Annotated in this window: 68 protein-coding genes, 2 tRNA genes and 5 pseudogenes (2 of these 75 cut by a window edge); 47 read left to right on the forward strand and 28 right to left on the reverse strand. The window is 68.9% G+C overall.

Annotated features, from left to right (window positions below; translation table 11 throughout):
- Positions 1–482: the beginning of a murein biosynthesis integral membrane protein MurJ gene (gene murJ / locus GBA65_RS05105; protein ID WP_166395660.1), read on the reverse strand. Its footprint begins 1099 nt before the window's first position; 482 of the gene's 1581 nt are visible here — the first part of the coding sequence; the start codon lies at positions 480–482; the stop codon falls past the left edge of the window.
- 153 nt (positions 483–635) lie between these two features.
- Positions 636–2011, reverse strand: a pseudogene (locus tag GBA65_RS05110) (sugar porter family MFS transporter).
- Positions 2012–2123: 112 nt separating this feature from the next.
- Between GBA65_RS05110 and GBA65_RS05115 the strand changes: the two are divergent.
- The 3 genes and pseudogenes from GBA65_RS05115 to GBA65_RS05130 all read left to right on the forward strand — a co-directional run bounded on the left by GBA65_RS05115 (position 2124) and on the right by GBA65_RS05130 (position 4748).
- Positions 2124–3167 (forward strand): class I mannose-6-phosphate isomerase, encoded by a 1044-nt coding sequence (locus GBA65_RS05115; protein WP_207956165.1) that lies wholly within the window; start codon positions 2124–2126, stop codon positions 3165–3167.
- Between the two features lie 172 nt (positions 3168–3339).
- Positions 3340–4126 (forward strand): annotated as a pseudogene (locus tag GBA65_RS05125) (carbohydrate kinase family protein).
- On the forward strand, positions 4029–4748 hold the full coding sequence (locus GBA65_RS05130; RefSeq protein WP_228281689.1) for a GNAT family N-acetyltransferase: 720 nt from the start codon (positions 4029–4031) through the stop codon (positions 4746–4748). The pseudogene GBA65_RS05125 and the gene GBA65_RS05130 overlap by 98 nt, the downstream one beginning before the upstream one ends.
- Here the strand turns inward: GBA65_RS05130 and GBA65_RS05135 are convergent.
- The gene (locus tag GBA65_RS05135; RefSeq protein ID WP_166395664.1) at positions 4729–5811 is read right to left on the reverse strand and encodes a Nif3-like dinuclear metal center hexameric protein; all 1083 of its coding nucleotides are present in this window, start codon (positions 5809–5811) and stop codon (positions 4729–4731) included. The genes GBA65_RS05130 and GBA65_RS05135 overlap by 20 nt on opposite strands.
- A 26-nt stretch (positions 5812–5837) precedes the next feature.
- Here GBA65_RS05135 and GBA65_RS05140 point away from each other — a divergent pair, with 26 nt between their 5' ends.
- The 7 genes from GBA65_RS05140 (at position 5838) to GBA65_RS05170 (ending at position 10034) form a co-directional block, all read left to right on the forward strand.
- Positions 5838–6416 (forward strand): hypothetical protein, encoded by a 579-nt coding sequence (locus GBA65_RS05140; protein ID WP_166395665.1) that lies wholly within the window; start codon positions 5838–5840, stop codon positions 6414–6416.
- 151 nt (positions 6417–6567) lie between these two features.
- On the forward strand, positions 6568–7305 hold the full coding sequence (locus GBA65_RS05145) for an AzlC family ABC transporter permease (protein WP_166395666.1): 738 nt from the start codon (positions 6568–6570) through the stop codon (positions 7303–7305).
- On the forward strand, positions 7302–7643 hold the full coding sequence (locus GBA65_RS05150) for an AzlD domain-containing protein (protein ID WP_166395667.1): 342 nt from the start codon (positions 7302–7304) through the stop codon (positions 7641–7643). Before GBA65_RS05145 ends, GBA65_RS05150 begins: the two co-directional genes overlap by 4 nt.
- Before the next feature lie 326 nt (positions 7644–7969).
- Positions 7970–8197 (forward strand): hypothetical protein, encoded by a 228-nt coding sequence (locus tag GBA65_RS05155; RefSeq protein ID WP_166395668.1) that lies wholly within the window; start codon positions 7970–7972, stop codon positions 8195–8197.
- Positions 8194–8382, forward strand: a complete 189-nt coding sequence (locus tag GBA65_RS05160) for a hypothetical protein (RefSeq protein ID WP_166395669.1) — start codon at positions 8194–8196, stop codon at positions 8380–8382. The genes GBA65_RS05155 and GBA65_RS05160 overlap by 4 nt, the downstream gene beginning before the upstream one ends.
- A gap of 132 nt (positions 8383–8514) precedes the next feature.
- Positions 8515–8949 (forward strand): PPOX class F420-dependent oxidoreductase, encoded by a 435-nt coding sequence (locus GBA65_RS05165; protein WP_166395670.1) that lies wholly within the window; start codon positions 8515–8517, stop codon positions 8947–8949.
- Between the two features lie 209 nt (positions 8950–9158).
- Entirely contained in the window at positions 9159–10034 is an 876-nt protein-coding gene (locus tag GBA65_RS05170) for an SDR family NAD(P)-dependent oxidoreductase (protein ID WP_166395671.1), read from the forward strand.
- Between the two features lie 131 nt (positions 10035–10165).
- On the opposite strand, the gene GBA65_RS05175 is transcribed toward GBA65_RS05170, so the two are convergent.
- Positions 10166–10238 (reverse strand) — tRNA-Ala (locus GBA65_RS05175).
- Between the two features lie 81 nt (positions 10239–10319).
- Between GBA65_RS05175 and hypB the strand changes: the two genes are divergently transcribed.
- A complete protein-coding gene (hypB, locus tag GBA65_RS05180) occupies positions 10320–10733 on the forward strand; it encodes a hydrogenase nickel incorporation protein HypB (RefSeq protein ID WP_207956166.1) in 414 nt (137 codons plus the stop codon).
- Between the two features lie 89 nt (positions 10734–10822).
- Here hypB and GBA65_RS05185 read toward each other — a convergent pair.
- Positions 10823–10894: transfer RNA gene (locus GBA65_RS05185), tRNA-Val, on the reverse strand.
- 141 nt (positions 10895–11035) lie between these two features.
- Entirely contained in the window at positions 11036–11746 is a 711-nt protein-coding gene (locus GBA65_RS05190; protein ID WP_166395672.1) for a hypothetical protein, read from the reverse strand.
- A gap of 247 nt (positions 11747–11993) precedes the next feature.
- Between GBA65_RS05190 and GBA65_RS05195 the strand changes: the two genes are divergently transcribed.
- Entirely contained in the window at positions 11994–12614 is a 621-nt protein-coding gene (locus GBA65_RS05195; protein ID WP_166395673.1) for a roadblock/LC7 domain-containing protein, read from the forward strand.
- Between the two features lie 22 nt (positions 12615–12636).
- Here GBA65_RS05195 and GBA65_RS05200 read toward each other — a convergent pair whose 3' ends face one another.
- Complete coding sequence (locus GBA65_RS05200) at positions 12637–13860, reverse strand: 4-hydroxy-3-methylbut-2-enyl diphosphate reductase (protein WP_166395674.1); 1224 nt, start codon at positions 13858–13860, stop codon at positions 12637–12639.
- Positions 13861–13989: 129 nt separating this feature from the next.
- Here GBA65_RS05200 and GBA65_RS05205 point away from each other — a divergent pair, with 129 nt between their 5' ends.
- The 7 genes from GBA65_RS05205 to GBA65_RS05235 all read left to right on the forward strand — a co-directional run bounded on the left by GBA65_RS05205 (position 13990) and on the right by GBA65_RS05235 (position 18114).
- Positions 13990–14373, forward strand: a complete 384-nt coding sequence (locus GBA65_RS05205) for a response regulator (RefSeq protein WP_166395675.1) — start codon at positions 13990–13992, stop codon at positions 14371–14373.
- 570 nt (positions 14374–14943) lie between these two features.
- Positions 14944–15588, forward strand: a complete 645-nt coding sequence (locus GBA65_RS05210; RefSeq protein WP_166395676.1) for an MFS transporter — start codon at positions 14944–14946, stop codon at positions 15586–15588.
- Positions 15531–16028, forward strand: coding sequence for an MFS transporter (locus tag GBA65_RS05215; protein ID WP_166395677.1), 498 nt, complete (start codon positions 15531–15533; stop codon positions 16026–16028). Before GBA65_RS05210 ends, GBA65_RS05215 begins: the two co-directional genes overlap by 58 nt.
- Positions 16021–16683, forward strand: a complete 663-nt coding sequence (locus GBA65_RS05220; RefSeq protein WP_166395678.1) for a hypothetical protein — start codon at positions 16021–16023, stop codon at positions 16681–16683. The genes GBA65_RS05215 and GBA65_RS05220 overlap by 8 nt, the downstream gene beginning before the upstream one ends.
- Positions 16664–17275 (forward strand): HAD family hydrolase, encoded by a 612-nt coding sequence (locus GBA65_RS05225; RefSeq protein WP_166395679.1) that lies wholly within the window; start codon positions 16664–16666, stop codon positions 17273–17275. Before GBA65_RS05220 ends, GBA65_RS05225 begins: the two co-directional genes overlap by 20 nt.
- Before the next feature lie 25 nt (positions 17276–17300).
- Positions 17301–17534 carry a hypothetical protein gene (locus GBA65_RS05230; protein WP_166395680.1) on the forward strand — a complete coding sequence of 78 codons (234 nt, stop codon included), beginning with the start codon at positions 17301–17303 and terminating at the stop codon, positions 17532–17534.
- A gap of 1 nt (position 17535) precedes the next feature.
- Entirely contained in the window at positions 17536–18114 is a 579-nt protein-coding gene (locus GBA65_RS05235) for a GNAT family N-acetyltransferase (RefSeq protein WP_166395681.1), read from the forward strand.
- A 3-nt stretch (positions 18115–18117) separates the two neighbouring features.
- Here GBA65_RS05235 and GBA65_RS05240 read toward each other — a convergent pair whose 3' ends face one another.
- The 4 genes from GBA65_RS05240 to GBA65_RS22805 all read right to left on the reverse strand — a co-directional run bounded on the left by GBA65_RS05240 (position 18118) and on the right by GBA65_RS22805 (position 21531).
- The gene (locus GBA65_RS05240; protein ID WP_228281693.1) at positions 18118–19257 is read right to left on the reverse strand and encodes an aminotransferase class V-fold PLP-dependent enzyme; all 1140 of its coding nucleotides are present in this window, start codon (positions 19255–19257) and stop codon (positions 18118–18120) included.
- A gap of 1 nt (position 19258) precedes the next feature.
- Positions 19259–20602, reverse strand: coding sequence for a phytoene desaturase family protein (locus GBA65_RS05245; protein ID WP_407691041.1), 1344 nt, complete (start codon positions 20600–20602; stop codon positions 19259–19261).
- A gap of 87 nt (positions 20603–20689) precedes the next feature.
- On the reverse strand, positions 20690–21268 hold the full coding sequence (locus GBA65_RS05250; RefSeq protein WP_207956167.1) for a UbiA family prenyltransferase: 579 nt from the start codon (positions 21266–21268) through the stop codon (positions 20690–20692).
- Positions 21269–21276: 8 nt separating this feature from the next.
- Positions 21277–21531: a UbiA prenyltransferase family protein gene (locus GBA65_RS22805; RefSeq protein ID WP_207956168.1), complete on the reverse strand. Its 255-nt coding sequence runs from the start codon at positions 21529–21531 to the stop codon at positions 21277–21279.
- Positions 21532–21580: 49 nt separating this feature from the next.
- On the opposite strand from GBA65_RS22805, the gene GBA65_RS05255 reads away from it, so the two are divergent.
- The 3 genes from GBA65_RS05255 to GBA65_RS05265 all read left to right on the forward strand — a co-directional run bounded on the left by GBA65_RS05255 (position 21581) and on the right by GBA65_RS05265 (position 24101).
- Positions 21581–22378: a carotenoid biosynthesis protein gene (locus tag GBA65_RS05255; protein ID WP_166395682.1), complete on the forward strand. Its 798-nt coding sequence runs from the start codon at positions 21581–21583 to the stop codon at positions 22376–22378.
- A gap of 30 nt (positions 22379–22408) precedes the next feature.
- The gene (locus GBA65_RS05260) at positions 22409–23719 is read left to right on the forward strand and encodes an FIST signal transduction protein (protein WP_166395683.1); all 1311 of its coding nucleotides are present in this window, start codon (positions 22409–22411) and stop codon (positions 23717–23719) included.
- Between the two features lie 145 nt (positions 23720–23864).
- Positions 23865–24101: a hypothetical protein gene (locus GBA65_RS05265; RefSeq protein ID WP_166395684.1), complete on the forward strand. Its 237-nt coding sequence runs from the start codon at positions 23865–23867 to the stop codon at positions 24099–24101.
- 44 nt (positions 24102–24145) lie between these two features.
- Here GBA65_RS05265 and GBA65_RS05270 read toward each other — a convergent pair whose 3' ends face one another.
- The 3 genes from GBA65_RS05270 to GBA65_RS05280 all read right to left on the reverse strand — a co-directional run bounded on the left by GBA65_RS05270 (position 24146) and on the right by GBA65_RS05280 (position 25659).
- Positions 24146–24460: an ATP-dependent Clp protease adaptor ClpS gene (locus GBA65_RS05270; RefSeq protein WP_207956169.1), complete on the reverse strand. Its 315-nt coding sequence runs from the start codon at positions 24458–24460 to the stop codon at positions 24146–24148.
- A gap of 66 nt (positions 24461–24526) precedes the next feature.
- Entirely contained in the window at positions 24527–25009 is a 483-nt protein-coding gene (locus GBA65_RS05275) for a flavin reductase family protein (protein WP_166395685.1), read from the reverse strand.
- Positions 25010–25089: 80 nt separating this feature from the next.
- Positions 25090–25659, reverse strand: coding sequence for a hypothetical protein (locus GBA65_RS05280; RefSeq protein ID WP_166395686.1), 570 nt, complete (start codon positions 25657–25659; stop codon positions 25090–25092).
- Here GBA65_RS05280 and GBA65_RS05285 point away from each other — a divergent pair.
- A complete protein-coding gene (locus GBA65_RS05285) occupies positions 25647–25910 on the forward strand; it encodes a hypothetical protein (RefSeq protein ID WP_166395687.1) in 264 nt (87 codons plus the stop codon). The two genes, GBA65_RS05280 and GBA65_RS05285, sit on opposite strands and share 13 nt — an antisense overlap.
- A 10-nt stretch (positions 25911–25920) precedes the next feature.
- On the opposite strand, the gene GBA65_RS05290 is transcribed toward GBA65_RS05285, so the two are convergent.
- Both GBA65_RS05290 and GBA65_RS05295 read right to left on the reverse strand, forming a co-directional pair.
- Positions 25921–26166 (reverse strand): hypothetical protein, encoded by a 246-nt coding sequence (locus GBA65_RS05290; protein ID WP_166395688.1) that lies wholly within the window; start codon positions 26164–26166, stop codon positions 25921–25923.
- A gap of 156 nt (positions 26167–26322) precedes the next feature.
- Positions 26323–26700, reverse strand: coding sequence for a hypothetical protein (locus GBA65_RS05295; protein ID WP_166395689.1), 378 nt, complete (start codon positions 26698–26700; stop codon positions 26323–26325).
- Positions 26701–26900: 200 nt separating this feature from the next.
- Here GBA65_RS05295 and GBA65_RS05300 point away from each other — a divergent pair, with 200 nt between their 5' ends.
- From GBA65_RS05300 to GBA65_RS05360, 13 genes are all read left to right on the forward strand, one after another.
- Positions 26901–27284, forward strand: a complete 384-nt coding sequence (locus GBA65_RS05300; RefSeq protein WP_166395690.1) for a VOC family protein — start codon at positions 26901–26903, stop codon at positions 27282–27284.
- Positions 27285–27511: 227 nt separating this feature from the next.
- Positions 27512–28105, forward strand: a complete 594-nt coding sequence (locus tag GBA65_RS05305) for a prepilin-type N-terminal cleavage/methylation domain-containing protein (protein ID WP_166395691.1) — start codon at positions 27512–27514, stop codon at positions 28103–28105.
- 137 nt (positions 28106–28242) lie between these two features.
- Entirely contained in the window at positions 28243–28689 is a 447-nt protein-coding gene (locus GBA65_RS05310) for a prepilin-type N-terminal cleavage/methylation domain-containing protein (protein ID WP_166395692.1), read from the forward strand.
- Positions 28690–28983: 294 nt separating this feature from the next.
- Positions 28984–29574, forward strand: coding sequence for a pilus assembly FimT family protein (locus GBA65_RS26140; protein WP_407691042.1), 591 nt, complete (start codon positions 28984–28986; stop codon positions 29572–29574).
- Positions 29567–30088 (forward strand): type IV pilus modification PilV family protein, encoded by a 522-nt coding sequence (locus GBA65_RS05320; RefSeq protein ID WP_166395694.1) that lies wholly within the window; start codon positions 29567–29569, stop codon positions 30086–30088. The genes GBA65_RS26140 and GBA65_RS05320 overlap by 8 nt, the downstream gene beginning before the upstream one ends.
- The gene (locus tag GBA65_RS05325) at positions 30085–30744 is read left to right on the forward strand and encodes a PulJ/GspJ family protein (protein ID WP_166395695.1); all 660 of its coding nucleotides are present in this window, start codon (positions 30085–30087) and stop codon (positions 30742–30744) included. Before GBA65_RS05320 ends, GBA65_RS05325 begins: the two co-directional genes overlap by 4 nt.
- Entirely contained in the window at positions 30741–32135 is a 1395-nt protein-coding gene (locus GBA65_RS05330) for a hypothetical protein (RefSeq protein ID WP_166395696.1), read from the forward strand. Before GBA65_RS05325 ends, GBA65_RS05330 begins: the two co-directional genes overlap by 4 nt.
- Before the next feature lie 154 nt (positions 32136–32289).
- Positions 32290–32757, forward strand: a complete 468-nt coding sequence (locus GBA65_RS05335; protein WP_166395697.1) for a type IV pilus modification PilV family protein — start codon at positions 32290–32292, stop codon at positions 32755–32757.
- Positions 32754–33344 (forward strand): prepilin-type N-terminal cleavage/methylation domain-containing protein, encoded by a 591-nt coding sequence (locus tag GBA65_RS05340; protein WP_166395698.1) that lies wholly within the window; start codon positions 32754–32756, stop codon positions 33342–33344. The genes GBA65_RS05335 and GBA65_RS05340 overlap by 4 nt, the downstream gene beginning before the upstream one ends.
- Complete coding sequence (locus tag GBA65_RS05345; RefSeq protein WP_166395699.1) at positions 33344–34852, forward strand: hypothetical protein; 1509 nt, start codon at positions 33344–33346, stop codon at positions 34850–34852. Before GBA65_RS05340 ends, GBA65_RS05345 begins: the two co-directional genes overlap by 1 nt.
- A gap of 174 nt (positions 34853–35026) precedes the next feature.
- The gene (locus tag GBA65_RS26985) at positions 35027–35215 is read left to right on the forward strand and encodes a hypothetical protein (protein ID WP_323127074.1); all 189 of its coding nucleotides are present in this window, start codon (positions 35027–35029) and stop codon (positions 35213–35215) included.
- A 475-nt stretch (positions 35216–35690) separates the two neighbouring features.
- The gene (locus GBA65_RS05355) at positions 35691–35930 is read left to right on the forward strand and encodes a DUF433 domain-containing protein (RefSeq protein WP_166398356.1); all 240 of its coding nucleotides are present in this window, start codon (positions 35691–35693) and stop codon (positions 35928–35930) included.
- Positions 35930–36286 (forward strand): DUF5615 family PIN-like protein, encoded by a 357-nt coding sequence (locus tag GBA65_RS05360; RefSeq protein WP_166395700.1) that lies wholly within the window; start codon positions 35930–35932, stop codon positions 36284–36286. The genes GBA65_RS05355 and GBA65_RS05360 overlap by 1 nt, the downstream gene beginning before the upstream one ends.
- A gap of 231 nt (positions 36287–36517) precedes the next feature.
- Here the strand turns inward: GBA65_RS05360 and GBA65_RS23990 are convergent, their stop codons facing one another.
- Genes GBA65_RS23990 through GBA65_RS05380 form a run of 3 tightly spaced genes read right to left on the reverse strand, consistent with a single transcriptional unit; the run spans position 36518 to position 37863 of the window.
- Positions 36518–36868: a DUF5615 family PIN-like protein gene (locus GBA65_RS23990; protein WP_166398358.1), complete on the reverse strand. Its 351-nt coding sequence runs from the start codon at positions 36866–36868 to the stop codon at positions 36518–36520.
- A 9-nt stretch (positions 36869–36877) separates the two neighbouring features.
- Positions 36878–37078 carry a DUF433 domain-containing protein gene (locus GBA65_RS05375; RefSeq protein WP_407691066.1) on the reverse strand — a complete coding sequence of 67 codons (201 nt, stop codon included), beginning with the start codon at positions 37076–37078 and terminating at the stop codon, positions 36878–36880.
- Between the two features lie 53 nt (positions 37079–37131).
- Positions 37132–37863 carry a response regulator transcription factor gene (locus GBA65_RS05380; RefSeq protein WP_166395702.1) on the reverse strand — a complete coding sequence of 244 codons (732 nt, stop codon included), beginning with the start codon at positions 37861–37863 and terminating at the stop codon, positions 37132–37134.
- 23 nt (positions 37864–37886) lie between these two features.
- Between GBA65_RS05380 and GBA65_RS05385 the strand changes: the two genes are divergently transcribed.
- Positions 37887–38378 (forward strand): hypothetical protein, encoded by a 492-nt coding sequence (locus tag GBA65_RS05385; RefSeq protein ID WP_166395703.1) that lies wholly within the window; start codon positions 37887–37889, stop codon positions 38376–38378.
- A 417-nt stretch (positions 38379–38795) separates the two neighbouring features.
- On the opposite strand, the gene GBA65_RS05390 is transcribed toward GBA65_RS05385, so the two are convergent.
- Complete coding sequence (locus GBA65_RS05390; protein WP_166395704.1) at positions 38796–39287, reverse strand: iron-sulfur cluster assembly scaffold protein; 492 nt, start codon at positions 39285–39287, stop codon at positions 38796–38798.
- A 4-nt stretch (positions 39288–39291) separates the two neighbouring features.
- Positions 39292–40182, reverse strand: a complete 891-nt coding sequence (locus tag GBA65_RS05395; protein WP_166395705.1) for a sulfurtransferase — start codon at positions 40180–40182, stop codon at positions 39292–39294.
- A 450-nt stretch (positions 40183–40632) separates the two neighbouring features.
- Here GBA65_RS05395 and ychF point away from each other — a divergent pair, with 450 nt between their 5' ends.
- From ychF to GBA65_RS26150, 5 genes and pseudogenes are all read left to right on the forward strand, one after another.
- Entirely contained in the window at positions 40633–41718 is a 1086-nt protein-coding gene (ychF, locus tag GBA65_RS05400) for a redox-regulated ATPase YchF (protein ID WP_207956171.1), read from the forward strand.
- Between the two features lie 4 nt (positions 41719–41722).
- Positions 41723–42124, forward strand: coding sequence for a glycine/sarcosine/betaine reductase selenoprotein B family protein (locus tag GBA65_RS05405; protein WP_166395706.1), 402 nt, complete (start codon positions 41723–41725; stop codon positions 42122–42124).
- Between the two features lie 27 nt (positions 42125–42151).
- On the forward strand, positions 42152–42376 hold the full coding sequence (locus GBA65_RS05410) for a hypothetical protein (RefSeq protein WP_166395707.1): 225 nt from the start codon (positions 42152–42154) through the stop codon (positions 42374–42376).
- Positions 42377–42518: 142 nt separating this feature from the next.
- The gene (locus tag GBA65_RS23995) at positions 42519–43211 is read left to right on the forward strand and encodes a DUF6391 domain-containing protein (protein WP_166395708.1); all 693 of its coding nucleotides are present in this window, start codon (positions 42519–42521) and stop codon (positions 43209–43211) included.
- Positions 43211–43792, forward strand: a pseudogene (locus GBA65_RS26150) (thioredoxin-like domain-containing protein); the annotation flags it as partial. The gene GBA65_RS23995 and the pseudogene GBA65_RS26150, both read left to right, overlap by 1 nt.
- A gap of 269 nt (positions 43793–44061) precedes the next feature.
- On the opposite strand, the gene GBA65_RS22820 reads toward GBA65_RS26150, so the two are convergent.
- Positions 44062–44364 (reverse strand): hypothetical protein, encoded by a 303-nt coding sequence (locus GBA65_RS22820; protein ID WP_207956172.1) that lies wholly within the window; start codon positions 44362–44364, stop codon positions 44062–44064.
- 542 nt (positions 44365–44906) lie between these two features.
- Between GBA65_RS22820 and GBA65_RS22825 the strand changes: the two genes are divergently transcribed.
- Positions 44907–45062 carry a hypothetical protein gene (locus GBA65_RS22825; RefSeq protein WP_207956173.1) on the forward strand — a complete coding sequence of 52 codons (156 nt, stop codon included), beginning with the start codon at positions 44907–44909 and terminating at the stop codon, positions 45060–45062.
- A gap of 98 nt (positions 45063–45160) precedes the next feature.
- Here the strand turns inward: GBA65_RS22825 and GBA65_RS05425 are convergent, their stop codons facing one another.
- Genes GBA65_RS05425 through GBA65_RS05435 form a run of 3 tightly spaced genes read right to left on the reverse strand, consistent with a single transcriptional unit; the run spans position 45161 to position 47578 of the window.
- Positions 45161–46150 (reverse strand): Gfo/Idh/MocA family protein, encoded by a 990-nt coding sequence (locus tag GBA65_RS05425; RefSeq protein WP_166395709.1) that lies wholly within the window; start codon positions 46148–46150, stop codon positions 45161–45163.
- Between the two features lie 10 nt (positions 46151–46160).
- Positions 46161–46733, reverse strand: coding sequence for an HD domain-containing protein (locus GBA65_RS05430; protein WP_166395710.1), 573 nt, complete (start codon positions 46731–46733; stop codon positions 46161–46163).
- Positions 46734–46744: 11 nt separating this feature from the next.
- Complete coding sequence (locus tag GBA65_RS05435; RefSeq protein WP_166395711.1) at positions 46745–47578, reverse strand: DUF429 domain-containing protein; 834 nt, start codon at positions 47576–47578, stop codon at positions 46745–46747.
- Positions 47579–47622: 44 nt separating this feature from the next.
- On the opposite strand from GBA65_RS05435, the gene GBA65_RS05440 reads away from it, so the two are divergent.
- Positions 47623–48024 (forward strand): Imm50 family immunity protein, encoded by a 402-nt coding sequence (locus GBA65_RS05440; RefSeq protein ID WP_166395712.1) that lies wholly within the window; start codon positions 47623–47625, stop codon positions 48022–48024.
- Between the two features lie 91 nt (positions 48025–48115).
- On the opposite strand, the gene GBA65_RS05445 is transcribed toward GBA65_RS05440, so the two are convergent.
- A complete protein-coding gene (locus GBA65_RS05445) occupies positions 48116–49207 on the reverse strand; it encodes a DUF4268 domain-containing protein (protein ID WP_166395713.1) in 1092 nt (363 codons plus the stop codon).
- A 171-nt stretch (positions 49208–49378) separates the two neighbouring features.
- Positions 49379–49962 (reverse strand): annotated as a pseudogene (locus GBA65_RS05450) (hypothetical protein).
- A 303-nt stretch (positions 49963–50265) separates the two neighbouring features.
- Between GBA65_RS05450 and GBA65_RS05455 the strand changes: the two are divergent.
- Together GBA65_RS05455 and GBA65_RS24005 are read left to right on the forward strand one after the other, a co-directional pair.
- Positions 50266–51393, forward strand: coding sequence for an NDMA-dependent alcohol dehydrogenase (locus tag GBA65_RS05455; protein ID WP_166395714.1), 1128 nt, complete (start codon positions 50266–50268; stop codon positions 51391–51393).
- 10 nt (positions 51394–51403) lie between these two features.
- Positions 51404–51856 (forward strand): annotated as a pseudogene (locus tag GBA65_RS24005) (AAA family ATPase); the annotation flags it as partial.
- Between the two features lie 77 nt (positions 51857–51933).
- On the opposite strand, the gene GBA65_RS24010 reads toward GBA65_RS24005, so the two are convergent.
- Positions 51934–52383, reverse strand: a complete 450-nt coding sequence (locus tag GBA65_RS24010) for a hypothetical protein (protein WP_228281695.1) — start codon at positions 52381–52383, stop codon at positions 51934–51936.
- A gap of 53 nt (positions 52384–52436) precedes the next feature.
- Between GBA65_RS24010 and GBA65_RS24015 the strand changes: the two genes are divergently transcribed.
- Positions 52437–53241: the 5' portion of a vWA domain-containing protein gene (locus GBA65_RS24015; protein ID WP_228281699.1), read on the forward strand. It continues 119 nt past the right edge of the window; the window shows 805 of its 924 coding nt (coding positions 1–805); its start codon is at positions 52437–52439; its stop codon lies off the right edge, out of view.

Raw genomic sequence — 53241 nt, forward strand, 5'->3', positions numbered from 1 at the left:
GCGTTGAGGACGCCGGTCGCCACCGCGCCGAGGCCGTAGAGCAGGATCTGGAGCGCGAAGAGGCGGAAGAACAGGACGGCGAGCCCCGTCTTCTCCCGCGCCTCCTCCCGAGAGAGGCTCTCCGAGCCGCTCCAGTCCGTCGCCAGCTCGACGATGGGCCCCGCGAAGACCGCGCCGAGGACGGCGACGAGGGCGAGGAAGGGGACGACGATCGTGAGGAGGGCGTCGGTGAGGCGGCGGGCGTCCTCCTCGCCGTGGCGCGAGAGGCGCTCCACGAGGAGGGGGACGAAGACGGAGGAGAGGACGCCGCCCATGAAGAGCTCGTAGATCTGGTTCGGGAGCGTGTTGGAGAGGGCGTAGGAGCCGGCGACGAGGCCGGTTCCTAGAGTAGCCGCCTGCACGAGGGTGCGGACGAGGCCGGTGATCCTGGAGAGCACCGTCGCTGCCGACATCGAGAGCACCGCCCGCAGGATGGCCGCCATGCGCGGATGTTACTACTACGCGAGCGGCGGTTTGCGGGAGGATCGCCCCCGCAAACCGCCACCGGCGGTAAGGCTCGGATGTTCGTCTCTGCTGCGCCCGAGGATCGGTGGCGAGTACCGTGCGGCGGGGGCCGCGCCTTCGGGCGGAACGCTCTAGGCGGTCAGCGACCTCTCCTGCAGGTCTGCCTCTATCTGCTCCAGGCTCCGGCCCTTCGTCTCCGTCACCAGGGAGCGGACAAAGAAGAAGGCGGCGACGCCGATGGCGGCGTACCCGAGGAAGACGGGCCCCGGGCCGATGCTCTCCAGCAGGATCGGGAACGTCTGGGAGACGATGAAGTTGGCGATCCAGTGCAAAAAGATCGCGAGGCCCATCGCCGCGCCCCGCACCCTGAGCGGGAGTATCTCCGGGAGCACGACCCAGACCGTGGGTCCCCAGGTGCTCGCGAACGAGATGATGAAGCCCGCGAGGCAGAGGAGCGTTATGATCGCCGCCGGGTCGGTCGGGCTCGACGGCTGGGGCAGCAACAGCGAGGAGACGCCGAGGACGACGAGGCTCGCCACCATCCCGACGAGGCCGATCAGGAGGAGGGGCTTGCGCCCGGCCCGGTCGACGAGACGGATCGCGACGATCGTCATCGCGACGTTGATGGCGCCGATGACCAGGTTGGCGTAGATGGCGGCGGCGTTGCCGTAGCCGGCCTGGGTAAGGGTGGTGGGGGCGTAGTAGATGATGGTGTTGATGCCGATAATCTGCTGGAAGACGGCGAGGCCTATCGCCACTATGAGGGCCGGCCTTACCCAGGAGGCCGAGAGCTCCCTCAACCCGCCCTCTTCCTGGCTCTCGACCTCCCGGATCTGGCGGATCTCGCGCTCCGCGTCCTCCTCGCTCCTGGTACGCAGCAGCACCCTGCGCGCGTCGTCGTCGCGGTTTCGGCTGACGAGCCAGCGGGGCGTCTCCGGCATAAAGTACATGCCGACGAGCAGGACGAACGAGGGGACGAAGGCGAGCCCGAGCATGGTGCGCCAGGCCTCAGAGGAGGCGAGGATGGCGTTGACGATAAAGGCCGTCAGGATGCCCACGGTGATCATGAGCTGGTTCAGGGACGAGACGGCGCCCCGTATCTCGGTCGGCGCGACCTCGGAGAGGTAGAGCGGGACTATGAGGGCCGCCGCCCCCACGGCGAGCCCCAGCACGACCCTGAACAGGACGAGGACGCCCACGTTCGGCGCGAGCGCCGCCCCTATGGCCCCTATGCAGAACGTGACCGCGGCGATCAGGATGAGGTTGCGTCTCCCCAGGCGGTCGGAGAGCGGCCCGGCGAGGCCCGCCCGATCGCGGCCCCTATGAGCAGCGAGGAGACCACGAGCCCACTCAGGGCCGCGGAGAGCCCGAGGTCGTCGTTGATGTACAAGATGGCGCCCGAGATCACGCCCGTGTCGTAGCCGAAGAGCAGGCCTCCTAGGGCCCCGAAAAAGTACACCAGCGCGTTGCTGCCGCCGCCGGATCCCGCCGAAGATGCGCTCGACACAGTACGTACCCCGTCCTCGTCGCTCCCTTTGGCGGCCAGTATAACCGTGCCCACGCGGCTGGCGCCGGACGGGGCTATCATCCGGGGCAGCCGAGAGGGAGGAAGCGCAGCCTTGGAACCGTACCCCATAAAGCTCACCCCCCACGTCCGCACCTACTACTTCGGGGAGCGACTGATCCCCGAGATGCTCGGCAAGGAGGGGATGCCAGACGGCAGGGTCGCCGAGTCCTGGGAGGTCAGCGACTACCGCGAGGCCCGGGAGACGGTCGCGAACGGCCCCTACGCCGGTCGCCCCTTCCACGAGCTCGTCGAGGAGTTCCCGGACGAGATGGTGGGGCAGGGCTGGCAGGGCCCGCACTTCCCCCTCCTACTCAAGTTCCTGGACGCCTCGCACATGCTCCCCGTCCACCTCCACGCCGACGACGAGACCGCGAGGGAGAAGCACGGCGAGCCGCACGGCAAGTCCGAGGCCTGGCACGTCCTGTGGGCGGCGCCCGGAGCCTCGATCCTGGCGGGCGTGAAGGATGGTCTCTCCCGCGAAGACCTCTTCCGGGCCTTCAAGGACGAGGACTTCGACGGGGTCATGCCGCGCCACGAGGTCCGGACCGGCGAGACGGTCTACGTCCCCGGGGGCATCATCCACTCCTTCGGCCCCGGCATCCTGATAGCGGAGATCCAGCAGACGAGCGACCTCGGCCAGTTCGTGACCCCGACGGACCTCTACGGCGAGCGCCTCGACGAGGAGACCTGGAACGCGAACATCAACGCCGCCCTCGACGAGCTGAAGACGGACTACGCCCCCGGCCGAACCCCGGCCTCGTGGTCGAGGACGGGCCCAACCACCGCGTCATATGCTGCGCCGGCCCGCACTTCGCCCTCGAGCGCTGGACCCTGGCCGAGCCGTACACCGAGCCCTCGCACCCCGCCGCTGCCTCCTGCTCTCGAACGTCGGGGAGGGCGCGGTGACGCTCGAGTATGCGAACGGCTCCGAGGGGCTCGGGCGAGCCGAGTCTTGCGTGCTGCCCGCGGCGCTCGGGAGGTCCGCGTGGTGCCGGATGGGGCGGGGAGGCGAGCCTCGTGGCCTGCTACGTCCCGGATCTCGAACGGGACGTGGTCTCGCCGCTGCGCGAGGCGGGGCACGCGGACGAGGCGATAGCGGCGCTCGGCGAGGTCGGGTTAGCGTAGGGTGAACTTCGTCTTCGAGGAGGAGAGTTGGGCAGGATAGTAGCGCTCGGCGAGGTCGTGTCGGACATCTATCGGGCGGAGTCGTCCTCCCGATCGAGCTGCCCTTCGTCGCCCGGCCGGGCGGGGCGCCGGCGAACGTCGCGGTGGCCGCCGCCAGGCTCGGCTCGGAGGCGGCGTTCGTGGGAGCGTGGGGGACGACCTCTTCGGGACTTTATCGTGCGGGCCCTGGAGGACGAGGGGGTTGACGTCTCGGCGGTGAGACGCCGCGAGCCGCCCACCCGGACCTCCATAGCCTTCGTGGAGATCTCCGACGACGGCGACCGCGCGTTCACCTTCTACCGATCCAGCCCGGCCGCCGACGAGATGCTCTCCCCCGAGGACGTCGCGCGCGAGACGGTCTCGGGGGCGTCGTTCGTGAACTTCGGGAGCATCCCGCTCCTCAGGGAGCCCTCGCGCGGCGCGGTCCACCGCTTCGCGCAGCTCGCGAACGAGCTCTCCGTCCCCGTGGCCTTCGACGTGAACCTCCGGGACCACCTGTGGGAGAGCACGGCCGCGGCCCGCGAGGCCGTCGACCCGCTCCTCGACCGATCCCGGATCGTGAAGCTCGGCCACGAAGAGCTCCGGCCGCTCCTGGAGACCGACGACCCCGCGGAGGCCGCGCGGCTTCTCCTCGGGCGCGGCGCCTCCCTCGTGCTCGTCAGCCTGGGTGCGGACGGGGCGTTCTACGCGACGGACGGCTTCCAGGGGGACGTCCCCGCCTTCCCGATCGAGGCCGTCGACGCGACGGGGGCGGGGGATGCCTTCCTCGCCGCGACGCTCGTGCGCCTGGCCGATGCCGGGGGGAGGGGTGGGAAGAGGGGGTGGTGCGAGAGGCGGCCCTCAGGGGCTGCGCGGCGGGCGCCCTGGCCTGCACCGCTTTCGGGGCCATGAGCTCCCTGCCGACCGTGGACGAGCTGGAGCGGTTCATGGGGGAGAGGAGCGGGCGCTGAACGAGCCGGAAGCACCTGGCGGGTCCCCGGAGATCGAGACCGACCGGCTGGTCCTCCGCCCGCTCGCGACGGGGGACCTCGACGCCGTCCACCGCCTGTGGACTGATCCGGGCGTCAGGCGGTACCTGTGGGACGGGGAGGAGATCCCGCGGGAGAAGGCCCGGAACATGCTCGTCCGCAGCGCCGAGAGCTTCGGGGAGCACGGCTTCGGCCTCTGGGCGGTGACGGAGAAGGGCCCGGGCGCCCTGATCGGCTTCTGCGGCTTCTGGCCCTCGGGGGAGGACGGCCGCGGCGGCGAGCTGCTCTACGGAATAACGACGCCGCGCTGGGGCGAGGGTCTCGCCACGGAGGTGGCGGAGGCGATGGTCCGGCACGGCTTCGAGGACCTCGGGCTGGACCGCATCGTCGCCGGGGCGGACACCGAGAACGCGGCCTCCCTGCGCGTGATGGAGAAGGCCGGCATGATCCACGACGGGCGCGACCTCCGCAACGGCAAGGACCTCACGTACTACGCCCTCTCCCGGGAGGCCTTCCGGAGGTCCCTCAGCGACGCACCCGGCTGACGGAGACCGGGACGTCCACCCGCTCCGCGAGCCGGCGCGCGAGCGGCGCGAGGGAGGGAAACTCCGTCGCCGCGTGCCCGGCGTCGACGGCGACGAGCCCGAGCGATTCGGCGAGCAGCGCGTCGTGGTAGCTCAGATCCCCCGTGACGTACGCATCGGCGCCCGAGGCCGCGGCCTGCGGGATAAACGACCCGCCCGAGCCTCCGAGCACCGCGACGTGTTCGACGGCCCGTCCGGGCGCGGGGTCCGAGACGAGCCGGACCCCGAAGCCTAAAGAATCCGAGACGTGCCCGGCGAACTCCTCCGGCGACAGGGGCTCCGGCAGACGCCCGACCCTCCCGTAGCCGCAGCCCTCCGGGTATCCGTCCACCCCGTAGACGTCGAACGCGGGCTCCTCGTAGGGGTGAGAGGCCCGGATCGCGGCGATCGCCCCGCGGACGAGGTGCGCCGGGACCACCGTCTCAAGCCGGAGCTCGGGCACCCTCTCCAGCCGGCCCTTCTCCCCCGCGTAGGGGTCCGTCCCCTCGCCCCCGAAGAACGTCCCCGTCCCCGGCGAGCGGAAGGTGCAGTGGGTGTAGTCCCCGATCCTGCCCGCCCCCGCCTGCGTCAGCGCGTCCGCCATACGGTCGGCGTCGGGCTCGGGCACGAAGACCACGATCTTCCGCATCGACCCCTTCGGGACCACGACCCTCGTGGGCTCGACCAGCCCCAGAGCCTCCGCGAGCGCGACGGAGACCCCGCCGGGTGCGGCGTCGTAGTTCGTGTGCGCGGCGAGGACCGTGATGTTCCCTCCGATGGCGCGGGCCACGAGGTCCCCCGGGTAGGAGCCCGTGTCCACGCTCTCGAGCGGCCGGAAGACGAGCGGGTGGTGGAAGAGGAGGAGGTCGGCGCCGGTCTCCTCGGCCTCCTCGAAGACCTCCGGCAGTGGCGTGAGGGCGACGAGGACGCGGGAGACCCTGGCGTCCGGGCGTCCGACCTGGAGCCCGACGTTGTCCCAGTCCTCGGCCAGGGAAGCGGGAGCTATCCCCTCGACGGCCTCCTGTATCTCCCGGACGCGGACCACGGGGGAATTGTACTAATCTTCCCGTCGTGGACCGCAAACGGGTAGCTCGAGTCATCTCCGCCGCGACCAGGCTGCCCCTGATCGCGGTTCCCCTGTTCCTGCTCGTGGGCGTCGCCGTGGACGGCGTGGCGGGGATTCTTTGGGGTGCCCTCTGCATCCTCCTCACGAGCGGGCTCTCGCTGCTCTATCTCCTGTACCTGATCCGCTCCGGGAGGGTCGCGGACCCCGGCAGGATCGAGCAGGGCGAGAGGACGGGTCCTCTACGCGTGGTCGCCGGGCTCCACGCCGGGGCCTGGGTCCTGGTCGCGCTCCTCGACGGGCCCGCGGAGCTTCGGGCCGTCCTGCTCTCCTACGCCCTCGCCACCGCGGCCTTCGCCCTCCTCACGCCTTTCAGCAAGATCTCGCTGCACGCCGCCGGCGTCGCCGGGGCCGGGGTCTGCCTGGCCTGGATCTTCGGTCCCTGGGGGGCCGTTGCCTTCCTCGTCCTGCCCGCGGTCGCGTGGGCGAGGCTGACCCTGGCCCGCCACACCCCCCTGGAACTGCTCCTCGGCACACTGGTCGGCGGTGGCCTCACCACGCTCGCCTTCTTCGTTACGGTGTCGTGAGCTGGGGCCGCGCCGCCGTCCCTTACGATCCTGCGCCGGACGTCGGGGCCGTAGCGGCTCTCAGGCGGGCGAGATCTGGGGCTGGACCTGAACTGGGCCTCGTACCCGAGGTCCTGGAGGGGGGTTGAGCGGCGGTAATCAAAGAGACGGCATGAGCCCGGAGGGTTCTCCCGGGTTCGCGGCGGGCCTCGGGGCCTCCGTGCCCGTGGTGATCGGGTACGTCCCGGCGGCGCTGGCCTTCGGGGTCGCGGCGAAAGGCGCCGGGCTCGGCACGACGGAGGCCCTCTTGATGTCCCTCGTCGTCTACTCCGGCGCGAGCCAGTTCGCCATCGTGGGGCTCGTCGCGGCCGGCGTCCCCTGGCTGGTCACGGCGGCGACCGCCCTCGTGCTGGGCCTGCGGCACGTGATCTACGGTCCCTCCCTCGCCCCTTACCTGCGCGACCTCACCCCCCGGCGCTCCGCCCTCGCCGCCTTCGGCCTCACGGACGAGGTCTTCGCCGTCGCCGCGTCCTCCCTGCCCCAGAGACCCGCGGGCCTCGGCTGGCTTCTCGGCCTCGAGCTCGGAGCCTACGCCTCCTGGGCGCTCGGCTCCCTCCTCGGCGCCGCGGCGGGCGACGCCCTCGTGGAGGTGCTCCCGATCCTCGCCCCCGCCCTCTCCTTCGCCCTGCCCGCGCTCTTCGTCGCCCTGCTCGTCCCCATGCTGAGGGCCCCGGCGAGGGGCGCGGGGAGGCCCATAGCCGCGACGGTGCTCGCCGCGGGCGCCGTCGCGACCGCCCTGCACGTGGCGGGCTTTCAGGCCTGGAGCATCCCCGCCGCCGGCGTCGCCGGACCGGCGGCCGGTCTCCTGTTGTCGAGGGCTCTCGCGGATCGGGGACGGGACCGCCGGTGAGCCCGGGGCTCCTCCTCCTGCTCTTCCTCGTCGTGGGCGCGGGCAACTACCTCATGCGCTTTCTGCCGCTCCTCATCGCCCTGCGGCGCCGCGAGAGGCCGGGGCAGGAGACCGCAACGACCGGGGGCCTGCTCCCCCTCGTCGGGCCCGCGGTCGTCGTTGCGCTCCTGATCACCTCCCTGCTCCCCGGCGACTTCGCTCCGGGCTACGGCGCGGAGCTCGCGCGCGGCGCGGTGGCGCTCGTGCCCACGGTGCTGGTCGCCCTCAGGTTCGGGAACCTCGGCCTGACCGTGCTGACGGGCGTCTTCGCGTACGCCCTGGTCGCGCTGGTGGCGTAAGGGGTAACGAAGCCCGAAGCCGCTCGAAGGTTTCGCGCCCGTGGCCTTGCTCCCGATCGTGGCTACCTTCGCCACCTGAGATACACTTGCTTTCGCAGCTTCCGCGCGGCTCCGGCGACGCGGCCCCGCGAAGACAGCTCCGCGAGCGTCGTGACCGAGCGGGGCGGTGAACGCGGGACGAAGGGCAGGGTTTGCGGCGGCGTGGAGATGGTGCCGCTCCCGATGGCGGGGAGCGTGCGGCCTGTGAGCCGGAGCGGCGGCATCGGTAGCGGTCTGGGGATGGGCGTGGGGCTTGGCCGGAGCCATCGTGTCGGCGGAGGAAGATCTTGACGGAGAGACAAGAAGAAGAGCGACCGTACGAGGAGCCGGAGAACCCGGTCGAGGAGTTGATCCAGGGCTTCGAGAAGACGAAGTGGCGCCCTGCCAGGTCCCCCTGGGGCGAGGCGCAACGGCAGGTGCGGGAGACGGAGAAGAGGCACGAGGAGCTGATGAAGGCCTGGAGGAGCCGCCGCGTGGGCCCCGCGCCGGAGGATACCGGCAACCCCCCGGCGTGAGCGGCATCGCCCTCGCGCTGCTGTTCTCGACGGTCGTGTGCGTCGCGGTGGGCGCCACGAGCATCGCCGTGGCCGTCAGGGAGCGCGGGCGCGGCTCGGCGGCCTGGGCCTGGCTGCTGCCCGGCGTGGCGGGCGTGGTTCTCCTCGTCGGGTGCGCGGTCCGGCTCGTGCTAATAGCCGCCTGATCCGGCGGGGCTCCGTCTCGTCGCCGGAGACGGCCCGGTGTTCGAAAGAGTTTGCCGGAAGACTATCTGCGGGTAAACGTCGCCGGAAAAGCGTGTCCGTGCTTCCGATCGAACACAGGAGGTAACCTAGGAATGGCGGCGACGAGCAAGGACGGCCCCGAGCTGCACCCGGCCACGGTGGAGATGGCCCAGGGCAGACATTACGCGCACATCACCACGATCTTCCCCTCCGGCCACTTCCAGACCCACCCGGTCTGGGTCCACTCCGACGGCGAGCGCCTCGTCGTGAACACCGAGACCCATCGCCCCAAGTACAAGAACGTCCAGCGCGACCCGAGGGTGACCGTGACGATCCGGCACGAAGAGAACCCCTACCGCTACGCCGAGATCCGCGGCCGCGTGACGGAGACCGTGACCGGTCCCGAGGCTCGCAGCCAGCTCGACGAGCTCTCGCAGAAGTACGACGGCAAACCGTACGACGAGAGCGCCATAAAGAGCGAGCGGGTGATGCTCTGGATCGTCCCCGAGCGCCAGACCCTCGTGGACCAGACCGCGGACAGCATCTAGAAGACCGCCGACTCCCCCCAAGCGAGGAGCGGCGAGCCTGCGGAGACGCCGCAGGCTCGCCGCTCCTCGTCTGAGACCCTAGCTCGTGGCCGCTGCCACGCGCACCCTTCGCCACGCGCCGCGACGGCCGTGGCGTCCGGAGGCCGAGGCGTACGCCCGTGGGCTCCGGTACGATAGCGTCTTTGCAAGGCCGCGAAAGGAGCACGAGCATGGCGATACAAAGTTCTATAACGGCCGCCGACCTCAGAGGCCGGGCGGCCGTAATAACCGGCGGTGCCAAGGGCATCGGTCTCGCGCTCGCCTCGCGCCTCGCAAACCTGGGCATGAAGCTCTGCCTGGCCGACACCGACGCCGGTGCGCTTCAGGAGGCCCGAAGCACGCTCGCGCCGCTTCTCGCGAGCCCGGAAGACTTGCGCGCGGAGGTCGTGGACGTCTCCGATCTGGAAGAGGTGCGGCGCCTCAAGGACGTCGCCTACGGGACATTCGGCGAGGTAGCGTTGCTCGTGAACAACGCCGGCGTCGAGAGCAGCGGCATGAAGCCGTGGGACGGGCCGGAGGCGTGGGAGCGTATCCTGAACGTCAACCTCTGGGGGGTCGTGCACGGGGTACAGGCCTTCACGGAGGCCATGATCCCGCAGGACGCCCCGAGCGCCATCGTCAACGTCGGGTCGAAGGAGGGGATCACCACCCCACCCGGTAACGCCGCCTACTCGGTCTCCAAGGCCGGGGTGAAAGTGCTGACCGAGCAACTGGCCCACGAGCTACGGCAGATAGACGGGTGTCGGGTGAGCGCGCACCTGCTCGTCCCCGGCTTCACCTTCACCTCGCTGACCGCCCGCGGCAGGACCGAGAAGCCCGACGATGCGTGGACGCCGGATCAGGTCGCCGAGTTCATGCTGCAGAGCATGGCGAGGGGCGACTTCTACATACTCTGCCCCGACAACAGCGTCAGCCGCGAGATGGACGAGCGCCGCATAAGATGGGCCGCGGAAGACCTGATCCAGAACCGCCCGGCCCTCTCCCGCTGGCACCCGGACTACGAAGGGCCCTTCGCGCGCTACATGGAGGACGTCAAGAAGCCTTAGACGCAAGACGATTCCACGATTATCTTGGAAGATACACCGCGCACGATACCTTACGATCCACGGTCGTAAAAAACAGTTCCTCTGCGAAGATCAAAGGCCGGTTGGTCTGCGGCCTTCAGCCAATTCAAGAGTGGACCTGACGAGACTCGAACTCGTGACCTCTGCCATGCGAAGGCAGCGCTCTCCCAGCTGAGCTACAGGCCCATACGGCGCCTATATTAGCACACGGTCCGGCGAGGTTGAGGGGCCGCGCTCCGCCCCGACCTCGCCTCCTACGAGGGGGCGTTGGACGAGCCGTTCACGCTGCTGGAACGCGTCCCGAAGGTGGAGGGCGCGCTTCCACGTCCCGCTGGTGCAGGTGAACACGGACGCGGCTTCGGCGGCGAGTGCCACCTCGGCGCGAATATGATCCGCTCGGGAATCTCCGCGTTCCCGCTCTCTGAGATGGACGTCCTGATCATCGAGGACGTGGGGAACCGGATGTGTCCGGCAGAGTTCGAGGTCGGGGAGGACGTACGCGTGACGGTCTACTCCGTCACCGAGGGCGAAGAGAGGCCCTTCAAGTACCCCATTACGTTCCGCTCCGCGGACCTCGTGCTCGTCAACAAGGTAGATCTACTGGAGCACCTGGACTTCGACCTAGACCAGTTCCTTGGCTACCTCGACGCCGCCAAACCGGGCGTCGAACGCGTCATGTAGAAGCGCGGTGCATCGCCACCGACGCGGGAAGAGCCGGGAGTTTTCCCGGCCCTCTGTATCATCGCGACGTTGGTGCTACTAGAACCGAGTGGGCGATGCTGGTTTCGAACCAGCGACCTCTGCCGTGTGAAGGCAGCGCTCTCCCGCTGAGCTAATCGCCCCTGTTCCGCAAATATACCACCGGGTGCCATGGCTTTTAAAGGCTTCGGGACGTTCGCCCTTTATCGCGCAGACCGGGGGCCGGGCACGAAGCCCGGCCCCCGCTGTTCCATCTTCTGGTGGGACTCTGCTGCCGGCTGCTGTTACAGCGCGCCTGCCCCGGCACCCGCCCCCACGCCGGGGAAACCGATCTCCTCGGGGGGCTGGCCGCTCTGCTTGATGCGGCTGCTGAGCGAGAGGAGCCTGGCGAAGTCGGAGGCGCCGGTCACGTACTGCGCCGTCCCGTCGGAGACGCTACCCGAAGCGCTTGCGGCGCGCGTCACGCCCTTGACGCGCCCGGAGAACGAGAAGCCCGTCGTCTCGTAGCTGTAGCGCTCCTTGAAGCGCCTCGGGGCGGCCGTCGCCGACCAGTTGAGATCCACGTCGACGGAGAAGGTGTTGCCCGAGACCTCGTCCGTCATCTGAACGGTCGTGTCGAGCGACGCGGTGCCGAGGTTCTTGCCGACCGCGAAGTCGCCGCCGCTCAGAGGCGCGAAGCCGAAGGCAGCCATGAGCAACTGGGGCTCCTCCGCCCCCGGTCCCGGCGCGGGCTCGGGCGCGCAGGCGTCGTACTTGTAGATCTGGACGACCGCCTCCGAGGGCGCCCCGAAGCCCTGCTGCGGGGCCTGCCGCCCCTTGGAATCCTGCGCCGAGACGAGGACGTCGGTGCCCACGCATCCCTTGACGTTCGAGAAGGCGGCATCGGCGACCTTGCCCCTGTAACGGAAGGTCTCCGACTGTGCGGACGCGGGGAGCGCCAACACCAGGGCCGTCGACAAGGCGAGAACCACCGCAAAGACGTGTTTACCTCTCATCCCTCTCCTCTCGACCCGGCTACCGCCGGACTACCCGCACATGGTTGCCAAAGTAGCAGGGGTTGAACCGCGACGAAACGTAAAAACAAACAAAATGCATAACCGGATAAAAACATTGGCCGTTGGCAAAGCAGCGGCAATTCCCGATCCGGGTTCTCGACGGGGATGGAGCCCTCCGGCGGGGGCCGTGGGGGAGGGGGTTGGTATAATGCCCGCCCGGGAAGCCAAAGGTAGTAGGAGGATGGGAATGGCCGAGCGAGGCGCGATCGGCGCGGGGGAGTTGGAAGGTCTGCTCGAGGGCTTGCGGTCGCTCTCGGGCGAGGTTACGACGGCGGCGGTGCTCTCCGGTACCGGGGATCTGCGGGCCGCGACGGTGCAGGCCGGGGTGGATCGGGAACGGTACGGCGCGATGCTCGCGGCGCTCGCCGGGCTCGCCCGTCGGACGGCGCGCGAGGGCGGCGAAGGCGCGTTCGCGCAGGCCAGGATCGGGGTCGAGGACGGGTACGTCCTGCTCGTCGGTCTGTCGGGGGGAGGGACCCTCGCCGCGACGACCGGCCCCGAGGCCCGCGTCGGCCTCGTCCTCTACGACATGCGCAACGTCCGCGGTGAGCTGGAGCGGGTGTTGGGCTCCGACGAGCCCGCCGCCGGGAAGGGGACGAGGATGAGGAAGGTTTTCGGCGGTCTGCTGCTTCTAGGAGCCGCGGCCGGGGCCGGGTACGCGGTGCGCAACTACCTCAGAGACCCTGCCAGCGAAGTCGGGGGCGAGGTCAGGATCACGCTGGAGGGCGGGGCGGAGATCGAGCCCGACCCCGGCATCGCCCGGGAATTCACGGACATCGCCCGGAGGGTGCTAGAGATCTCCGGCTAGGCCCCCGAGGGCCTGACGGAGCCTAGGCCCGCGCGAGATCCGCGGAGAGGTTGCGGGCCTCGAGGATGCGCCCGAGGGCGAGGCCTATCTGGGAGTTCGGGGTGGAGGCCCGGCGGTGATGCCGATGCGCACCGGCCCGTCGGGCAGCCAGCCCGTCTCCTCGACCTCTTCGCGCGGGTCGAGGGGGTGCCCGGGGCTTGTGGCGGATGGTGTCGCCGTCTATGCAGTCGCCGCTCGCTATGTGGTAGCTGCGGGGGACCCTCTCGGCCGCGATGATCGCGAGGTTGTTCGTGTTCGAGGAGTTGTAGCCACCGACGGTAACGACGACGTCCAGCGGATGGTCCAGGAGCGCGAGGAGCGCGTCCTGGCGGTCCTGGGTCGCCGAGCAGATGGTGTCGAAGAGCTCGAAGTGCTCGGCGAGGTTCTCCTCACCGTAGCGCTCGATCATGGCCTTCCTGAGCTCCTCGCCGACGGCCATGGTCTCCGTCATGAGCATCGTGGTCTGGTTGGCGACGCCGACCTTCTGGAGGTCCTCTCCCGGGTCGAAGCCGGGGCTCATGCCGTGGGAGAGCTTCTCGCGGAGCTCAGCGGCGTCCATCCGTCCGAGGATGAAATCCGTGACGTAGCCGGTCTCCTTGAGGTTTCGGACGATAAGGTACTTGCCGTTGCCGCCGTCCTTCTCCGTCTGGGAGGCGGTGGCCTTCGTCTCCTCGTGGTAGTACTTGCCGTGGATGATGCTCGTGAAGCCCTTCTTGGCGTAGCGCGTGACGCGCTTCCACACGGAGAGGACCGAGCCGCAGGTGGTGTCCACGACGATGCACTCGCGGTCGCGCAGCTTCTTCACCCAGTCCACGGGCGCGCCGAAGGCGGGGAGGAGGACGACGTCCTCGGGGGTCAGGGTGTCGAAGAGCTCGTCCGGGCGGCCGTTGAAGCCCTCGGAGAGAAACTCGATGCCCATCTCGCGCAGGCGGTTGTTCATGGAAGGGTTGTGGATCATGTCGCCGGTAATAAAGATCCGGCGGTCCGGGAACTTCTCCCGCGTCTGGAAGGCGTAGTCCACGGCGCGATCCACGCCGTAGCAGAAGCCGAACTCGTCGGCGAGGCGGACCGTCAGCCCCTCGGCCTCCAGGAGGTTGCCGTTCTCGCGGACCTTGTCCACGATCTCCGAGCGGTAGTCGCGGTTGAGGAGGTGCTGTATGTTCTCCCGCATCTTGAAGCCCTTGCGGTAATACGTCTCTCGCTCCACGAACCCACCCCTCGATGTTCAAGAATCCAATCTCTAACGTTCGACCCCAATGTTATCCCATCTCCCCCCGCGCGTCGGCGCGAATCGTGCGTGGTTTCTCATACGCCGTATGGTGTAAAATCTCGTCCTATGGCTCCTACGGTGATGCTCGCCGACGACGATCCCATCCTTCTGGCCTCGGCCGCCGACGCCCTGCGCGGTGCCGGCTTCAAGGTCGTTGAGGCCGCGAGCGGGCAGGCGGCCCTGCAGTCCGCCCTTGCCCGCAAGGTCGACCTTATCGTCATGGACGTCTCGATGCCCGAGGTCGGCGGCGTCGAGGTCTGTCACTGCCTCAAGGCGATGCCCAAGACCCAGAAGATCCCGGTAGTCCTCACGGTCTACAAAAAGGACCCGGCGGCCAGGACCCTGGGCGAACGCACCCACGGCTCCGTTCGCGTCCTGCGCAAGCCGTTCGCCCCGGAGGAACTGGTCGAGCTCGCTCGCCGGCTCGTCAAGCAGAAGTCCTTAATCTAAGCTCGGGTGTCCCTCGCCGGTGTCCCGTCTCCGTCGGCCGTGAGCGTCCGGCGCTCGTGTCCCGGTCGCCGGGGACGGAAGCCGCGCGCTGACGGCATCTTCCGCTCGAGAGGGCGAAGCCTCGGGGGCGTCTAGGGGATGGGCATGAGCCCCGGCGCAAGGCGCTCGTTACGCTGGCCACCCTCGTCGGGACCTTTCTCGCGGCGCTCGACTCGACCGTGGTCGGCACGGCGATGCCCACGGTCATCGGGGATCTCGGGGGCTGCCGCTCTACCCGTGGGTCTTCGCCTCGTATCTTCTCGCCGCGACCGTCACGGGCCGGTCTTCGGGAAGCTCTCGGACACGTACGGGCGCAAGCCGATCTACCTCGCGGGATCTCCCTGTTTCTCGCGGGGAGCGTGCTTGCGGGGACCTCGGAGAGCATGTCCGGTTTGATCGCCTACCGCGCGTTGCAGGGCCTCGGGCGGGGGCGGTCCAGCCCGTGGCGGTGACGATCGTCGGGGACATCTTCGAGCTGGAGACGAGGGCGCGCGTCCAGGGCTCTTCGGGGCGGTGTGGGGGATCTCCGCCGTGATAGGCCCGGCGGCGGGCGGCCTGATCACGGACTACGCCTCGTGGCGCTGGGTCTTCTACGTGAACGTCCCGTTCGGCCTCGCCGCGGCCGTCCTCCTCGCCCTCACCCTCACCGAGAACTTCGAGCGGCGCCGGAGCCGGCCGGACTACCTCGGCGTCTCCCTGCTCACGGGGGGCCTCATCGCCGTCCTGCTCGCGCTTCTCGGCCAGGGGGGCGCGCCCTCGCTCTCCGGCGGGACGCTCGCGCTCTTCTTCGGCGGCCTCGCGGCGCTCGGGCTCTTCGTTGTCGTGGAGCGCAGGGCCGAGGATCCGGTCGTGCCCCCGATCCTCTTCGGGACCGGGTGTTCAGGGTCGCGGTGCTCGGCAACGTCGCCCTCGGCGGCGTGCTCTTCGGGGTCTCGGTCTACGTGCCGCTGTTCGTGCAGGGGCGCTGGCCGGGACGGCGGTGACGGCGGGGGCGGTCGTCGCGCCGCTCTCGGTGGGATGGCCGCTCGGATCGGTGGTCGGGGGCGCATGATCCTGCGCCGCGGCTACCGCGGCGCGCTCCTCCTGGGCGCCGCCTTCGTGGCCGCGGGCGGGGCGCTGTGCGTGCCGATGGACCGGGGACGCCCCTCCTGTACGTCGTCTTCGCGATGTTCGTGATCGGGCTCGGGCTCGGCTTCTCGAGCACGGCCTACCTCGTCAGCGTCCAGAACGCCGTCCCCTGGCAGAGGCGCGGCGCCGCCACCTCCTCGATCGTCTTTTTCCGGACCGTCGGCGGCTCCGTCGCGGTCGCGGTGATGGGTGCCCTCCTGAACGCCTCCCTCGGCTCCCGCTACGGGGACGCCGTCGAGAGGGCGGCGGGGGGAGACGCCGGCCTCGCCCGCCTGCTCGCCGACCCGAACTCCCTCCTGCAGCCGGCGCTGCGCGACCGCGTCCCGCCGGAGGCCTACGCCGAGCTCGCCTCCTCCCTCGCCGCCGCGCTCTCCCCGACCTTCTACGGGCTCCTGGCCCTGGGCCTCGCCTCCCTGGCCGTCGCCGCCTTCTTCCCCGGTGGCAGCGCCAAGAGCCTCGTCAACCGCGAGGAGGACCCCGTTGCCTGACCCCACTCGCGAGCTCCCCTTCGAAGAGCTGCCGCCCCCGCCCCTGTACAAGCTGGTCGACGAGGAGGGGCGGGACGTCTTCGCGGAGGCCGAGGTCGGCGGCGAGCCCGCGACCGTCGGAGTCCTCCTCGAGAGCGAAGAGCTGGCGCGAGAGCTCTCCGAAGACGCCGCGGAGCACGGGCTGGAAGCCCTCTCCGGCCTGGAGCCGCGCGTCCTGCCGGGCTGGGCGGCGGTCGAGGTCTTCGCGTCGGCGGGGGAGGGGTACGTGCTCGTGGTCTCCGAAGCGGGGACGGGCCTCTTCTACGCCGGGACGTCGCGCGCCGCGCGGCCGAACCCGCCCGGAGACGACGTTTCCCGTCTACCTCATCTCCGACGCGAGGGCGAGGCACCCCTCCTGACCGTCGAGACGGACGGGGGAGAGGTGCTCGTGACCGCGCTGTTCACGAGCACCGAGAAGGCGACCGCCTTCCGCGACGCCGCCCCGCACCTCGACCTCCCCGAGGGCCTAGGCGTGATAGACGATGCGGGGGGACTCGTCCGGCACGCGCGTATCGCGCGGGAGGCCGGCGCGGAGTACGCGGTGTTCGACCCCGAGACCGGCCTCGCGGAGGCCATCCCGATAGAGGAGTTGATGCGTGAACCACACCAACGGTAGCCGTAGGACCCTTGGCGTCGACGTGGACAGCACGGTCTGGAACCTCAGCGAGTGGGTCTGCGAGGCCGTCCGTGAGGAGACCGGCGAGGTGCTGGACCCCGAGGAGCTCACGACCTGGACGCACGTCCTCGACGCCTACGGGGAGATGGCGGCGATGCGCATCTACACGCGCGCCCTCTCCCCGAGGCGGGTCCGCGAGCGAGACCCCTACCCCGGCTCCCCGGAGGCCCTGCGCACCCTGCAGGAGGAGCGGGGCGTGCGGGTGCACTTCGTCACCCACAACTGGGACCCCGCGGGGATGACCCCGTACCTCGAGCCCTGGCTCAAGGAGCACTTCGGGCCCGACGTCGGGCTGACCGTCACCACGGAGGACAAGCTCGGCATCCTGCGCGAGCTCGGTGCCTTCGGCATCGTGGACGACCGGCCGGAGACCATCCGCCGCGTCGCGGACGCCGGGTTGTGGACGGCGACCATGATCCAGCCGTGGAACCGCAAGGTCGTCGCCGAGCGAGACGACGTCCACGGCTTCGAGTCCTGGCACGAGTTCCCCGGCCTCCTGCCGACCTTGCCCGGCGGCGCGAACGGCGCTTGAATACCGGGGACCGAAAGGTAGGAGCGTGCCGTCCACAAGCCTCCCCCCGCGCCTCGTCCTGCAAGTGACGCCGCTCTCGCTATCGGTGCCGATGCCTCTCCACCCGTCGCCCCCCGACGACGTCGCGGACGAGCTCGTGCCCGTCGCGGGCTCGTGGACGGCGCTGCGCGCGGTGCGGTTCGTCCTCTTCGCGCTCACGGGCTGTGCGGTCCGGGCCGCCGCAAGAGCGCGCGGCCTCGCCGGTCCGGGGACCGCCTGAGATGCGCCGGAGGGCGAGGGGCGGCGCGGCGGCGGGCGGACCGCCGAGGCTGGAGACGGAGCGCCTGATCCTGCGCGCGCTGACGCCGGACGACGCCGCGGCCGTCTTCGCCTACGCCTCCGACCCCGAGGTGGCGCGTTACATGTCCTTCGAGACCCACCGCTCCCTGGGCGACGCGGAGGCCTTTCTGGACCTGACGATGGGCCGCTACGGGAGCGGCGACGCGCCGGACTGGGGGCTGGTCTACAAGGGCGACGGGCGGCTCATCGGCACCGCGGGGTTTGTCGCCTGGGAGCGCGAGCACGCCCGCGCCGAGGTCGGCTACATCCTGCACCGGGACTACTGGGGCAGGGGGCTCGTGGCGGAGGCGCTGGCCGCCATGATCTCCTACGGCTTCGAGAAGCTGGACCTCAACCGCATCGAGGCCCGCTGCTTCGCCGAGAACGCGGCCTCGGCGCGCGTCATGGAGAAGGCCGGGATGACCTACGAGGGGACGATGCGGCAGCGGGAGTTCCTGAAGGGGGCGTACCGGGACATGAAGCTGTACGCGATCCTCAAGGACGAGCACCGCCGCCCGTAGGCGTCAAGGGAGGTGGCGGGCGAGGACGTCGAAGAGCCTCTCCACGTCCCGCTCCGTGTTGTACAGGTGCGGCGAGACGCGCAGCGAACGCCCCCGCACGCTCACGTAGACGCCCTCGGCGGCGAGACGCGCGGCGAGGTCCCCCGGCGCGCCGGGGTCGAGGCCGAGACCGATCATGTGCCCGACCCTCCTCTCCGCCGGGATGGCCCTCATCCCGCGTCTTACGGCTTCTTCCTCGATGAGCCCTGTAAGACGTGTCAGCCCCTCGGCCACGTTCGCCACGCCCCATTCGAGGATCCGGCGCATCGCCTCCATCGCCATCGGCAGCCTGACGAAGTTGCTCCGCTCGCCGACGTCGTAGCGGCGGGCGCCGGGCGCGTAGGCGTCCCGGTACTCGACGAGGGAGGCGAAGTCCTCGCTGCCCTCGCGCCCGAGCCAGGTCTGCTCCAGAGGGACGCCTTCGCGGTACCCCTCGCCGACGTGCATGAACCCGAGGCTGTAGGGCCCGAGCATCCACTTGTACGCCGCGGTGACGAGAAAGTCCGGTTTGACCTCGGAGACGTCCAGGGGATGTGCCCCGAGGGACTGGGTGGCGTCGACCACGAGCGCAGCCCCGACCTCCCGCGCCCTCTCCCCGACGCGCGAGAGGTCCAGCCTGGAGCCGTCCGTCCAGTGGCAGTTCGGCACGGCGACGACGGCGCACCGTGCGTCCATCCCGTCCAGCACGGCCGCCGTCCAGTCGTGGTCGCCGGGGCGCGGCACGGTGACGAGCCTCGCGCCCGTCCTCTTCGCCAGGTCCCGCCACGGGTAGACGTTCGAGGGGAACTGCTCCTCCAGGACGACGATGCCCTCGCCCCCGGCGACCGGCACGTTCGCCGCGGCGGTCGCGAGGCCGTAGCTCGCCGAAGGTATGATCGCGACGCCCTCCGCGTCGCCGTGGATAATCTCCGCGAAGAGGGCCCGCGCCCCTTCCGAGTCCTCGAAGAAATCCGCGGGCGTGATCTCCCACGGCCTCGACTTCCTCCCGACCGCCCGCTCGCCGACCTCGCGCACCGAGCGGAGCTGCGGCGACATGTACGCGCAGTTCAGGTAGACGACGCCGTCCGGTATCTCGAAGAGCCCGCGTTCGTCGCCGGGGTTCACCTCAGCCTCCCAGGGATCGGAGGAGCCGGGTGGTTGAGATCATGGCGCCGCCCAGCACGGCCGGGATGCCGCCGCCCGGGTGGACGGAGGCCCCGACCCGCCACAGCCAGGGGCGCCGCCGGTCGTTGTAGCGCGGGCTGTGGAACGGCCCGCTCCTCCAGAACGGCCGCACCTCCCCGTAGAGCGCCCCGCCCGGCGCGCCCCGGCCCTCGAAGTACCGGGGGTGCAGGATCTCGTGCTCCCCGAGGTACTCCTCGATGGGGCGGGACAGGCCGATCTCGCGCCCCAGGCGCCCCAGCTCCCGCTCGACGAACGGGCTCTCCAGCCCGTAGGCGCGCCCGTTCGGCGGCGCCGTCAGGAGCAGCGCGAGCGTCCCCCCGTCGTTCGGGTAGACCTCGCCCGGCCGGTAGTAGTTCACGAACGCCATCGTCTCCTCCGGCTCCTCCCGGGCCTCCAGGCTCCGGTACAGGACCCGCGGGTCCCCGGGCAGCACGACCCCGTGCGTCGCGACGCTCTCCGGCAGCTCCTCCCGGAGCGCGGCGTAGATCGCCACCCCCGAGCACGAAAGCTTCCCCGGACGGGCCTTGTGCCTGTGCGGCGCGAGCTTCTCCTCCAGCACTCCTGCGTCGAGCCCGCTCACGACGGCGTCGGCGGGGTACTCGGCGCCCTCCGTCAGCACGCGGCCCTGCCGAATCGCCGTTACGGGCTCCCCCGTGTGGATCTCCACGCCCGCGGCTCGGGCGAGGTTCTCGAGGGCGCGCGGGATCTCGTAGACCCCGCCCTCCGGCACCCAGACCCCGTCCCGCGCCATGATCGCGGGCATGCTCGCGTAGAGCGCCGGCGTCCGGTCCGGCCCGACGCCGGCGTTGAGCGTGTGGATCGCGATGACCTCCCGCAACCCCTCCGGCAGCCACCGCAAAGCGTCGAGGTAGCCCCGCGTCGTGAGCTTCGCGCCGTAGACGCGGAGCAGCTTGAGGAGCGCCGGCAGCGTCCCCCGGTCGAGGGGGTCCGCGGTCAGGAGGCTCGTTACCTCGGGCCCGAGCCCCCCGTGGATGTCCTCGAAGCGCTCCCACGCCGCCCGCCACGGGTGCCCCTCCTCGACCGGCAGCGAGCAGACCTTGCCCCGGTAGTAGTAGCGTCCTACCTCCCCGAGCCGCCGGAGCTTGAGGCCCGTTACCTCTCGCGCCGACTCGCGCCCGTCCCCCAGACCGTCCCAGCGCCGCAGGAGCTCCTCCCAGACGCCGGGGAAGGTGACGAGGGAGGGGCCGGTGTCCATCCGCTGCCCCCCGACCTCGATGCGCCGGCTCTTGCCGCCGAGATCGTCGCTCGCCTCCAGGAGCGTCACCCTGTGCCCGGCCCTGCCCAGGAGCGCCGCCGCGGCGAGCCCCCGAGGCCCCGCCGACGACGACGATCCTCCTGCTACTCGTCGGGCTCACGGGTAGGCCCCAAGGGAGATCGCCGCGACGAGCTGCACCCCGGCGACGGTCCCGGCGACGTACGGGAAGGCGATGGAGAACGGGTACAGCCGGTGCCCGGTCTCGGGTGTCGGGCGCGTGTTCAGCGACCACAGGAGCCAGCCGGCGTAGGTGGCGTTCACGAGCGCGACGAGCGGGTTGACGAGCGCGAAGCAGACCGTGGCGATCGTCCACCACGCGCCGCTCCACAGGACCACGCCGCGGGCCCCGAGCCGGACCGCCGTCGTCCATATACCCACGTTCCGGTCCTCGTCTATGTCCTGCACGGCGTCGAAGGTGTGCTTCGCCGCGCTCCAGGCCATCAGGCCCAAGGCGGCGGGCCACAGGACGCCCTCGCCGAGCGCGAGCGGGACGAAGACCAGCGGGAAGGCGTAGGCCGCGTTGCTCAAGGAGTCGAGGTAGGGGCGGGCCTTGAAGCGCAGCGGCGGGGCGGAGTAACCGACGAAGAGGACGGCGTAGAGCAAGAACCAGAGGTTCGCCCCCCACGGGTAGAAGGCGAGGAAGTAGAGGAGGAACGGCACGTTGGTGAGGAGCACGCCGAGGGCTATGGGCGGACCTCACGCGGCGAGATCCTCGCGCCCTCCAGCGTCCCCTTGCGGGGGTTCTTGGCGTCCGTCTCCTGGTCGAAGACGTCGTTGACGCCGTAGATCAGGAGGTTGAACGGCAGCGTGAGCCAGAGGAGCAGCGGCAGCGCCTCCCACCGCCACAGGTCGCCCGCGAGCCAGACCCCGACGACGGCGGGACCGATCGTGTTGATCCACAAGACCGGCCGCGAGATGTGGAAGAGGCGAGGGAGCATACGAGCAATATACCAGCCGCTCGACGGGCGCCTGGGCTACCATACCCCCGTGATCCGCAGAGTCTTCGCCGCCGCCCCGCGCCTCCTGATCCTGGTGAGCGCCCTCTTCCTCGGCGCCTCGTACTTCACCGTCCGCTTCCCGGACGTCCCCGGCGCCGGGATAGGCTCGTTCGTCTCGACGTTCCTGATCGCGCTGCCCGCCCTCGCCGCCCTCCTCGCCTACCTTGGCCCCGCAAAGGCGGCCCTCGCCTTTCTCGCCCTCGCCGCCTTCGGCTACGCGATCGAGACGACGGGCGTCGTCACCGGCCTCCCGTACGGCACGTTCTTCTACGGGGACGCCCTGGGCCCGAAGCTCTTCGGCCTCGTCCCGTTCCTGCTCCCGATCTCCTGGGCGCCGCTCGTCCTCGGCGCCGTCGCCGCGGCCGCCCCGAGGCCCAGCTACGGGCGGGGCGCGGCGAGGACGATCGGCTGGATCTTCCGCTCCGCCGTGCTCCTGACCCTCATAGACGGCGTCCTCGACCCCGGCGCGGCCTCTCTGGGCTTCTGGACCTGGCCGGAGGGCGGCCCCTACTACGGCATCCCCCTGAGCAACTACGCCGGCTGGCTTCTCTCCGGCGCCCTCGCCACGGCCCTCGTCCTCGCGTTCGGGCGCAGGAGGTGGGGGAGGGTGGCGCCCCCGCCCGGCATGGTCGACAGCGCCGTGATCGCCGTCGCCTTCTGGGTCGGGGTCGCGGTCTTCTCGGGGCTCCTCTTCCCGGCGGTCCTCGGCGCGGCGCTCTTCGTGTACCTGCTCCACCGCAGGCTGCGGCTACGCAACTCCGGCAAGCGCCGGGGCGGCGCGGTATAAAGGCCTGAGGCGAGAAGCGGAGGTCAGGGCATGCAGTGGGCAACGGCGGTATCGCGTAAGACCTCCTTCGAGGAGGCCGTTCTGGAGTGCGCGGGGAGCGTCCGGGCGGAGCTCGGGCCCGGACCCGTCACGGTGGCCTTTGTCTTCGTCACGCCCCACTTCGCCGAGTTCTACGACGGGCTGCACGAGACGCTGAGCGGGGCGCTCGCCCCCCAGACCCTCCTCGGCTGCTCCGCGGGCGGCGTGATCGGGGGCGGCGAGGAGGTCGAGCAGGCGCCCGCCATAACCCTGACCGCCGCGCGCCTCCCCGACGTCGTCGTCAAACCGTTCCACCTCGGGGAGGGGCTCCCCGACATGGACGGCCCGCCCGACGCCTGGGAGGAGCTCGTCGGCGTCCGGCCTACGGAGGAGCCGCAATTCGTCCTGCTCGCCGACCCGTTCAGCACGAGGTCCGAGGCCCTCCTCGCCGGCCTCGACTTCGCCTTCCCCGGGGCGGCCAAGATCGGGGGGCTCGCCAGCGGCGCGACCTCCCCCGGCCTCAACGCCCTCTTCCTGAACGACGAGGTCCACACGGAGGGCGTGATCGGGGCCTCCTTCACCGGCGACGTCGTCGTGGATACGGTGGTCGCCCAGGGTTGCCGCCCGGTGGGCGAGCTCATGCAGGTAACCGCCTGCGACGGCAACATCCTGCGCGAGCTGGAGGGCCGCCCGGCCCTGGAGGTCCTCCAGGAGCTGTTCTCCGGCATGGACGAGGAGGAGCGCCGCCTCGCGGGCACCTCGCTGTTTATCGGGGTCCTCATGGACGAGTTCGCCGAGGACGGCAAGGTCGGCGACTTTCTCGTCCGGAACCTTATAGGCATAGACCCGAAGAGCGGGGCCCTGGGCGTCGGGGAGCGCCTGCAGGAGGGGATGCGGGTCCGCTTCCACCTGCGCGACGCCAAGACCTCCGCCGAAGACCTCCACGCGATGCTCACGGGCTACGAGAACACCCTGCCCCGCAAGGACGACCTCTCGGGGGCGCTCCTCTTCTCCTGCCTCGGGCGCGGCGAGCACCTCTACGGCGAGCCGAACTTCGACACGGCCGTCTTCAAGCAGCACCTCGGCGAGCTGCCCGTCGGCGGGTTCTTCTGCAACGGGGAGATCGGACCGGTCGGGGGCGAGACCTTTTTGCACGGCTACACCTCGTCCTTCGGCCTCTTCCGCCCCCGCACGGGAGACGCCCTCCTCGAAGGGGACGTCCCGGACGAGGGCGAGCTCGGCGACCCCGAGCCGACGATGCCCGGGCGAGCCCCGGAGCTCCTCCGCCCCGACGAGCCGCGCGAGCCCGAACCCCTCGCCTAGGCCAGTCTCCGTCTGGAGCGCGCGGAACGGGTGCCCGGGGCCGGCTCCGCCGCCCCCGCATTAGGATTCGTTAACGTAAGCTGATTTACGTGAAACATGTGTGTAATATACGGCCCCGAAGACGAGTCGAGGCAGGAGGGCCGCCATGCTCCAGGCACAAGTCGTTACGAACCTCGGATCTTCGGCGGGTGTGCGCTCCACTTCCGGGGTCCTCAGCGAGACGCCGGCCTACCAGGGCGGCTGGTGGGACGGGCGGTTCCAGCCCGTGCAGACCTTTGCCGAGAACGACCACCTGAACGACTGGGACGGCGCCGACCGTCTCGCCTACTACCGCGGCTATCGCGAGGGCCTGCGCGTCCGGAGGATGCTCGGCAAGAGCTGAGGGTCTCCGAGCTCCAGACCCGGGGGGCGCAGACCTCTCCCTGGCTACTCCGCAGGTTCGAGGCTTATGGTCAGGCCCTCGCCCTGCAGGCGCTCCTTGTAGAGCTCCGCGAGCTCCTTGTGGCATCGCTTGACCACCGCCCGGCCCGACGAGTGGGCCTCGTACATGATCCTGGTGGCCCTCCCGATGGTCATCCCCGGTAGGACCTTCTTCAGGATCAGCACCACCCTCGGCATGGAGTTGTCCCAATCGTTGTGCAGGAGGACGTTCCAGGGAGGTTCGGTCGAGTTCTTGCGGCCCGTTCGCTGCTCTCTCTGTTTCCCTATCTTCGTCGCGCTCATGGTTTGCCACTCTGCCACGCCGCACCGCCCGCCGCATCACCTTTTTGGGCCATATTTTCGAGGAGGCGTCCCTCCGGGCCGGTTCTAGCCGCCGTAGTCCATGGGGGTGTCGAGGTCGGTGAGGATGTCCGCGGGGCGCTTGAGGGCGGCGGAGGCGACCTCGCCGAGGTAGACCGTGTGGTCGCCGGCCTCCATCTTGTTCACGATGCGGCACTCGAGGTGGGCGAAGGCCTCGTCGAAGAGCGGGGCGCCGGTGGCCTCGCCCGTCGTGTAGGCGGAGCCGCCGACGGTGCCGGCGTCGTTGTCGAGGGGCTCGGTGAACTTGCGGGCGAGCTCCTCCTGGTCCGTGGAGAGGAAGTTCAGGGAGAAGACGCCGCCGGACTCCATGAGGTCGTGGGTGTGCTGGTCCTTGCGCACCGCGACGACGACCTGCTGCGGCTCGAAGGAGACCTGGCTCACCCAGCAGGTCGTGAAGCCGTTGGCCTCGCCGTTCGCCCCGATCACCCCCGTAATGTAGAACCCGTAGGGGACCGTCTTCAAAACCTCGGTGCGGATCTGACCCTCCACGCAGCCCCTCCTTCTCTCGATCGGACGAGGGGAGTCTACAAGAGAAGGGCCCGGTCCATACGCCGGTCTCCTACCGCGCCCTACAAGCGCCCCGAGCGGATGATGCCGACGAGCAGGGCGAGGCCGAGCACGGCGGCGAGGACGAAGCCGACGAGACCGAAGACCCCGATCCCGAGGAGGCGCACGCCGCTCTCTCCGAAGACGCCCATGAGGGAGGAGCCCAGGACGAGGCCGCCTATGAGGAGGGCGAAGACGAGCCGGTTGGCGAGGACGTCGACGCGCGAGATCAGCTCGTCCAGGCCCCGGTGCTTGAAGGCCACCTCGATCTCGCCGTCCTTCAGCTCGTCGAGCAGGGAGTGGATCTGGCGCGGGTACTCCGCGTAGGCGTCGCCCTGGACGAGCCTCCCCGCCGTCCGCTCCACGACGTAGAGCGGGTCCCGAAACCTCCGTACGAGCTCCCCGGCCGCCTCCGCCGCCGCAACTGTCGCCGGCGCCGCCTCCCCCGGGGGCGTCACCTCCGGCCCCCCGAGCCGCTCCGCGTCGACGAGGGCGTCGAACAGCCCGGCCACCTCCGTCGGGAGCACGACCCCGCCCCTCCTGGCCGCCTCGAGGCCGCGCGCCCGGATCTCGCGGAGGGGTGCTCCCGCCACAGCGGCCCGCCCAGAGAGCCGAGAACGTCGCGGAGCTCGCGCCGGAGCACCCGGTCGTCTTGGGGCACCGGACACCCGAGCAGCGGCAGGGCGCGCGCCACGCCGTCCGCGTCCCCGCGCCGCACGGCCGCCAGCACCTCCGCCAGCCCCGCAGCCGCTCCCCGTCCAGGGCGAAGGCCTCCGTCGGGTCCGCGAACCACAGCTCTCCGTCCGCCCACGCGAAGCGCTCCCGCGCGGCATCGGCGAAGTAGAGCCCCTCGGTCAGCGCGAGCCGCACGAGCGCCCGCGAGGCCTCCGGTAGAACCACGACCGGCGCGTCGGCCCCTCCGGCGCCTCGAACGTCGCGCAGCGCCCCGTCGAGTACCGCCGGTAGCTCTCCGGCACCCGGAGCCCGAACCCCTCCAGCTCGCGCAGGCGCCGGGCGGCCTGTGCGGCGAAGAACATGTCCCGGCGCTGCCCGACGTACCGGGCGAACTCCGCGACCGCCTGCACCGGGTCGAGCGGCATCCCCCCTCCGTCCCTCCCGCGAGCCGCCTCCGGACCACGTCCGCCACCGGCCGCATCGCCAGGAGGTCGCGGCGTATCCCCGGGCGGTTCACCACGACCCGCGCGGGCCGTCCCCCGGCAGCACCGCGAGGTGCGCCTGCGTCAGCACCCCGACCCTCACCGGCGCCTCCCCGAACTCCACGAAGAGACGCTCCAGGGAGTTCCCGAGCTCCCTCTCCACGAGCGCTCGCACCTCGGGAAGGGGATCTGCCGGGACGTCGACGAGGCCCGCTCCAGCTCCGAGACCACGTCCGGCGGGAGGACGTCGCCCCGCGTCGAGAGGAAGCGCCCGAGCTCGACGAACGTCGGGCCCAGCTCCTCCATCGCCAGCCGCAAGCGCGTGCCCACCCGGCCCACGTCCCGCGCGCGGCGTCCCAAGAGGAACCGTCGCCCGAACACGTAGCCGAACCCGTAGCGCGCCCCGACCTGGGCGATCCTGGCCGCCCGCCGGGCCGCCCCCTCCGGCAACCCCCGCGTGACGTTCCCCGTTTCCACGCCGCAAGCTTAACAGCTTGGTGGCCGTCAGCAGATCAGCAACCAGCCACCGACCCATCTCGCGCCCGGCAGCGAAGCAGCATACCCTCGAGCCTCCCGCGCGTACGGGGAGCCGCGCTGTCCTAGAATAACCTCGGCTCCGGCGGGGATAACCCCTCGCTGAGGGCCGACGGCAAAAGCTAGCGACGGAGGAGCGTCCGATGCAATACGTTCACACCTGCTACCGCGTCCTGGACCTCGACAAGAGCCTCGACTTCTACACCAACAAGCTCGGCCTCGAGCTCGCGCGCAAGAGCCCCATCGGTTCGAGCGCCACCAACGCCTTCCTCGCCGTCCCCGGCGACCCCGAGCCGCGCCTCGAGCTCACCCTCAACCACGACCGCGAGCAGCCGTACCCTCTCGGCGAGGGCTACAGCCACGTCGCCTTCGCCGTCGAGGACCTCGACGCCCTGGCCGAGAAGCTGGAGAACGCCGGCGGCGTGGACTTCGAGAGCAAGCCCCACGCCATGAGCAGCGGCACCCGCCTCTTCTTCGTCAAGGACCCCGACGGCTACCGCATAGAGTTCATCGAGCGCAAGAACTAACGGCGGCGCAAGCCGCGTCACGCACGGCAGCGTCGGGCCCCTCGTCGGGCCCGAGGCTGCCCGTAGTTGCCTATTTCTCGAACGCAAGCGCGGCAACGCCTGGGGGGATAAGCCGAACTTCATCCCCCCGGGACGATGCCCCGTCGTCCTCCGCCTGACATCGTCTCCTCGGATCGGGCCAGTCCCCGAGCGCGAACGAGGCACGAGGAGAGGCGGGCGTACGGAGCGTGACAGAGCTTGCAAGGTCGGCATGGCGGCGCGACGAGCGGGGCTTCACCCTCCCCGAGCTCCTCGTCACCATCGCCATCCTCGGCATCCTCCTCGTCATCGCGATGATCGTCTGGTTCGGCCTCCTGGAGCAGCGCCGGGTCGACGCCGCCACCAACCAGCTCAAAGCCGACCTGCGCCTCGCCCACACCAGCGCCACAAACCAGCTCACCGACTGGCGCGTCGTGCTCGTCCCCGACAGAGCCGCTGAAGACGAGGGCCCGGACTATTACCTCGTAAAGCTGGCCGCTCCATACCCCGCCACCGCCACACCCGTCGTCGACCCTGCAACCCCTCCAGAGCCACGAACCTTCCCCGCCAACGTTAAGGTGATGAACATAGCCGGCACCCTCGACACTGGCGCCGGAGGCTGGGCCGTCCCGCCGACCACCGTCGGACAGACCCGGACCGTCGAGTTCAACACCGACGGGACCATGAGGTTCTACGGCGGCGTCAGCGGCTCCACCTGCGTCACGATAGACACGAGCCCCGAGAACAGGCTGACCGTCCTCGCCGCGACCTCGCGCGTGAAGGTCAAGGCCGACGCGTGCTAGCCCCCATAAAACAGCGCTCGAAAAAGTTTCCGAAAAACTTCGTCTGGAGGTGTCTAGAACCTCGCGGGGTGGGCCTAATACCAGTGTCAGCAACAAACAAGCAAGCGGTAAGCAAGTAAAGAGAGAAGGAGAAGGACATGCTGAATTGGTTTGCCCGCAGGTTGAAGGAAGCACAGGAGAAGGACAAGACCGGGCAGGGCGGCTTCACGCTCATCGAGCTCCTTGTCGTCGTGATCATCATCGGCATCCTCGCCGCCATCGCCATCCCGACGTTCCTGGCGCAGAGGGACCGGGCCCGCTCGAGCGCGGTCCAGAGCGACCTGAGGAACGCCGCGGCCGCCGCCCAGGCCTGCGCCGCCCAGAACAACGACAGCTACAACGGCACCGCCGGCGCCACCCAGAACTGCACGTCCCTCACGGTCCTCGACACCTCCTACGGCTTCAACGGCACCACGGGCGTGACCGTCACCCCGGCCTCCACCGGCCCGACGAACTGGAGCGCCACCGGCTCGCACGGTGCCAACCCGACCGGCACCGACTACACCTTCAACACCGACACGGGCCGGGTCGTCGAGGTCACCTGATCCTAGTCTAAGCGCCCGCGGTACCGAGGCGCCCCTCCGGGGGTGCCTCTTGTTACTTCAGCATCATGAGTTTTGAGCTAAGTAAGAATGTGGGCTTAGTCGGGCCTTCTCAGTGGATCGCATGCAGCACATGCCATTTTTGGAGACCAACTTGTTCCATTACTTTCTCTACTTCTGTCTTGGAGTTCGGCACAGGTTGGTCGGGTACCGGAGGGCTTTCCGTGACTTTGAAGCAATAAAGCTCTCTGCGTGGACGCACTAAAGGTTTTCCTGTTCTTGACCGACAACTAAAGCATGATCTCGTGGAGTAGAGCGTTGAACTTTTATCGAGAGGCAAGAGGCTTCACCTTGGGTGAGGTACTGGTCACCATCACAATAACGGGGATCTTGTTCGCCATAGCAGCTGCCTCTTGGCAAAACGTAGTCGAAAGCAGACGAGTAGACTCCGCTACTAACCAAGTCAAAGCAGATCTGCGGCTGGCTCACACAAGCGCGAGTAACCGTCTCGGTGCAGCGAGGCTGATTTTTAATGGCAATGGTTCGCCTGTGACCTGCAACGGTCAGTCAGCAGCCTACTGCCTCGTAGAGCCCATACCCAGCGGAGGCACCGTTCAGAGGCCGCGCAATTTCGAATCGAACACTATACGTCTTACATCTCCCAATCTGTTTCTGGCTTCTGGCCCTATCACCATAGAGTTTGCGGCCAATGGAACGGCGAGTACGGTGGGAGCAGCCCTGAACGCGGGTTTGACCGGTGTTACGGATAGGTGCCCCTCCAGCACGCCCTCCGGTGTGCCTCGTATCCAAGTTTCGTCGAACGCTAGCAACCCCACAACGCATTGCCTGACGTTTAATATCGCGACCTCGAGCATCAAAGTTGATTAAGGCGTTGAAGAACGAGGCCGGGTACTCGCTGGTGGAGGTAATGGCCTCGATCGTCATCCTCTCCATCGCGATCATCCCGATGGTCAGCATGTTCGACGTGGGCCTCAAGAGCGCGTCCCAGGGTGGCAAATACGATAAGGCTCGAACGCTCGCGAATCTGACGCTTGAGGAGGCCAAGAGCCTACCGTACAACACCAGTACCGTTGGGGACCAAGAGGTGCGCGATACTTTCCCCGAGCCCGCTTCGACTACCACTACGTACAGCGGATCGGGGTCTTACGAATCCTCGTACAGGGCGGTGACAGGCGGCGCGTCGGGCGATTTCTCGGGCTTCGAGTTCAAGGTGCGGAAGCAGTTTCTCGATCAGCCACCCGTAGGCTCGGCGACGGACCCAGCAGCCGCGTCTCAGAGTTTTGCCGACAAGGCCAGCGACGACGGCCTGATCAGGATAACCGTTACGGTTCGCTGGGACGGCAACAAAACCTACAGTGCAGACGGCGTGGTGGCTAAGTGAGGAAGATAAGGCGCCACCTGCTTGCGGACGAGACAGGGTTCACCCTTGCAGAGATGATGGTGGCGATCACGGTCATGATCGTGGTGTTCTTCGCTCTGCACAACATCTTCAGCATGAGCCTGCGCGTCTTCTCCTTCGGCAACGATAAGGTCGAAGCCGTCGAGAACGCTCGGCTGGGCGTAGAGCGGATGGAGCGGGAGTTGAGGGGTGCGTACTCCTACGACAAGAGCAACGCTTCGGCCTCGGACGATCACCTCTTCTTCAACCTATCGAGTCCGGGCTCCGCCGCGATGCCAGGCAGCACGCAGATGACATTCGGGAATGAACTTACCAGTGATATGAAGCTCACCTGTCCTTCTACGGGTACGTGTGAGTTCTTTACTTACAAGCTTACGCAGCCGAACTCCGGCGCAGCGTGCACGGCCGCTCCGTGCACGCTGCGCCGAGTCAATTCGAGTAGCGCATCGGCTACGGGAGATGCCTTGGTGGAGTCAGTCGCGCTCAACGGGCTCAGCTTCTCTTACTTCAGGGCCGATGGCACGGCGGTCACGGCCAACGAAGGCGAGATCGAGAGGGTGCAGGTGCGGCTCAACGTCAACGTAGACGGACGTACCCAGGTGCTTACGACAAATGTGGATCTGAGGAACAGGCTATGAGCAGCATAAAAGCGTTGTTGCGGGACGAATCAGGGATGACGATGGGCCTTGCCGTCATCATGTTGGTTCTCATAGGTGTCATGGGTGCCGGGCTGCTGACGTTCGTGCAGCGCGACCTCGACGCGGTGGTTACGGACAATAAGGGTCAGCGAGCCTTCGAGTTGGCGGATGCCGGGGTGCAGGCCGCGAAGCGTCAGCTTACCTCCGATTCTATCCCCGGCCATTATGACGGGGGTTCGGCGGATGTTCGGTGGGCGACGAGCCAGGGGGGGACGAGCCTGACGAACTTAGACGGGAGCGCGGCTACTACCGACTCCGTCAACGTAAAGATCGAGTATAAGCTTGCCAACAACTCCTTCGTCGTAACGTCTACGGGCGATTACAGCGACGCCAGGCGCAGGATCGAGGCGGTATTCACCCGGACGGCGGGGGCTTCACTACCGCCGGCCTACTTCACGCGTAACAGCCTCAACGTCAACGGAGCGTTTGCTTCCGATGCCCTTAGCTACTTTGCGCTTGGTAACGCCACCATAGGTGTCAGTAGCACACAGTTCAGTTTGGGCAACTCGGACGACGCGGGTTTCAAGAGGTGGGCCGAGACCACCGACAGCCAGTCGTACCCCAACGCCTTCAACGCCACGGCTCGGAGCAGCTCGCTTGGAGGAATAGCCGTCAGAGGCACTCTTACGAACAACAACTCAACTGATGGTTTGGTCGCCAAGAACACAAGAAGCTTCGACAGGCTGACCTCTCCTAGGGTTGTAGCCGATTACTACGCTAGCAAGACTACCCCGTCTACCAATCCCGTCGATCCCTCCATAATATCTTTCCCCTTCGACCCTACCCTGCTCCAAAACCCCGACGGTAGCTATGCGTTTATCGAAACCCTCCGGGCGGAGGCGCAGAAGCAGGAGACGGCCACCCCTGGCAATGACAACTACCGCAACCCCTCGACTGCCGGCACGACCTACAACATCAACCCTTCCGACTGGCCTTCGAGTTCGAGCGAGAACACCGTTGTCTTCTACCGGTTCCCGACCTGGAACGTGAACAACAAGGTGGTCTGGAACATCAACGCACCCTGCACCAACAGTACGAGAAAAGGGGTAATCGTTGTCGAAAACGGCAACTTCGAGATAGCAGGTAACCGCGGTGGCTTCAACGGCACGGTGGTAACCTGGGGCGGTGTAGATCCTGCTACCGGACAACCGTATCCGGATCGAGGTAAGTTTACTTCAGCGGGAGGTGCTTGCATGACGGGGTACGCCAACGCTAGCGGTGATATGACGCTCTCTGGCAACTTCAGCGCCGGCACAGTGCCGGGTCTGAGCTCGATAGCGGCCTTTGCGGGCAACGTAAAGCTCGTTAGCTGGCGAGAGCTGTACAGCTAGCGCGTGCGGTTAGATCTCAGGGAACTTGCTGCGAGAGCCGGACAGCTGCGAACCTCGAGCATCGGCTCTCCCCGAGAGGTCGGAGAAGGCTTTTCGCAAGGGACGGGAGCGTCGGGTAGGATACGTTGGGGTGTTTCGCCGGGAGAATGATCTGATGGGTAGGTTGCGGTCGGGGGAGTCCGGGTACTCGCTGGTCGAGGTGATGGTTTCCATCATCATCCTCTCCATCGCGATCATACCTATGGTGAGTATGTTCGACGTCGGGCTCAAGGCGGCTACCAGGGGCGGAAGTTACGATCAGGCACGCGCTCTGGCGAACGAGAGGCTGGAGGAGATCAAGGCGCTGCCGTTCAAGAACGACACGCCTCAAAATGATAGCGTGGTGGAGACCTACCCTCCGGGCAAGAAAACACTTCCTGGAGGTCGAGGGTTCGACTCCGTGGTGACGACGGCCTATCAGGATGTGAATAGCGCCGGGGAGTACCGCGACTCCGGCAAGGACGACATCAACCCGGCGAACGACGGGAAGGTTCGTACCACCCGGATGAAGGTCACGGTGGACGTGACGTGGAACGGGAACTCTTTCACGGCTACCGGGCTTGTGGCCTCGGGGACCAGGTGAAGCGTAGGGAAGACACGAGCGTCCACCCCCTCGCGAGGGAGGACGGCTTCACGCTGGCGGAGATGATGGTCACGATGGTGCTTATGGTCGTGGTCCTGTTCGCGCTCTACAACATCTTCGACATGAGCATCAGGGTCTTCTCCTTCGGCAACAACAAGGTCGAGTCGGTGGAGAGTGCGCGCGTCGCGATGGAGAGGATGGAGCGCGAGATCCGGTCTGCACATCCCCGGAACAGGGCGGCGGGGGACCGGACCGTCATCTTCAACTTTGCCACGGGACCGCAGGGCGGTATCGCCTTCGGCAACGACTCGAACAGAGACCGTATGGTACAGACTAGCGAGCGCATCTCCTACGAGGTAGACGGCTCTGCCCTTCGCAGAAGGGCAGGCAGTAGCGCCACCGCGGATACTCTCGCCGAGCCCCTTCGCAACGACGGTCTGAGCTTCACGTACTTTCGGAGCGACGGAACTACGCCTGCTGTCACGGAGGCACAGGTGGCTATCGTGCGCATACGGGTTGCGGTGGACGTGCGAGGGCGGGTCCAGACGCTGGAGACGGACGTGGCGTTGAGGAACCGGGGCGTCTGATGCTGCGTCGCCTCGCGAGGGACGAGTCGGGGATGACGATGGGGCTCGCGATCATCATGATCGTGCTGATCGGGGTGATGGGCGCCGGGCTCCTGACCTTCGTGCAGCGGGATCTGGAGACCGTGGTCGAGGTGAACCGGGGCCAGAAGGCTCTCGAAATGGCGGACGTCGGGGTCCAGGAGGCGCGGAGGCAGCTTATAGCCGACCCCGTCCGCCAGCATTACGACAGGAACCCTGACAACGACTGCGACGCCCCTCGCCAGCGCAAGGGGGAAGACTGGTCGCCCAACACGGGCAGTCCGGGATGCGGCAGCGCGGAGACCGCAGCCGGGATCACGCGCTCCTTCGAGGGCGGCCGGTTCCAGGTTACGGTCGAGTGCTACGTCCAGAGGAACGACCCTTCGACCCCTGCGGGTGCCGTGCCCTGCTCGAACGCCGAGACCGGCGCTGCCCCGGAGGACGCAGATCCCCGTCGCAGAAGCTTCTTCAAGGTCGTCTCGACCGGGCTCTACCCCGATGAGGAAGGCGCGAAGCGCAGGGTGGAGGCCATCGTCCAGAGGGAGAGCCGGCCCCTGCCGCTGGCGTATTACACGCCCGAGAACATAGACCTGAACGGCACCGTCGAGGTGAGCGGGGTGAGCTTCTTCGCGGGGGCAACATCACCGGGCCGGGGCAGCTCCACGAAGATCGGCGCTGAGCCCGACCTCTTGCTGGGCGACTGGAGCACCAGCAGCCCGAGCACCTCCTACGTCCCCTCCTCCGACTACAACACGCTCCCGCGTGGCACCGCTTCCACCGGCTTCGGCGCAGCGGGAAGGGTCTGCGCGAGCAACAACACGACGGGTTGCAAGGCCCCTCCGAACGGGACGAGCTACTTCGACTCGGAGACCGATATCTCGCTCGTAGCCAAAGAGGACCCGGAGGCCGCGAACGAGACCGGCACGATCTCCTACCCCTTCGATCCCGCAGCACGCCCGGACATGGAGCTCCTCATGGAGGAGGCGATGACGATAGGGACCTACTACACCCCGTCGGGAGGCTCCTTCAGCATAAACCAGGCGGTCATGGATCAGGCGCAGACCGGAACGTCCACGCCCGTCGTCTTCGTGGATTTCCAGGGTGCGGCGAGCACGGGCAGCAACGTCAAGTTCGACACGGACTACGACAACGCCAGCGCGCCGGTCGTCCTCGTGGTCAGGAACGGCAACTTCGACTTCGAGGGCAGCAATGGTAAGAAGGACGGGGACGAGGACGGCCAGGCCGAGCTCAGGGGCGTCGTGATCGTCGAGGGCGACGGCTCCAAGACGGGTTCGTACAAAGCCGCGGGCAACAGCGAACTCGCGGGCTTCGTCTTCGCCGACGGCGACATTACCCTCACCGGCAACGCCAGGGCTGAGTCCCTGCTCAGGCCGGACGATAGCGGCAACGCGGTGCCCACCGACTTCTTCGAGCGCATGCTGGCGTTCAACAGGATCCGGCTCTGGAGCTGGCAGGAGGTCTACCAGTAGCCCCACGAGTCCCGTGGTTACGGGGCTCGCAGGCCGAGCGCGCTTATCTGGAATTGGAGACAGGTACTCGCGGTGGATCCGAGCGCGCATCCTTTATGGTCGGCTATCCCGTTGTGCATCAGGCTCCGCGCCACGAGGGGAGCTCGACGGCTCTTCGAGGACGGCAACTCACGGGTGGCTGTGACGAGCCTGATCTCAACCGCTGCCCATCCCGTCCACGTCCACGAGACCCTCTCGGATGGCGTGGAGGACGGCCCGGGTACGGTCGTAGACGTGCAGCTTCTTGTAGATGTCGGAGACGTGGTTCCTGACCGTCTTCTCGGAGATCGCGAGGGAGCAGGCAGGCTGCTGGCGCTAGGGTAGGACGGTTTCGGATCGATCCATGCTGGGCTTTGGGATGGGCGGATGCGCGTCTCCTATAATCAGGGCATGGACAGGTCCAGGCGCGCTATCCGGGTTCGGGGTCTGCACGAGCAGGGGAGAGATGCGGAGCTTGAGGGAACGACGCCCGCCGAGCGTCTCTGCATGATGTGGCAGCTCGCCGTCGACGTGTGGGCGTTCAAGGGAGAGCCCGGTGCTGAACAGCGATTACAGAGACATGCTGTACGCATTATCCGAGGAAGGCGTTAGGTTCCTTGTTGGCGCATATGCTCTGGCCGTCCACGGACACGTAAGGGCCACCGGAGATATGGACCTTTGGGTGGAGCGCGGAGGGGACAACGCTGCAGCTCGCGCTCGGTGAGCTGCGGGGCAACAGGCTCCTCCGCCTCCTCGAGGGCGTCTGGGGGACGCCTGTATAATCGGTTCGTTTCTTGTCCCGCTCGTGAGGGAGAGCATGGTGGATTGGCGCGGCTACATACACGCGGACCCGAAGGTACTGGTCGGCAAGCCCGTCGTGAAGGGGACGAGGCTCTCGGTGGAGTTCTTGCTCGGGCTATTCGCCGCGGGATGGACGGAGGAGCAGGTCTTGAGTAACTATCCCACGCTCACGCCCGAGGGGCTGCGGGCGGTCTTCGCCTTCGCCGCCGAGAGCGCGCGGGAGGAGAGCATGTACGCGCTTCCCCTCGAGAAAGGCTAATGCGGTTTCTGGCCGACGAGAACTTCCCGTCGGCCAGTACGGGCAAGCTGCGAGAGGCGGGGCACGACATCACCGACGTCGCCGCGGACCTCCCCGGTGGCGATTACGAGGAAGTCCTGGCGCGGGCCGCCGGCGAAGCGCGAGTAGTGCTCACTTTCGACCGCGACTACGGCGAGTTGATCTTCCGCCCGGGGCTACCGACCCCGGCCGGAGTGATCTATCTGCGCTTTGAGCCGCATCACCCGGGAGAGCCCGCGGAACGCTTGCTGGAGCTGCTGGACGCCGGCAGCCTCCCCATCGAAGGCAGATTCACGGTCCTGGAGCGTGACAGGGTGCGCCAGCGGCGTCTGCCGTAGGCGCGTCAGCGGCGGCCCACGCCGTCGACGTCGCCGAGCCCCTCCCGGATGGCGTGGAGGACGGCCGGTTGTAGACGTGGTTGCGGACGGTCTTCTCGGAGATGCCGGAGGAGCGGGCGATCTGCTTGTCGCCGTTGCCGCGGGCGAGCGCGAGCTGGGGGTCGTAATGGTATCGTCGACGTGGACCGTACCGCTCGTGGTTTGCATGGTGCGCCGGTGCGACGCGCCTTCCTAGTCTTCCCGTCTTCGGAGACGCACGACTCCTGGCGTGATAACCGCGAACGCCCCGGGGTATTCTTCGGCGTGCTCTTCGATGGCTGCGGATACGATGCTCGCCTTGGCCTGTGCGTTCAGCCCCGATAGACGGACCAGTATCACGCCCGAATGCACGCGCCTCTGCCGGAAGACCAACTCTCCGAAATCCCTGTCTGCCGTTATCGGCAGGGCTTGTTCGCGGTTTGCGGAGTCGAGCACCTCATCGTCGGGTATCCCGGGCTCCATCTCCGCCACGTACGTAACCTCGTGACCGTCTTCTCTGAGGCGTTCGACTACCGGATACTCGACGCCCTCGTCCGCCAGCAGGCGCGAGACCTATCCCGCTTCCGCAGAGACGGGGTAGACCACGTCGGCGCGTAGGGCCTTGGAGGCGAATCCCAGGGCTGCGAGTATGCTTTCCTCGCTCAACCTGGGGTACTCGGCGACGATCTGCTCCTTGCTCTCGCCCGCCGCGAGCTTCTCCAGAATAGATTCGACGGTGATGCGGGTGCCCGACACGACGGGTTTACCCATCATCACCGAGGGGTCCGAAACGATAGCGTCTGATCTCACTTGTCAGGCTCCTTGCTCTACGACGCTCCCGAAGCCAAGTATAGCCCCCCCGATCCGGATGGTACCGGCAGACCGGTTCTCGACCGTCTGCCGTACCGTCCACGTCGACGAGGCCCTCCCGGAGGGCGTACGGCCCGGGTGCGGTCGTGGACGCGGCTCCTCGCGATCTTCTCGGGGACGCCGGGAGAGCGGGCGATCTGCTTGTTGCCGCGGGCGAGCGCCCCGATGATCTGCAGCTCGCGCTCGGTGAGCTGCGGGGCGGCGGGCTCCTCCGCCTCGGCCTCCTCGAAGGCGAGGAGCATCTTGCGCGCTATCTCGGGGGCCATGATGGTGTCGCCGGCGTAGACGGTCCTTATGGCGCGGGAGAGGTCGTCGGGGGTGCAGTCTTTGAGGAGGTAGCCGTTGGCGCCCGCTTTTATGCCCTGGAAGACGTGCACGTCGTCGGCGTGGACGGTGAGGATGAGGACCCGGGCGGTGGGGAGGAGGTCGCGGAGCTTCCTGGTCGCCTCGACGCCGTTCATCACGGGCATGCTTATGTCCATGAGGACGACGTCGGGCTGGAGCTCCAGGCACATCTTCACGCCGCTCTCGCCGTCGTGGGCCGTGCCGACGACCTCGGTCTCGGGCTGCGCCCCGATCATCCTCCCCAGACCGTCCGTGAACAGCGGCTGGTCGTCGACTATCGCAACCCGGATCACTCGGAACCCCCAGAACCCCGCGCCCATGTAAACGAAGCCACACTCTAGCATCGTCGGTTTCCCCCCGGTAGGTCATGCAGGCCGCCCCGTCGCCGGACCGCTACACTACGGCAATGGCGGAGTGGCGCGAGAAGACGGCCGGGGTTGCCCGTGTCGGGATGACCTGGGGCGGCATCGGCGGGGTGATAGGGTTCGTGATCTCCTTGCTCGGTCCCCTCGCGGGGCTTATCGCGGCGGGCTTCGTCGGCGCCTCCTGCGGGCGCCGCTGCCCCCGTGCCTCGGGAGAGGAGACGGCGTCGGGAGGGGCCCTGGCCGGTCTCCTCGGCGGGCTCATCGCGGCGCCGGTCTTCGCCGTGGGGGCGGCGGCGGGGTCGGTGGCCGCCGCCCGCAGGATAGGGACCGAGACCATCGCCCTGACGCTCGAGGACGTGGTGGGCACCTCGGTCTCGCCCGACGAGGCCTGGCGCCTCTACCTGCTGAGCCTCGTCTTCGCCGCGATCGTGCAGATCGCCCTGCTCGTGACCTTTGCCGCGACCTCGGGTGCCCTGGCCGCGAGAAAGGCCTAGAGGCTCCGGACCCGACGGTCCCCACCGGCAAGGTTCTCCGCAAACACCCTCATTCAGCGCTGGCGGTAGGTCCCTGATGCTAACCCGCGCCTCGCGTACGCGCCATTCCTGCGACGCTGCTAAAGCGAGCTTGCCACCTTGGCGAGCCCGTCGAGCACCCCGGTGGAGTTCGGTGCGTCCCCGAGGATAGAACGAGCACGTTGCGCGGCCTGCTCGGGGAAGGATGCCTGGTTGGGTAGCACGTAAGGCTTTCTGCTCCGCGGTTCGCCGACGGCCTCGTCCCGGTGCCAGAGGGCGAACGACGGCGGTCGCGGGCGCGAGAGAAAGCTCTTCGGACGGTGTGGGACCAGTTCGTCCGCAAACGAAAGGGAGGTCTCGCATCTTTGCGGGGCCTCCCTCGTACCGGTTCGGTGCCGGCTACTCCTTCTTGGCTGCTTCGGCGGCGCCTTCGCCGAAGACGAGGCCCTCGTCGGCGGCGGGCTTCTGGCCGGGGCGGGTGACGCCGGCGTCGGCGAGGACCTTGTCCTGCTGGTAGCGGCGGATCGCGGCCTTGAGGGTGCCGAGGCCTAGAGTGGCGCACTTGGGACGGCTCGCGACGATCTGGCGCCCGAGCTGGTCGATCATCTCGTTGTAGTCGAGCTCGAGGACCTCGTCCATGGTGAGCTTGTTGTCGACGACCTGCTCCAGGAGCATGCTGGACGCCGCCATGCTGATGGTGCAGCCCTCGCCCTCGTAGGTGACGTCTTCGATGTGCTCGTGGTCCTCGGCCCCCTTGAGGTAGACCGTCACCACGTCGCCACAGCCCGGGTTGCCCCCGGGCATCGCGACGTCCGCGCCCTCCAGCTCGCCGCGATGGCGCGGCTTCTGGTAGTGGTCGAGGAGGATCTGTATCTGTAGCTGCCTATCCAACGCCTTACCTCTCTATGGGGGCGCGCACGGAGTTGCCCCACTCCGTCCACGAGCCGTCGTAGTTGCGCACCCTCTCGTACCCCAAGAGGTACGTCAAGACGAACCACGTGTGCGACGAGCGCTCCCCTATGCGGCAGTACGCCACGTTGTCCCCCTCGGGCGACAGGCCCGCCTCCCCCTCGTAGATCGCCCTGAGCTCCTCCGCGCCCCTGAACGTCCCGTCCTCTTTCGCCGCCCGCGCCCACGGCACGTTCGCCGCCCCCGGGATGTGCCCGCCCCTCAACGCCCCCTCCTGCGGGTAGTCCGGCATGTGCAACAGCTCGCCGCGGTACTCCCCGGGGCTCCTCACGTCGACGAGGCCGCCCCCGCCCGAGCGCACCTTCTCAAGGTGCTCCACCACGTCCTCGCGGAACGCCCTGATCTTCTCGTCGTCGCGGCTGGGGACGGGGTAGTCGGCCGGCGGGAACGACGGGACCTCCTGCGTCATCTCCCTCCCCTCGGCCTCCCACTTCACCCTGCCGCCGTCCATCACCCGCACGTCGCGGTGGCCGAAGAGGCGGAAGACCCAAAGCGCGTACGTGGCCCACCAGTTGTTCTTGTCCCCGTAGAAGACGACGGTGGTGTCCGGGCCTATGCCCTTCTCGCTCATCAGCGCGGCGAACCTCTCCGGGTCGACGTAGTCTCGGGTGAGGGGGTCGTTGAGGTCCTCGACCCAGTCGACCTTCACCGCGTTGGGGACGTGGCCGACGTCGTAGAGCAAAACGTCCTCGTCGCTCTCGACGATGCGCACGTTCTCGGTGTCGTTGAGGTTGTCGGCCACCCACTGCGTCGTCACCAGAGCCTCCGGGCGGGCGTACCCCTTCTGCTGTATCTCTTGTTCTGCGCCTTGCGCCATCGACACTCCTTCAGGATAAAAGACTTGCCACACTCTGCTTCGGATGATTTTAACGCACCTGTGTAAGGCCACGGGGTGATAGGGGGCACGACTGGTCCCCGGCGGGCTCCCCGTCGTGCCGAAGTCCGTCCTCGCCTTGGGCTGCTGGAGTGCGTAGGGCTTCGCGGGCCGGGCTCAACGGGCCCGGGTCGGGCGACGGGGATCGCGTGGCATATCTACCTCGGCTTGATCTCCCTCATTGGTGCCACGCAGGCCTCCGCCGGGGCTTCCTCGTGCCGGCTAACGCGGTCTCTTGCAAGCTGCCTCTCCGAGCGAGGGGAGCTCCCTGCGCCTCTCGGGCTCGCCCTGATCCTGCCCGGCGTCGCGGACGGGACGCTTTCCCTCAGCCTTCCGGAGCGTTCTCGCCAGAGACCGCCTTCGGAATTGTTACAAGCTGCTACAATAGCGGGTATGAAAGTAGGAATCGTAGGTCTCCCGAATGTCGGCAAGTCGACCGTATTCAACAGCCTCACGAAGGCGGGTGCCGCGGAGGCGCAGAATTACCCGTTCACCACGATCGACCCGAACCTCGGGGTCGCGGCGGTGCCGGACGAGAGGTTAGACGCTCTCGCGCGGGTGATGGAGAGCCGCAAGGTCGTGCCGGCGACGGTGGATTTCGTGGACATCGCCGGGCTCGTGCGGGGCGCGAGCCGGGGCGAGGGGTTGGGCAACCAGTTTCTCGGCAACATCCGCGAGTGCGAGGCGATCGCGCACGTCGTGCGGTGCTTCGAGGACGAGAACGTGATCCACGTCGACGGCAAGGTGGACCCCGTCGGGGATATCGAGACCATCAACACCGAGCTTCTGCTCGCCGACCTCTCCACGACGGAGCGCCGCCTGGAGCGCGTCGGGCGCGCCGCCAAGAGCGGGGACGCGAAGCTGAAGGCCGAGGCCGCCGAGCTTGCCGGCCTCGTCGAGCACCTCTCGGACGGGAACCCCGCCCGGACGTACCCGCGCTCGGAGGTCATGGCCGAAGCTCTGGGGACGCTCATCACCGCGAAGCCGACCCTGTACGTCGCGAACGTGGACGAGGAGTCGGTCGCCGACGGGAACCGCTACAGCGCCGAGGTCGAGAAGCTGGCCGCGCGCGAGGGGGCGGAGGCCGTCAGGTTGTCCGCGCGGCTCGAGGCGGAGATAGCGGAGCTCCCCGAGGAAGAGTCGCGGGAGTACCTGGAGATGCTCGGGGTGGAGTCCACGGGCTTCGAGGGGTTTATACGGGCGGCATACAAGCTGCTCGGGCTCATCACGTTCTTCACGGCCGGGGAGAAGGAGAGCCGGGCGTGGACCGTGCGGGAGGGCTCGACGGCGCGGAGCGCCGCCGGGCGCATCCACTCGGACATGGAGCGCGGGTTTATAGCGGCGGAGGTCGCCCACTGGGAGGGACTCGTCGACGCGGGTTCGTGGGCGAAAGCGCGCGAGGCCGCGAAGGCCCGCCTCGAGGGCCGCGATTACGTCGTCTCGGACGGCGACACCATGATCGTGCGCTTCAACGTCTGATCCCTTGCCGGACCTCCCTTTCGTCCGTCCGCGAAAGCCCCTCGAAGGGTGCCGCCTCGCGCTCGTCACCACCGGTGGCATCCATCTGCCCTCGCAGCCGCGCTTCGACATAGACGACCCGTCGGGCGACCCTTCGTACCGCGAGATCCCGACCGGCGCCACCGCCCTCACCTGGACCCACGCCTACTACCGCCCGGACGAGGGCACCGACCTCGACGCCGTCCTCCCGCTGAGGACGATGGCCGGTCTCGCCGCCGAGGGGATCGTCGGGGAGCTCAACGGCAGACACTTCTCGTTTATGGGCGCCATCCACGACCCTGCTCCGCTCGCGGAGGAGACGGCCCCCGAGGTAGCGCGCAAGCTCGTCGGAGACGGGGTGGACGTCGCGCTCCTCACGCCCTCCTGACCGCTCTGCCACCGGTCCGTGGGGCTGGTGAGCCGGGCTCTGGAGGACGCGGGGGTGGCGACGGTGACGCTCGCAATGGAGAGGGGCGTCGCGGCGCCGAGGGTCGCGTTCGTGCCTTTCCCGTACAACTACCCGATGGGGGAGCCGGGGGACGCCGGGCGCCACAGGGAGGTCGCGCTCGGGGCTCTGGGTCTCCTCGGCGAGCTGGACGCACCGGGCGAGGTCGACCTACCCTTCCGCTGGCGGGGCTGAGCCGTACAGGGCGCACGCGGCGGCGCGTGCGGGACGCTCCTCTCCGGGGCTTCGGGTGGCGATCTTTAGAAATCCGGCCGCTTCCGGTCTGCCCGGCGGTATAATGAGCGGGAATAGAACCTCGCGTAAAGGGTGAGTCGAAGTGGCCTTTCTGTTTCTGGCATTCGTGGCCGTGGTGTTCGTTGTCCTACTGTTTCTGCTGCCGATCCTCTACTCGCTGCAGGCCGTCGGGAGCCTGTTCGTGTATCCGCGCCAGCTCAAGAACATGTTCGGGAACAGGATCCTGCGCCGCAACCACGCGCTGGAGCACGCGACCATCGTGGTGATGATGGAGCGGAGCCCCGGGCGCCGGTTCAACGGCTTCTCGGACGACGACGGCTTCTTCGTGCAGGGCGTGCGCTCGACCGACGAGGTGGACAGCGCCGCTCGCGAGGCGCTGCGCCGCATGACGGCGGGGGAGAAGGGGCTCGCCATCCACCGCAACTGCGGCACCACCATCGTCGCGGCGAACCTGCTCGCGGCGGTGTTCTTTCTCGGGGCGATCGGGCTCGGGCTGCTCATGGAGTGGCCGCTGTACCTGATGATCCTGGGCGGCATCGCGCTCTCGCTGCTGCTGCGCGTGCCCCTGAGCCTCCTGCTGCAGCGCTTCGTCACGACCGACGCCGACCTGACGAACGCCGAGGTCGGCTGGGTCGAGCCGGCCCGTCCCCAGGACATGCACGGCGGGTTCATGGGCGTGCTGCTCGCCGCCTCCTCCGCGAGGGTTCGCGTCTTCCACACCGACCCGAACGCCGTGGAGATCATGCGGGGCGACGGGGCGGAGTTCGTCAAGTAGTGGGGCGCCCGTCCTCCGCGGAGCCGAGGCGCGGCCGGGTTCGCGCCCCGGAGCTCGCGGGGCGCGGCGGCTGGATCAACGCGGCGCACGATCTCTCGCTGGCGCGGCTGAAGGGCAAGGTCGTCCTTCTGGATTTCTGGTCCTTCTGCTGCATCAACTGCCTGCACATCATCGAGGAACTCAGGCCGCTCGAGGAGCGCTTCGGCGACGCGCTGGTCGTGGTCGGGGTCCACTCGCCGAAGTTCGAGCACGAGCGCGACCACGGGGCGCTGGAACGCGCCGTCGCCCGCTACGGCGTCCGCCACCCCGTCCTCGACGACCCGGACCGGGCGACCTGGGACCAGTACGGTATCCGCGCCTGGCCGACCCTCGTGCTCGTCGACCCGGCCGGGTACGCGACCGCGGCCGTCTCCGGCGAGGGGAACGCCCGGGCCCTCGAACGCGAGATAGCGCGCATGATCGAGGAGCACCGCGAGGCGGGCACCCTCGACGAGACGCCCGTCTCCGTGCTCCCGCCGGACGTGGGCGGCGGCGCCCTGCGCTTCCCCGGCAAGGTCGCCTCCGGCCCCAACGGCCTCGTCGCCGTCGCCGACTCGGGCCACAACCGGATCGTCGTCTCGCGCACGGACGCCGCAGGCGAGGGCGCCGAGACCCTGGCGGTGGCGGGGACGGGTGCCCGCGGCCTCGCGGACGGCGGCTTCGCGGAGGCGAAGTTCGCCGATCCGCAGGGGATGCTGTTCCTCGACGGGGAGACGCTCCTCGTCGCGGACACCGGGAACCACGCGATACGGCGCCTGGACCTGCGGGAGGAGACCGTCGAGACGATCGCCGGCAACGGGGCGCAGGCTCGCTACGGGGCGAATGGCGGGCGCGCGAGGAAGACGGCGCTCAACTCCCCCTGGGACCTCGCGTGGTGGGGCGGCGTCGTGGTGGTCGCGATGGCCGGGCCGCACCAGCTCTGGGCGCTCGACCTCGAGGCGGACGACGTCGGAGTGCTCGCCGGGAGCGGGTTCGAGTCCCTCGGCGACGGCCCCGCGCAAATGGCCGCCCTCGCCCAGCCGAGCGGGCTCGCCCCCGACGGCGAGGGGCTGTGGTTCGTGGACTCCGAGACCTCCTCCCTGCGCCGCCTCGACCGCTCGGGGCGCGTCTCCACGGCGGTAGGCTCCAGCCTCTTCGACTTCGGATATGAGGACGGGCCGGCCGACGAAGCGCTCCTGCAGCACCCGTTGGGCGTCGTCTCGACGCCTCGCGGCCCCGTCGTCTGCGACACCTACAACTCCGCCCTCAGGCTCTACGACGCGGAGAACGGCGAGCTCTCGACCCTCGCCCGCGACGGTCTGAGCGAGCCCTCGGGGGCGGCGGTGCTCGGCGACGGCACGCTGCTCGTCGCGGATACGAACAACTACCGGATCGCGCGGGTGGGGGAGGACGGCGAGGTGCGGCCGTTCGAGCTGCGGGGCTCCTGCCGCCCGAACCCGTCCCCGCGGAGGGTCCCGCGCCCCAGCCCGTGGGCCGGTCGAGCTCGCGGGCGCGGTGGAGTTGAGCGCGACCCTGGCCCTCCCCGAGGGCAGAAGCTGGATCCCTCGCTCGGGCCGCCGGTCCAGCTCTCCGTCCACTCCGACGGGCTACTCCCGAACGGGGACCTGCTCCTCACCGGCGAGGAGTTGCCCATCCGGGCGGCCCTGGAGCTCACCGGTGACGAGGGCACCCTCGACGTGCTGCTGCGCGTGGGACCTGCGAGGAGGGCCGGGTGCGGTCTGCCACCTCACGGAGCGTCGCTGGCGCGTGGAGGCCCGCCGGGACGACGAGGGCTCCCCGCGCCTCGGCCTGGGGCTCTACCCGGCCCGCTAGAAGGGTTCGCGGGAGCGCCGGCCCGGCGAGGACCGCGCAGCCGATCCCCCGGCGCTTCGCGTGCGTGGCGCGGAAGGTTCGCCCTCTCTTCGGAAGCTCTAGACCTTCTGTGGCGTTCCGCCCGAGCGCGCGGAGCGGAGCAGGGCGTCCAGGGCGCGGGCGTTGCCGAGGATCTCGTCTGGCCCCACCGCGGGGTCGCGGCCCTCGCGGACTGCGCGGGCGAACTCCTCGAGCTCCTTCGCGTACGGGTCTCCGGACCCGAAGCTCTCGGCCTCGAGGTCCGTGCCGTAGCGGGCGTCGAGCTCCCCGCCCGCCTTGTCCGCCCGGAACGGGGCGCTCAGCGAGATCCTACCGTCCGTGCCGGTGATCTCGAGCCGCTCGCGCCTGCTGGAGGAGATGCTGCAGGAGATTATGCCCACGCCGCCCTCGAACTGGAGGACCCCGCCGAGGTCCCGGTCCGCGCCCTCCTCGTCGAAGAAGCCGAAGGCGGTGGCCCGCACGGGCTCGGAGCCGAAAGCCAGCCTCAGGCCGCTGACGCAGTAGCAGCCGACGTCCCCCAGGGAGCCGCCGCCCAGGGAGCCCACGCCCCTCACGTCCTCGGGGTCGTCGAGGCGGTGCCCGAACTCCGCGACGGCCTGGCGGATCCCGCCGATGGCCCCGGACCTCAAAATCTCCGCGACCCGGGCCGTCTGCGGGTGGAACCGGTACATGAAGCCCTCCATGAGCGCGAGGTTCCGCCCCCTCGCCGCCTCGACCGCGCGCCGGGCCCCGTCGGCCTCCAGGGAGAACGGCTTCTCGCAGAGGACGTGCTTGCCGGCCTCAAGGGCCTTGAGCGTCCACTCGACGTGCATGGAGTTCGGGAGGGGGACGTAGACCGCGTCGACCTCGGCGCTCTCGAGGAGGGAGTCGTAGTCGTCGAAGACCGAGGCGTCGGGGACGAGCTCGCGCACCGCCACCCCCTTCTCGCCGCCCCGGGTGGCAACCGCCGCCACCTCTACCCCCTCGGCGCGTCCGGCCGCCGGGATGATGCCGCCGAGCGCGATCCTGGCGGCCCCCAGGATCCCCAACCTCAGAACGCCGTTGCGCATCTCCGTCCTCCTACTCTCGTCTCGCCAGGGCTTCGATCTCGCCGACCACGCGGTCGAGCTCCGCGACGAGCGGGCCGTCCCCGGCTTCTGTGTAAGCGTCCACGAGCGCCCGGTAGTACCACAGCGTCCCCTCCTTGCCGCCGGTGAAGCGGTCCCAGAGCCCGTCGCCCACGGCCCGCAGGTCGGCGAGGATGGAGCGGGCGTTGTGCAGCTTGTCCGCCGCCGAGACGAGCCGTACCGGGCGGGGGGCTCCGGCGACGTGCGCGACGTAGGCCTCCTTGCGCGGGCGCCAGGGGGGCTTGGGGTCCTCGTAGGTGTCCGTGCAGCCCTCGACTATCCCGGCGACGGCGTCGCCGTAGCGCTGCCGGATGTCCTCCAGGCGGTCCGTGCCGCCGGCGTCCTCGGGGGCGTCGTGGAGGAGCGCCGCGATTACCTCGTCCTCCGTCCCGCCGTTCTCCCCGACGATGGAGGCCACGGCAAGGAGGTGCGTGACGTAGGGGACGCCGGAGCCCTTGCGCTCCTGAAAGCGGTGCAGCTGCGCCGCGTAGAGCAGCGCGCTCTCGAACCTCTCCCCGTAGGGCAAGCCGGCCTCCCCTAGTCCCCGGCTAGTAATTCGGGGTCCAGGATCCAACCCTCGTCCCGGTCGCACTCCTCGGGGACGCCCCACCCCTCGTCCCTCTTCGTGTACGCCCACGCCGCCTGCACCGCGCACAGCAGCGAGTCGAGCTCGTCGGCCATGGGGTCCGCGACGAGGCGGGAGCGCCACGCCTCGCCGACCCCGACGGTGAACCCGTACGCCTCTTCGAGTACCCCGGAGCCGAGCCCGGCGACGAGCTTCTCGCGCGCCTCCCGGTGCTCGTCCGTCTGCTTGCTCCGCTCGTCGCTCTTGTAGCCCTCCCTCCCCAGAAACCGGCGGGCGACCACGGCGGGGTACGCCTCGACCGCCACCCGCCCGTCCGGAACGGGGCGGCACGGCTCGACGCTCACGCCGGAGCGAAGCAGCAGCGGCGCGCCGCGGTAGAACATCTTTCCGACCGGCACCCGGAAGAGCCTCATCGCGCTCGTCGAGCGGGAGCGGCGGTCCGCGAGCCTGTAGCGGAACTTGGAGCCCGGCGGCCTCAGCGCCATGTCGCTCTTGATGGCGTCTTCGAACTCGTCCTTGGACGTGCGGGAGACCTTGCCGACGTAGCCCTCCCAGGACGGCGGCCAGCCGAGCGCCTCGACCAGCCCGCGCGGCTGGCCGAAGGGGAAGTCCATCCCGCACACCCAGGGGCCGTCGCTCGCCAGAAAGGCCTCGAGCTCCTCGAAGCTCGTCAGCGTCTCGGAGCCCTCCGCCCGCATGACGCGCCCCTGAAGGGCGCAGGACACCAGGATCAGGGGCTTCCTCCGGCTCGGGGTGCTCGTGAAATCCAGGCCGTAGATCCTCACCCCGGCTATTCTACAGGCGTACGGAGACCGCCGGATGGGGGACGATGGAGATAAAGAACGCGCAGGCCCTGACCGGACCCTTCGGGCGCTGGCCATCCTTCCACGACGCCGAGGTCGTCTCCGTGCTCCTCGACCGCCGGGGCGACGAGGGCCCGACGCTCACCGCCGAGATACTAGTCTTCGGGACGGGTCAGACCGACGAGCGGGGTTCCCGCGCAAAGGGAACCGAGGTGCTGGCGACGCTACGGTTCTCCTCCGTCGAGCTCCACGACCTCGTCGAGTTCAATCGCCAGAACGTGCTGTTCTCCCTGGAGCTCTCCGAGCTCGAGCCCAAGGGGGGCGGGCGCAGGTATCGGGTGGACATGAACCCGTCGTACGGCTGCGGCGCCTCGTTCGAGTGCCGCGCCGTCGAGGTGGTCTCGGTCGATCCTCCGGATGAGCCTTGATCGGGCCTCGCGCGGCGGAGGGGGCGGGACCCATGTTGCGGGTCCCGCCCCCTCCGCTCTTCCGGGCGCCGGAGGTTAGCTTGTGGATGCGCTACAACTGGAGCCGGGAGACGTGGGGCCTCATGGCCTTCTCCAGCCGGATCATGGCGTCTATCATCTGATCCTGGAGCTCGGGCCAGGCCTCGTCGTCCGCGTAGCCGGCGTCGTGGATGGGGTAGCGGACGCGGCGCGCGCTGGAGTCCGCCGCCCGCTGCCAGTCGAGGGGGGCTCCGAAGTTGTAGGAGATGGCGTCCTCGGTCGCCTGGAGGGCGTTGAAGACGAGATCGTTCTCGCTCCGCCGTTCCTCGCCCCGGTGGATGAAGAGCTCGACGCCCGCGTCGTGCTCCCCGACGAAGTAGTTGTAGCTGAGCCCCGCGACCCCGGCGCCCGCCCCGACGGACCTCTCCCGCGTCGGCTCGACCTCCGCGTGGAGCCTGGTGCGCTCGGTGGCCTTCTCCAGAAGCTCGGTCCAAAACTGGTAGAGGACGAGGCCCGTCGTGTCGCGCGCCACGGGAGGAGCTTGCGTCGCGACGCCGCCGGCCGCGGACGCCTCCTCGGCCTCCGCGGCCGAGACGGCCGGAGGGGCTTCGCCGAACGCCACGTCCGTCGCGTGGCCGCCGGCCGGCGTCGCGACGGGGGCGTCCGGCTCACCCACGAGCGGCGTCGGGGCGGACGGAGCGCCGGGCGTGCCTACGGGCACGGCCTCCGGTGCCGGGCCCGAGATCAGGGTCATCATCGGGGCGGGGGGCGAGTCGTCGATCCTGAACGCCTCGACCTTGAGGAGGTAGAGGGCGGCGCGGGACATCTCGTTCATCCAGGAGACGGCCGCGAGGTGCTCGGGTCTGGCGTCGGACACGATCCAGACGCCCGTCGTGGCCCGGACGGAGGCGAGGGAGGTCAGAAGCTTGCCGAGGCCCACGTCGCCGCTCTCGCCCGGCTCGTTCTCTATGACCACCGCGCCCCCCGAGGGGTCGCGCGCCACGATCCCCGCCGGGGAGGCCGTCCCCTCGTCCTGCACCCCGGAGAGCGAGATCCCCGCCGCGTCGTTCAGGACGTCGAGGTTCTCCTGGAGCCAGGCGGTGAAGTTCGACCCACCCGACCCGTACATCTCACCAACCGGTACCTTTTTCAGCCTGCCGATCACGCACGCCCTCCCTTCGCCCGACTGTCAAGACCCGAATGCTCCGCGACGGCCCGCGCGTCCGGGTCCTTCTCGGAGCACCCCGGAACGGCCGGCCCCGCCGGCCCTCCTCTACGTCTTGCCCCCCGGGAGGGCTTTTGGTCACCCGCCCCGACTTTCGCCGGCGCGGTGCCCCTAGTCCTCGATCTTGCCGTCCAGCCAGCCGACCAGGGTCTTGCGGTCCTTGTTCTCCTTCTCGTAGGCTCTGGCCCCTTGAGCTCGTCCTCCGAGAGGCCTTCGAGCTTCTCCTTGGCCTCGTCCACGCTCATGTCGTCGTAACCGCCGACGGGGGCGCCACCCCGCGCCCCTTTGCGGGCCTTCTTGGCTGCCTTCGTGTTGCCGACGTGCTGCTTGCCCTGCTTCGAGCCTTCGCGCTTCCTGCGCTCGGTCTCTTCCTTCTCCTCTTCGCTCATCTCCTCCCAGGCCTTCTTCGGGAGGTAGCGCTTGGTCTCCCCGTCCTCCCCGCGGGCGTTCGCCTCGCCCTCCTTCGTCTGCCACTCCTCCTCGGTCCACTCCTCGAGGTGCTTCTGCGACTCGTCCTTCTCGCCCTTGTAGCCGCCGCCCTGCTTCTCGTACTCCCGCGCCAGGAGCTGCGACTTGCGGGCGCTCCACTGGCCAGGCTTGCCGCCCTTGTCGGACTCCTTGATCTCCTCCTTCAGCTTCTCCCTGAGCTCCGGATCGGTGTACTTCTCCTCGTAGTCCTTCTTGTTCTTCGACACGGGTGGATCTCCTCTCTCGAGCGTCGGTGCTCGCGCCGACGACGGCGCAGGACGCGCATGCCGTCGAAGGGCGTCCCCCGTCTCCTCGTCCGGCACGACCGCTCCAAGCCGTCGCTTCGAGCATTATCCTCGCGACGGTACAGGGGGGAGACCGGCGTCGCTGTCGTAGCTTATACAGGCGACGTGCTCCCCCCGAAACCGCGCGGAAGGGACCGCAGACGCCGTCCGAACGCGCATGCGTGCGGTTTTCGCCCATGCTACGATGGTTGCGTTTCGGGCGATCCTGGGGAGAAGGAGGAGAGCGTGAAGAGTCGGGCGGCGGTGCTTTACGGGGAGGGCCAGGAGTTCAAGCTGGAGGAGATCGAGGTAGACGACCCGAAGGAGAACGAGGTCCTCATACACCTGGCGGCCACGGGGCTGTGCCACTCGGACTACCACATGGTGACGGGTGAGTACGGGCCGCTGCACTTCCCGATGATCGGCGGTCACGAGGGCGCGGGCGTGGTGGAGAAGGTAGGGCCGGGCGTAACGAAGGTCAAGCCCGGAGACCACGCGCTCCTGACCTTTATCCCGTCTTGCGGACACTGCCGCTTCTGCTCCATGGGCCTGGGGTTCCTCTGCGACCGGGGGGCGAACATCATCCTCGGCCCCCAGCTCGACGGCACCTTCCGCATGCACACGGAGGGCGGCGACGACGCCGGACAGTTCTGCCTCATCTCGACCTTCAGCGAGTGGACGGTGGTTCCCGAGGCCTCGATCGTGCCCATCGGCGAGGACCTGCCGATGGACAAGGTGTGCATCGTCGGTTGTTGCGTGCCGACCGGCTTCGGCTCGGCGGTCAACAAGGCCGACGTGCAGCCCGGCGAGACCGTCGTCGTGTACGGCATCGGGGGCGTCGGGATCAACGCCATCCAGGGGGCGGCCGTGAAGGGGGCGGCGAGGGTCATCGCCGTGGACCCGGTGGACTTCAAGCTGGAGATGGCCGAGGAGCTGGGCGCCACCCACACCGTCAACCCCAACCAGGAAGACGCGGCGGAGAAGGCGATCGAGCTGACCAACGGCGTCGGCGCGGACAAGGCCATAATCACCATCGACAACGTGCTGCCGGAGCACATCGGACAGGCGTTCAAGGCCATTCGCAAGGGCGGTCGCGTCGTCGTCACCGGCATCGCGAACTACAAGCACCAGCACATAGACGTCTCGCCCTTCGAGCTGACGCTCTTCGCCAAGGAAGTGGTGGGCAGCATGTACGGGGACTCGCCCGTGTACGCCGACCTCGCGCGGTACCTCGAGCTCTACCGGGCCGGCATCCTGAAGGTCGACGAGCTGACCACCAAGACCTACTCGCACGACCAGATCAACGAGGGCTACAAGGACATGCTCGACGGCAAGAACATCCGCGGCGTCATCGTCTACGACTGGGCGAGGTAGCGAACCCGCCTTGGACCTGCGCCGCGTCCACGAAGGGATCCGGGCGCAGGTAGTCGGCCGCGAGGAGGAGGCCCAACTCCTCCTCGCGGCCCTCGCAGCGGGCCGCGACCTCCTCCTGGAAGGGCCGCCCGGCACCAGCAAATCCACCATCCTGCGCGCCGTCGCCTCCCTGAACGGCACCACTTTGCGCCTCGTCGAGGGGAACGCCGACCTCACGCCCGCGAAGCTCGTCGGACACCACAGCCCCTCGCGCGTCCTGAAGGAGGACTACAACCCCGACAACTTCGTCCACGGACCGCTCCCGCTCGCGATGCGGGACGGCGGCTTGCTCTACATCGAGGAGCTCAACCGCGTCCCCGAGGACACCCTGAACGCCCTCTTGAGCGCGATGGCCGAGCGCGAGCTCGCCATCCCGCGCGCCGGGACCGTGCGGGCGGAGCCGGGCTTCCGCGTGGTCGCGGCGATGAACCCCTTCGACAACATCGGCACGGCCCGCCTCGGCGGGGCGATCACCGACAGGTTGTGCCGGGTGCGCATGGGCTACCAGCCCGAGGGCGAGGAGCGGGACATCGTCTCCCGCCGCACGGGGAGCGCCGACGCCTGGCTCGTCCGGCTGGCCGTGCGCGCCGCGCGCCTCACCCGCGAGCACCCGGACCTGCGCATGGGCGCCTCCGTGCGCGCCGCCATCGACTTCGTGCTGATAGCGGAGCAGCTGGCGATGCTGCGCGGCGTCACGCCCTCCCTCGCGCCCGGGGACGAGGACGCGCGCCGCGCCCTCGTGGCGGCGGCGCAGACCGCCTTCTCCATCAAGATCTCCGTGCGCGAGGCCTCGCGGCGTGCCGCAGACGAGATCGTCGAGGAGGTCGTGGACGCCGCCCTCGCCGAGCTAGCCCCCCGCCGGACGGCCCAGATGACCCGCGACCCGACCCGGACGACGGTCAGAGCGAAGCCCCGGATGGAACCGGTGACGGTGGCCGCCGGCCTCGACAAAGCACGGGCGGGGCCGGCGCGGCGCCCGCGTCACGCGGGCGAGCGCCGCGCGGGTGTACGCCGGCGAGGAGGCTTACGGCGCGACGAAGCGGCGCTCGGTGGGGGGGAGGATGTACGCGTCCTTCGCCAGGGACCGCCCGGAGCTGGCCGAGCGGCTGCGCAGGAAAGGAGACCCGGCCGCGCTGGAGGAGGCGCTCGCGGGCGAGGACGGCGACCCGCTGGAGATCCTGGGCGAGATGGCCGACCTCTACGACCGGGCGGACCTGCGCGCCCTCGCGCGGCGCCTGGCGCGCGAGCTCGTCGTTCGCGCGGCGCGGCGCAACGTCGCCGGCCGCGGCGGGCGGGGCCGCCTCGCGAGCGTGCCCTACGCCGGTCAGGGGGCGGAGCTGGACCTGGACCGCTCGCTGGAGCGCGTCCTCGCCACGCCTCACCCGTCCGACGAGGACCTGCACGTGCTCGACCGCAGGCACCACCGGCGTGCCTACGCCCTCGTCCTCGACGCCTCGGGCTCGATGAAGGGCCCGGCGATCTTCCGCGCCTCCCTCGCGCTTGCGACCTTCGCCGCGCGCGTGGCGCCGGACCCCTTCGCCGTCGTCGCGTTCTGGCGCGAGGCCGCCGTCCTCAAGGGGCTCCACGAGGACGTCCCCCTGGACGCGCTCCTCGACCGCGTGCTCTCGCTCCCCGGCCGCGGCCTCACCGACGTCGGGCTCGGCCTCAGGGTCGGCCTCGAAGAGCTCGAGGGCGCCGACACGCAGGAGCGGACCGGCCTCCTGTTCAGCGACGGCCTGCAAACGGCGGGGGAGCCGGCGGAGCCCATAGCCGCGGCCTTCCCGACCCTGCACGTCGTGGCGACCGGCC

It is taken from the genome of Rubrobacter marinus, from assembly GCF_011492965.1.
Classification (GTDB): Bacteria; Actinomycetota; Rubrobacteria; order Rubrobacterales; family Rubrobacteraceae; genus Rubrobacter_F; species Rubrobacter_F marinus.

Coding starts and splice junctions, on each gene's coding strand:
- GBA65_RS05130 (WP_228281689.1), top strand. CDS start 4,029: ATGCCGGGGGGAGGGGTGGGAAGAGGGGGTGGTGCGAGAGGCGGCCCT.
- GBA65_RS05145 (WP_166395666.1), top strand. CDS start 6,568: ATGAGCCCGGAGGGTTCTCCCGGGTTCGCGGCGGGCCTCGGGGCCTCC.
- GBA65_RS05165 (WP_166395670.1), top strand. CDS start 8,515: ATGGCGGCGACGAGCAAGGACGGCCCCGAGCTGCACCCGGCCACGGTG.
- GBA65_RS05170 (WP_166395671.1), top strand. CDS start 9,159: ATGGCGATACAAAGTTCTATAACGGCCGCCGACCTCAGAGGCCGGGCG.
- GBA65_RS05190 (WP_166395672.1), bottom strand. CDS start 11,746: ATGAGAGGTAAACACGTCTTTGCGGTGGTTCTCGCCTTGTCGACGGCC.
- GBA65_RS05195 (WP_166395673.1), top strand. CDS start 11,994: ATGGCCGAGCGAGGCGCGATCGGCGCGGGGGAGTTGGAAGGTCTGCTC.
- GBA65_RS05205 (WP_166395675.1), top strand. CDS start 13,990: ATGGCTCCTACGGTGATGCTCGCCGACGACGATCCCATCCTTCTGGCC.
- GBA65_RS05235 (WP_166395681.1), top strand. CDS start 17,536: ATGCGCCGGAGGGCGAGGGGCGGCGCGGCGGCGGGCGGACCGCCGAGG.
- GBA65_RS22805 (WP_207956168.1), bottom strand. CDS start 21,531: ATGCTCCCTCGCCTCTTCCACATCTCGCGGCCGGTCTTGTGGATCAAC.
- GBA65_RS05260 (WP_166395683.1), top strand. CDS start 22,409: ATGCAGTGGGCAACGGCGGTATCGCGTAAGACCTCCTTCGAGGAGGCC.
- GBA65_RS05265 (WP_166395684.1), top strand. CDS start 23,865: ATGCTCCAGGCACAAGTCGTTACGAACCTCGGATCTTCGGCGGGTGTG.
- GBA65_RS05290 (WP_166395688.1), bottom strand. CDS start 26,166: ATGCCGCTCGACCCGGTGCAGGCGGTCGCGGAGTTCGCCCGGTACGTC.
- GBA65_RS05300 (WP_166395690.1), top strand. CDS start 26,901: ATGCAATACGTTCACACCTGCTACCGCGTCCTGGACCTCGACAAGAGC.
- GBA65_RS05310 (WP_166395692.1), top strand. CDS start 28,243: ATGCTGAATTGGTTTGCCCGCAGGTTGAAGGAAGCACAGGAGAAGGAC.
- GBA65_RS26140 (WP_407691042.1), top strand. CDS start 28,984: ATGATCTCGTGGAGTAGAGCGTTGAACTTTTATCGAGAGGCAAGAGGC.
- GBA65_RS05330 (WP_166395696.1), top strand. CDS start 30,741: ATGAGCAGCATAAAAGCGTTGTTGCGGGACGAATCAGGGATGACGATG.
- GBA65_RS05335 (WP_166395697.1), top strand. CDS start 32,290: ATGGGTAGGTTGCGGTCGGGGGAGTCCGGGTACTCGCTGGTCGAGGTG.
- GBA65_RS05345 (WP_166395699.1), top strand. CDS start 33,344: ATGCTGCGTCGCCTCGCGAGGGACGAGTCGGGGATGACGATGGGGCTC.
- GBA65_RS05360 (WP_166395700.1), top strand. CDS start 35,930: ATGCGGTTTCTGGCCGACGAGAACTTCCCGTCGGCCAGTACGGGCAAG.
- GBA65_RS05375 (WP_407691066.1), bottom strand. CDS start 37,078: ATGATGGGTAAACCCGTCGTGTCGGGCACCCGCATCACCGTCGAATCT.
- GBA65_RS05380 (WP_166395702.1), bottom strand. CDS start 37,863: ATGCTAGAGTGTGGCTTCGTTTACATGGGCGCGGGGTTCTGGGGGTTC.
- GBA65_RS05385 (WP_166395703.1), top strand. CDS start 37,887: ATGCAGGCCGCCCCGTCGCCGGACCGCTACACTACGGCAATGGCGGAG.
- GBA65_RS05395 (WP_166395705.1), bottom strand. CDS start 40,182: ATGGCGCAAGGCGCAGAACAAGAGATACAGCAGAAGGGGTACGCCCGC.
- ychF (WP_207956171.1), top strand. CDS start 40,633: ATGAAAGTAGGAATCGTAGGTCTCCCGAATGTCGGCAAGTCGACCGTA.
- GBA65_RS05425 (WP_166395709.1), bottom strand. CDS start 46,150: ATGCGCAACGGCGTTCTGAGGTTGGGGATCCTGGGGGCCGCCAGGATC.
- GBA65_RS05440 (WP_166395712.1), top strand. CDS start 47,623: ATGGAGATAAAGAACGCGCAGGCCCTGACCGGACCCTTCGGGCGCTGG.